Below are 57,671 nucleotides of genomic sequence, written 5' to 3'. Positions count from 1 at the left end.
TGCATATACCTTTATAAAAAGGTTAGTGAAAACGTTTGGAGAACCAACGGTTCTAACAACAGATAAAGCACCAGCATTACTTTGTGCATTCAAAAAATTAAAGGAACAAGGCTTTTATAAACGTACAACTCATTGTACAGTCAAACATTTGAACAATCTCATCGAACAAGACCATAGACATGTAAAAAGGCGTTTTGCCAAATCTGCAGGATTTCAAAGTATTCGTCATGCTTCACGTACCTTGAAAGGCATTGAAACCGTTCATGCTCTATATAAACGAAAACGAAGTTTGCAACAACCAAACTTCGTTTTTTCGACGTACAATGAATTACAACAATTACTAACGATTGCATAAAATCCATCTGCAATCATACCAACTTTTTATCTGTTAAGAAACTTTGCAACAGAACCATTTATATTCCTAAGGAGTGTCTCATAAGTCAAATTTTTGACTATGGAACACTCCTTTTTGTTTTTTTGTAGATGAATAGGTTGGATTATTCTAGTTTGATGAATCAGAACCATCACCGCCAGTGTCTGAATCATGATCAACACTTTCGTTTTCACTAGCACTTTTCATAGCTGCAGTAACAAAAGTTGCTGTCATCACGGCGTCCATCCACTCTGCTTCGGCATCTTTCGTAGTTATATTAGAGTCTTTATGTCCTAATGTATCTGTTGTGGAAGAATGCTGTTTTAGTTCTTTTTCAACAGAACGATGCTTATTCATCGGTTTTCCGAAAATCTTCATGAGTACTAATAAGATGAAACAAGCTATGGATACGATTAGGATAAACAAAATGCAGTATAAAACTAAATCCAATATTTCTGTCGTATGTACATCGTCCTTTCTTAAGGGAGCGTTCATGTTCTAAACAAGTGGTATATAAAGTTAAACAATAACAAAAAATTCGGTGCAATGAAATAACAAATTGAATAAAATATAGATTTGAGGGATAGCTAAGGTAGCTTTTTTTCGTTTCAGAGTTCATCTAATAGTCTGTATTTTACGATATGCGTAAAAAATGTAATGACGTATAATGAAATAGAATCTTTCAAATGAGGTGAAGTAGATGGCTTTCCGTATTGTTCGAAGTAACTAGTTTTCGGGTTGGAAAAAACGCGTACCAACCATCAAGGGAGAGGTCTGCCCTTTTTTGAAAATAAAAACTTTGAATCCATTGTGATAGTCGCTTTTTTTATCGAACTAAGAAACTGGCCGACTTTATTAAAAGGTCCCAGAAACTTAGTTTTTACACTCTTTTGGAAGGTGGATATACAATATGAATGAGTTAGATTATAAAAAATTTTATGATAAAGTCGGAAGATTAATCGGCTGGGATTTTAGTAAACTGAAATACGAAACTGAAGGTGCGTTATGGGAGTTTTATGAAGAAGTGATAGAGAGATGCAAACCCTCAGATGTTTTGCTAGATATTGGTACAGGTGGGGGAGAGAATGTATTAAAAATTGCATCGGCAGCTTCAAGTATAATGGGGATTGATAATTCAAGTGGAATGATAGAAATGGCACAGTCTAACTTGGAAAAAGCGTGTGTGTCAAACGTTCAATTTTTCAAAATGGATTCTGAAGATTTAAGATTTCCGAATGATTTCTTTGATATTGTGTCTTGTTGTCATGCACCTTTTATGGCGACAGAAGTAGCAAGAGTAATAAAAAATGGCGGTGTCTTTTTAACGCAGCAAGTCAACGAACGTGATAAATGGAACTTAAAAGAAGCGTTTGGAAGAGGGCAATGCTTAGGAGAAAAAGACGGTACATTAAAAGAAAAGTATGTTCGAGAGTTAAAGTATGCGGACTTTCATGATGTGCAAATTTTAGAGTATGATGCCATTGATTATTACCAAACACCTGAAGATCTCATTTTTCTATTAAAGTACACGCCTATCATACCAAGATTCGGTGAAGAAAAAGATGATTTTGACATTTTGGAAAAATTCATCATAACAAATAAAACAGAAAAAGGAATCCGTACAAATTCAAAACGTTTTATGATAGTAGCTTATAAATCTTAACATTTGTTACCGAACAAGGAGATTCATTATAAAAGCCGATCTCGCATTTCAAGGAGAACGGCTTTTTTGTGGTACTTGTGGTTAAAATATCATTAAACGAGCTTATACATTAGAATATCATCTACATATTCATTATCATTCATTTTAAATTCTTTTATTTTACGACCTTCTTCAATGAAGCCCATTTTTTTATACAAAGAGATTGCGCTATAATTTGTTGAGAAAACTCCTAAACTTATTTTCTCAATAAGAGGATTTTTCTCAGCCCAGTCTAGTAAAGCTTGTAGTAGCATTTTCCCAATTCCGAGTCCTCTATAATTTTTACTGATCATGATTCCAAAGGAACCTGTATGAGACAATCGTTTTTTGTTTTCGGTAAGAAATACAATCCAACCAACAACTTCACCATCTTTTTCAGCTACAAGTAATGTTTCTTTTTCATTTTCCAATACGCCCTGTACCCATTCTCTTTGTTCGGATGAAGTTTTTTTAAACTCTTCAGGTAACGAAATGAGAAAGTGACCTTCAGAAACAACGGATTTCTGTATGTCTAAAGTTGCTTCGGAATCTTCTACCTTTCCTATACGAATCGTGTAATTAGCAGTATCTTTTGGAATTGGCAATGATATTCCCCCCTTATAAAATCTTTTGTTATTATTCTATCTCTCTTTTAGAAACTCCTACTTAAATGAAACTGCTCCGTTTTTTTAGAAGGAAGTTTTTAGTTATTGGCGTATCTATTAAGTTGTCATTGGATTTCAGAAACTTTGGCGATGGGAAGGGTTAGATATTTACTCATATAAGGGAGTGGGAAGGTCTATGATTAGTAAAGTCGGTCAAGTTATGTTGTATGTAAATGACCAAGATGAAGCGGTGGACTTTTGGACAGAAAAAGTAGGATTTACTGTAGTTTCTGAAGAAAATAATGGTCAAGGAATGAGATGGATTGAAATTGCTCCAACAAAGGGAGCAGAAACAAGCATCATTCTGCACAATAAGGAATTCGTTGCTCAAATGTCACCTGGATTAAATCTTGGTACACCTTCTTTAATGTTTTTTACGGAAAATCTCGATGAATTACGTAGCAACTTATTAAATAAAAATATCACAGTCGGAGAAATTGTAAATATGCCTTCAGGTAGAGTATTTAACTTTGCGGACTATGAAGAGAATTACTTTGCTGTGATGGAGAAGAAATAAACTAAATCAATATTCATTTTAGGCGGCTGACAGGAATTGTCGGCCGCCTTTTTGGCTACCAGCTAGCCACCTCAACATTAGCTTTTAACCATTTTTCCCAAAGTGGATCTTCTATTTTAAGTAAGCTTAATGAAGTGCCTTGCATATCTAAAGAGGTTAGATGGGTTCCGACTTTTACAAATCGAATATCTAATCCTTCAAGTTCACATAAACGGCGAATGTCATTTGCGAATATATACTGTTCCATTAATGGGGTAGCACCTAAGCCATTAATGAGGATTGCAAACTTGTCACCTTTTTTCCAGCGGTAAATACTTTTCAGTTTATTCATTAGCTCAATAGCCAATTTTTCAGAAGAAGATAATACTTCTTTTCGGTATCCTTTTTCTCCGTGGATGCCGACTCCATAGAAAACTTCATTGTCTTGTAAAGTAAAAGAAGCTTTGCCTTGGACAGGGTTAGTCGCTGGGGAGAGCGCGACTCCTAATGTATGCAGATTACGGCTGACGGAATGGCCGATGTCCGTTAATTGCTGTAATGAGTAGCCTTCAAGAGCTGCTGCTCCGAGTATTTTATGAACGAAAATCGTCCCAGCTACTCCTCGTCTTCTTTTGTTAAAGGAAGCATCGTCTTCAATAGAAACATCGTCATTCACAATGACATGATCAATAAGTCTTCCTTCCTCTTTTGCCAAAGATTCAGCAGTTAAAAAGTTTTCTACGTCAGCTTTAAAGTTTTTTATGATTAATAGGATACTCTTGCCCTTAGGCACAGAGCGAATTGCTGCTAATATTTGTTCTGATGTAGGGGGGGTAAAGATTTCGCCATTGACTGCTACTGACAGCATTCCTTCTCCTACATAACCAACATCAGCTGGTTCATGCCCGCTACCGCCGCCGCTTATGATGACAACATCTTGCTCAATTTCAGCAAGGTCTTTCCGGTAAATGATGTTGTGTTCTCGGTTATAAGATATTCTATCGTTATGTTCAAAATAAAAGCCATGTAACATATCCTGAACAATATTTTGAACATCATTCATAATTTTTTTCATTGTTTTTCCACCTTATGATTTGTTTGCTGATTGCTTTAGTAAAAGGACTAATTGATTGTTTATCATATTTTTCATCATCGAAGACATGATAGATGGGTCTACAGCGCAATGATTTTCAATCCAATTTTTTATTGTTCCAACAAAGCCATGACTATAAAAAGAGGCTAGTGTATCTTTTTTCACCTCAGAAATCGCTAATTTACAGCCAATTAATAGCTCATCGATAATCTTGATGTATAAGTTTTTCGTATGTTCGAATAGATAATAATTAAATGAATTTTGCTCGATTACTTTAAATGCATTTAGGTAGAACCTCTGATTTTGGTAAAAGTAATGGAATAATAGGTCGAAAATATTTTCCCATTTTTCATAATCAAGAAAGTCTATAATATTTTCCTTCGTTTCTTCTTTATAAATCCAACCTAACAATTCAAATTTATCTTTAAAATGATAGTAAAAGGTTTGCCTGCGCATTTGACAATTCAACATAATATCACTCACAGATATTTTATGAAAAGGTTCTGTTTCCATTAATTGTTTTAGCGAGTTCGCTATGATTTTTTTTGAAATGATAGAAGAGGTCATTATAATCATCCCTACAACTTTATTCGTTTTTAATAATTAACATCCTAGTCTATAAATGAAGTGGGTGTCTTTAGACAAATCGTTCATTTTGTCCGTTTACCATAAAACGCTTTCATTTTACTATAGTTAATAAGAATGCGCTTTCAAATATATCATAATTCAGAAGGGAATGTATCGTGGCAGGAATCCCCTATGAATCAATCCAATTATGAAAGTGTGGATACGAATAGGTTTGCGAAGAGTGTAACAAAACTTACAGAGGAGGAATAATAAATGAAAAAAATTATAAATCAACCTGAAACCCTTGTTATGGAGATGTGCAATGGAATGGTTATGGCTCATCCGGAACTTGAGTTGTTAAAGAAGTATAAGGTAATTAAGAAAAAAGAAATGAATGAAAATAAGGTTACTTTAATTAGTGGCGGCGGTAGTGGACATGAACCGGCACACGCGGGGTTAGTAGGGAAAGGAATGCTGGATGCGGCGGTATGTGGAGATGTGTTTGCTTCTCCTTCACAAATCCAGGTATACCAGGCAATTAAAGCAACAGCTAGCAAAAAAGGTACGCTGCTTATTATTAAAAATTACAGTGGAGATATCATGAATTTTAAAAATGGAGCTCACTTAGCTACTGAAGACGGAATTCAAGTAGAATATGTCCGCGTAGATGATGATATTGCAGTAGAAGATAGTCTTTATACAGTAGGACGCCGCGGTGTTGCAGGAGTTATTTTAGTGCATAAAATTGCTGGTGCGGCAGCAGAAGAAGGTATGGATTTAATGCAGGTCAAAGCTGTAGCGGAAAAAGCAGCGGCAAACGTTCGAACAATTGGTCTAGCGCTAACTTCCTGTACAGTTCCCGCTAGTGGATCACCTACTTTCAAATTGGGTGAAGATGAGATGGAATATGGCGTCGGTATTCATGGAGAGCCAGGCAGAAAACGGGAAAAAATTGCGACTGCAGACGAATTAGCCTTACGCATGACAAATGACCTTGTGAAAGATTTAGGACTAGATGAGGATGCTGAAATTGCTGTTCTAGTAAACGGCTTCGGCGGTACACCGCTTCAAGAACTGTATCTGTTTAACAATGCAGTTACTAGAGAGTTAAGTAAAAGAAATATACGAATCAATAGAACGTTTGTCGGTAATTACATGACGAGTATTGATATGGCTGGAATTTCTCTAACTGTAATGAAACTGGACGATGAGCTGAAAACCTTATTATCTAAAGAGTGTAATACACCTGCGTTTAAGGTAGGTGGACCAATTGAGAGCGTAGAATACGTTGATATTGAAGAACAAGGGGAAGACAAGCCTGTTTTCTTTGAGACGGAAACAGCGGAGGAACATGCAATCATCAAGAATGAGGTAATCACATTAAATAATATGATTTATCTTGTAGATAAAATGAGCGAAGTTATTATTAAGAACGAAGTACCATTCTGCGAATTGGATACGCATGCAGGTGATGGTGATTTTGGCATGAGCGTTGCTAAGGGATTCAAGCAATTAAAGAGAGAATGGCGCTCGATTTTGGATCAAGAGCGTTTAAATATAGGAACATTCCTAGATGCGTGTTCTATGGTGATTATGGAGCATTGCGGTGGAGCTTCTGGTCCAATTTGGGGCGGAGCTTTCCGAGCTGCAGGTAAGGCTGTAGAAGGGAAAATGGAATTAACAGTCGGAGAATTTGCTGAAATGCTGGAGGCTTCACTTAAAGGAATACAGTCCATCGGTGAGCGATCTTTCGGAAGAGGAGCAGAAGTAGGCGATAAAACGCTTGTAGATGCACTTGTACCTTGTGTAAATTCTTGGTCAGAAAGTGCTGCAACTGGTACAGACTTTAAGACTGCTTTTGAAAAAGGGGCAGCGGCAGCCGTTAAAGGAGCAGAATATACAAAAGAAATCGTAGCTCGAATGGGTCGCGCTGGTACGGTTGGCGAAAGAAGCTTAGGGTATCCGGATGCTGGTGCCTGTGCTTTAGGAGTTATCTTTACAGAACTCTCTCTCAGCCTAAAATAATAGTCGTACGGTATTTCTAAATGCTAGATAGCTTGAAGGAATGTACCCTATAGAATAGACAATGAAAAAAGTCTATTCTATAGGGTTTTTCTTGTATGATTTGAGGAATTTTGTTAACAGAAAATTCATAATTATAACATATATTGGTGATTTAAGAAAACTAATTATTTACATTTAAAGGGGGTTAGCCTAATATTTTTAATATAAGGAAGAAGAAATTTAAGATGTTTGACAACAAATATATGAAACATTCATCCATGTACGTACTGAATTAACGAATGGTTAAAGAGGAGGGGGAAACATGGAGAAAACAATCATACATTTGGAAGGATTTATTGTTTTAATAGCGGCTATTTATATTTACGCATTAAATGAGTTTAGCTGGTTGCTATTTCTCTTGCTGCTTTTTGTACCGGATATTTCAATGCTAGCGTACCTTATTAATAATCATATTGGTGCGCAGATTTATAATCTGTTCCATACTTACATAGTATCGATATTACTTATTTTGATCGGTATCTTTTTTAAGTACGATGTGATCTTGATGGTCGGTCTGATTTGGACAGCACATATTGGAATGGATCGTTTGTTAGGGTATGGCCTGAAATATAAGACAGGGTTCAAAGATACTCATATTCATAAGTTATAAGATATAGTAGGAATAAATAACATTCATCAAAAAATGAGGTGTATTTTTACATACACCTCATTTTTTGATGAATAGCTTATATATTTGTTTTCGAATTTCAAAATAAATGTGTGGCTGTGTATGTAGAATGAAGGAAAGCTTCATTATCTTTCCTTCATTCTACATGGAATAAAGCGTTTCAAAAAAAACTTTTTTTCTTATTTAGGTTTCTTAGCTTAGTGACATAGATATCAATAGAGTCTAAATCTAGCTGTAGATGTTGTTGAAAACCTTGATTAATCCGATGTTGAACAGTTTCGGAAATGGATTTAATGCTGTGTTTATTAGGATAAGATAGCTCGACAGTGATTTTTACAGTGGGGAGCGTTAACATATTAATGATAATTTTTTTACATCTAATGACTTCCGTTACAGATTCACATTGTCTTTTGATGATCTGTTCTAATGTTTTGCTTGAGATGTGAATAGAGTCTGGATGGAAGTGTGGTGTAACTACTGTTGTTTCTCCCATGACTTCGTTGTTTGGTGATAAAATTTTGATTCCTTGTTTAATTATTTTTCGGAAGAAGTTTTGATCAATCTGATTATGCGGTATAGGAATAACATGCTTTCCTTCTGTTTTACGTACATATTGTGCCATTTTGATTTGTGTTAAGGTTCTGATTTCATCGATATGGATGTAGTGATTAATTGAGGGAATCCCGAGTCTCAACGCAATGAAATCTACCATTTTATCGGAAGTTCCGATAATTAAAAGTTTATGAACATTCAGTTTTCTTAAGGCGGTTCTCACTTCCTGTGCATGATCATTAAAATGAAAAATCGCTCTTTTTACGGCGGTAAAAGAATTTTTTTCGTATTTGGCAGAGAATCCAGCTACTTTTTTTCCGTTCACAATTAATAGGCCGTCATCGATAATAGCGGGTATATGATGTTTATATGAAAAGGTGAGTGCAACTGTACTTTTTCCAGTACCACTTGGTCCACTCAAAGCATAGACTTCTATAACAATCCCTCCTTAATATTTGTTTTAAGATGTCCTCTTGTTGAAGTATTTTTCATATGAAAAAAATGCTTCTCTGTGTTGAAAGAGAAGCATTCTGGTTTTAAGTATCTAAGTTGTAATGGGCTTCCTGTATTGTTAAATAGTTCTTTCTATTTTTATAGATTGATCCAAGGTTGTAATATATTGAAGTAATAAAAGTGAACAGCGCTGATAGAGTGTATTACAGATTAATAAAACTCTATTTTTTGATAGCTTTCTAAGGCTAATTTAGGGTCATTCATATAGAAGTAAGTATCGCCTATCTTTTTTAAGACTGTATTTACTTTCTTTGTTTTATTTTTCTTTTCATAACTTGCTAATGCCTCACTATAACTATTAATTGCCTTTGAATACTCTTGTTTATGACAACACATGTCCCCTAATAATTCATAGATTTGATCCATGAACATAAAGCGGTCTTCAGAATATAAAACATCATTACAGTATTTTTCTGTTTCTTCTAATTGCTTCTCTTCGAAAAATGCTGTGGCTAGTTCTAATTTAATATTATTAATGCTTTTGGATGGCTGGTTTAAGTGAATAGAGGAATCCAGAGCCTTTAATAAATATTCAATTCCCTTTTTTGTCTCGTTATTTCTTACGTATAGTATCCCTAAATTTGTGTGAACACTAGCTTCTTCAGCTTTCTCGTTTGATAATTTACAGAAGTTCAAGGATTTTAAAAATTCGCTTTCAGATTTTGTGTGATCCTTTAATTCCATATAGCACACACCAAGTGCCATATGTATTTTTCCCTGTATATAGAAAGTGTTCATGAGCTGATTTAATTCAATTGCTTCATCTAAAAAATGGATAGCGGAATGATATTCCTCCATTTGTCCATGGACTATGGAAAGGCTTAGAAGCAAGGAAATTTTGTTTATGTCTTGAATTTGTTCATATATAGAAATCTTATATGCTCTTCTTAATGTTTGCAGAGCCAGTTGTAAACTTCCTAACCGTATAAAGGTGTATCCGAGCCTATCTAAACTTTTCAGCAGCCACAAATTTTGGTTCTCGCCTTCAAAATGTTGAATACTTACCTCATAGAAGGATCTTGCCTTTTCGTAATCCTTATCGTATTCGCAATACTTACCTCTAATCCAATTGAAAATACCATATTCCAAATTAGAAACATCCATATTTTGAATAGTTCTTTCTAATTTATCAATGATTTTTTTTACTTGTTCAAATTGGGAAGTTGTTACATAGTTTTCAGCAAGTTTCAATTGTCTACCTAATTCTAGCGTGCCGATTTTTTTATCTACAGGCTTTAAAAGTATATCATCTAGGGTACAGTTGAGTTTTTTTGCGAATTTTTCTAGAACTTCATATGTGGGCTGTACAGATCCTTGTTCAATTTGACTTAAATAACTTCTTGTAATAATTCCTTCTGCTAAATCTTGTTGTGTTAATTTAGCCTTCTTTCTTAAAGATTTAATTTGTTCACCTATCATAGCTACACGACCTCGCTTCTTCTAACTATAAGATATGATTTTAAAATTAAGGATCAAAGAGTATATTTATGAGTTTTCTGGATACTTCGGTAAGTAGAAAAACAAGGTTTAATATCTATCTAAAACATAGAGATAATTATAAGTTATGCTTTTCTTAATGTAATAGTAACATTTGTTTAACAAAAAAACAAAAAGTTTTTTTTGTTTAAAGATGTTAACTGGAAGATAATGCTTGAGCGGAGCGGGTTATATTCGTTTACATCACTTAACATTCACTTAACAAAAATAAAATAATTAAAATTTGTTAAAAAAATGTTGACTGAAAATTCAAAAGAGGATATGATGAACTCACACAAGTTAACATTCACTTAACAAATTAATGAAAAATAAAAAAGTTAAAAAGATGTTGACTGAAAATTCAAAAGAAGTTATGATGAACTCACACGAGTTAACATTAACTTAACAAAAAACAAAAAAAGTGATTTTGTTTAAAAATGTCTACTGAAGGATTTTCTTACCATATGATGAAAGTGTATAAAGCATTAAAAAATATAATGAAAAATTAAAGGGAGAGATTAAAATGACATTTAAAACAATTGGAAAGTTACAATCAATTTTAGCTGTGGTAGTGATGGTAGTTATGGTTACAGATCCTGTTTGGCCATTAGTGTAAAAACGACTGTGTTAGCAAAAATAAAAAAAGAATATCAGTAGAGGATCAAAAATCTTTAAGACTTCGAAGAGCTTATAAACTCTCTCTAATCTAAATGTTAAAAATGTTGTGCTACTCGAACTTAAAGATAAAACATTAACTTATAGAAAGAAGGCGAAAGCAAGTACAAACATTAGGAAAAAATCCTTTTCATATATTGATTCATAGAATTGAAGCTACTAAAAATGGAAGAAACTAAGAATTGCATAAGTGATAAATGATATAGTTCAGCACTTTGCATACAGCAAGATACATGTAGAAAGACTTATGCAAAATGAAATTGAAGGAAGGAAATGTATGAAATTATTTTGCATCCATTACGCTGGTGGATCAGCTAAGGTGTTTCAGTCATTGGCAAAATTGTTAAATAATCAATTGGAAGTTATTCCATTAGAACTTCCAGGTCGCGGAAAACGCTTGTTAAAAGAATTGATATACGATTTTGAGAAAGGCTGCCAAGATTTAATTTCTATAATTAAGCAGCACTTGAGTGATAAACACGAAGAGTTTTCCTTGTTTGGCCATAGTATGGGGAGTTTATTAAGTTTTGAACTTGCACACCTACTAGAAAGACAAGGGTTTTCGTTAAAACATGTGTTTTTAACAGGAACTCGACTTCCTTATCAATATGAAAATGATTCACTAGTAGATGTAAGTAAGAGTAATGCTGAAGTAATAAAAAGGATTAAAGCATTAGGAGGAACTCCCATTGATGTAATAGAGAATCCGTACTTTGCTAAAATCTATCTTCCTATTATTAAAGCAGACTTACATATGATAGGTTCCTATAGGTACCAGAAAGCAGGTGAAAGGTTAGATACTCCAATCACAATAATTAATGGAACAGAGGACCCTCTTACTAACAATGAATGGGATAAGTGGTCAGAGTTAACAAGTAAGGAAGTGCAGGTTATAACGGTGGATGGTGGTCACTTCTTTATCAATGAGCAACAGGAGTTTTTGGCTAAACAAATTTGCTCACAACTTGAAAAATATCAATTGGTACACACTTAGATGAAAAGTAGGAGGTCACATGAGCAAACAATATCTCGAAGAATTAAAACAATTTGTAGAGTTGCATATTAAATCCCAAAATTTACAGTATACGTTTCCGCTTGAAGTACTGAGTCGTATTTCTTCTTATAATACTGAAACAAAAGGATCATGGGAGTATGAATGGTTACAAGAAGGAAATAGAGTTTTAAGCCAAGATAAGTTAGAAGCGATACAGTGTTTTAACTTCGCTCGGTTCCCGTATGTTAGTAATGAAACTCAAAAGAAAGTATATGATAGTTTACTAGAAAACTTTAACACCTATGTATCTCAAACGGATATTAAACAGGAATGGTTACAGCTGGAAAGTAGAAAATGTAAAGTATATACCTCAAACCTTGATAAAGCAAAGCCTTTGTTAATCGTAATGGGCGGTATCGTTTCCATTAAAGAACAATGGTATAAGTTTTTGGAGGTAGGGCCTAAGTTAGGGTTTTCAGTTATTGTTACGGAATTTCCTAAAGTAGGAGAAAATACAATACCTTTTAGAGCAGATTCGTATAGGATGCTCCAAGAAATATTAGATCATTTTCAAAATGAGGTGGATGTTAATCATACATATTATGTCGGTATGAGCTTTGGGGGACAATTAGGAATACAATGTGCTTTGCAAGATAGTAGAATAAAAGGAATTGTAACAGTAGGTGCTCCTTTATATGAATTCTACCATTTGGCTGATCAAAACTGGCATGATATTCCTTCTGTTACTAGAAAGACATTAAGTCATGTATGTGAATTGACAGAAGATGAGTTAAGAAAGGAACTTGTGAATTTTAGTATAGATGTAAACGCTCTTAATAGATTGAAAATTCCTATAACTTATGTGTTCAGTTTAAAGGATGAAATTATTCCAATTACAGAATTGGCGTTTATTAAGCAGCATATCAGTAATTTAGATCTTATTACATTTGATGATGTTCATGGTTCACCAAATTACATGGGACAAATTCAACAATTAATCCCAGCGAGAATTATGCAGCAATACCAAAATAATCAATATGCCATTCAATTGGAGAATCATATTTAGGGAGGGATAAGGTTTGGCGCGGAATAGAGTTGTAGTAACAGGTATCGGAATACTTTCATCCTTAGGACATAATAAACAAGAAGTAATTGACCAAATGAAAAAAGGACAAACAGGGGTTGATACACTCAGAAAGTTTGATACAGAGAAGTTTATTAGTCAAATAGGTGCTGAAGTGAAAAATTATAATGCAGCGGATTATTTTAATCCAGAAGAGATCGAAAAGTATGATCCTTGTGTGCAGTATGCGGTCATTTCCATAAAAGAAGCTTTACATGAAAGTATGGTGATGAATCAAACTTCTTCTAATAGGGTTGGTCTAGCTTTAGGAACTTGTAACGGAGGTGTGAACTCATTAGAAGAGCAAGGAACAATCGAGTCGTTAGATCCAGGACAAACGAAAAAATACCCATTTTTTAATCAAGCAGACCATGTTGCCCAATATTTCGATTTAGGCGGGCCTGTAGTAACAATCAATACGGCTTGTGCTGCTAGTGGAAATGCGATTGGTTTTGGTTTTGAAATGGTTCAGAAGGGTTATGCAGATGTAATGATTGCAGGGGGATCAGATTCTATGTCCTCATCGGTTTATGCTGGTTTTAATGCGCTACGTGCATTAAATTCAGTTCCGTGTTCTCCATACAATACTTCATATGGACTTAGTTTAGGAGAAGGAGCAGCTTTTGTAGTATTAGAAACACTAGATCATGCATTAGCGAGAAATGCAAAAATCTATGCAGAAGTGTGTGGATATGGACTTAGTAGTGATGCATATCATGAAACAGCCCCGCATCCAGAAGGAGAAGGGATTAAAAATGCTGTTATCCGTGCATTAAAACAAGCTTCTTTGCAACCTAGTCAAATCGAATATATTAATACGCATGGAACAGGCACAAAAGCCAATGATACCGCAGAATTATCTGGATTGGAAAGAGTTTTTGGAGTTGAGAAATTTAAAGAAATTCCGATTAGTTCAAGTAAGGCTTATTTCGGACATAATTTAGGAGCTGCAGCATCTATAGAATATACTACGTCCATATTGTTAATGCAGGAAGATTTATTGCCAGCTACAATTAACTTTCAAGAAAAGCGAGAAGGGTGCGAAAATGCGAATCTGATCACCAATGAGATGAAAAAGCAAAAGACGACTTATTTCTTGTGTAACAACTCCGCTTTTGGTGGACATAATGCATCTATTGTATCAAGAAATTGGAAAGACTATACCGAGAATGGACAAGCGGTATCATCAGTTGATACAGATAATAGAGTCTATGTTACTGGCTTAGGGAATTGCAATACAATATCTGCCGAAAAACAAACTAGTCTTATAGAAAAATTGATTTCAGAAGAAGATATTCCGGCTAAATTAGATTTTAGTCTTAAAGAATATAATAAAGATTTATATGAAAGAAGGATGAATTCATTGGCGCAATATAGTATTGCTGCTGCTGATCAAGCCTTTAAAGATGCAGAGATACAAACACCTTTAGAAAATGAAGATACTGCTTTTATTTATGGAACAGCTAGAGGTAGTTTGCAAAGTTCTGAAAAGTATTTTCAATCTATTCTGAAAAAAGGTCTAGAATATGCTAGTAGCATTTATTTTCCTGACATGGTTTTAAATTCAGTAGCAGGAAAAGTTGCTAAGAAATTTAATATTCGCGGATTCAGTAGTTCCATTAGTACAGGTGGGAATGATGGTCTCTTTGGGGCTGTATATGGCTATGAATTCATAAAGGATAATGGTCATTCAAAATGTCTCATTGGATCAGGTGATGAGTTGTCTGATTTATCGGCTGAAATAGATAAGTCACTTGGATTGAATGAAAGTGTATATCCAATAGCTGAAGGAAGTAGTTGTCTTGTACTATCTAATGATTTAGATGGAAAAGCAGCCTATGCAGAAATTATAGGGACTGGCTTAACCTTTGGAAGTGATGCAGTTAGTTTGAAAAAGGCAATTGATAGTGCCTTAGAAAACTCAGCTGTTCCTATCGGAGAAATTGATTTTATTTTCTACAATTCAAATGGTTTATCTAGGGACATAGATATCTATGAAAATTTATTTAATGAATTAAACGTTGCGGATCATGTATTAAAGCACTGCTTTAATTCAAAAGGATATTTAGAGTCTACTAGTTCATTGAATCATTTATATGTGGCAGCTGAACTATTTGGTGAAACAATCAAGGATGTAGAAGCTGTGAATCAATATTTTAATCAAGATGTTACAAAGTTTTCAAAGGGTCTAATTGTGAGTACCTCTTTAAATGGTAATAATGCCGCTGTTGTAGTAAGCAAAGTTAAATAAGCATGTATTACCTTTGATAGAGTGATATAAATTTAGTAAAAAAAATTAAAAAATAAATTTAAAAAAATTTAGGAGGCAATTCAAATGAAAAATATTCAAGAAATCAAAAACATTATTAAGGAAAAAATCTTAGTAGAGAGATTAGAGCTTGAAGATATTACGGCAGAAGAAATCGGTGATAATGAAGCTTTATTTGGAGATGGATTAGGATTAGATTCTGTAGAAGCATTAGATGTGATTTCAGGAGTTGAGGAAGAGTTTCAAATTAAAATGCAGGGTCTTCCTGAAGATAAAATACGTGAGACATTTAGTTCGGTAGAAACATTAGCAGCTTATATTAGTGAGCGTTTATTGCAGACGGTATAAACTTTCGACCTGTGAAGTCTGCAACAGTAAACTTCACAGGTTATTCTTTAACATGGGAGAGGAAGAAGAATGACTCTAAAAGATAAGGTTGTTATTGTAACAGGAGCGACCAGAGGGATAGGTAAAGAAATTGCAGTCCAATTAGCAAAAAGCGGTGCAAAAGTAGTTGGGATTTATGCACGAAGTGAAAAGGCTGCCAATCAGATACAAGATGAGTTAAATAAATATGGGCAGGAAATTTATTTCTATAAAGGAGAAGTAAATGATAGAAATTTTGTACACCAAACGATCCAAGACATTATGAATAACCATGGGAAAATTGATGTGTTAGTCAATAATGCAGGGATCAATCGAGATAATTTTATATTTCAAACCGAGGAAGTTAATTGGAATGATGTTTTCCAAACAAATTTCGGTGGTACATATCATTTCTGTAATGAAGTTATTCCGTATATGGTGAAACAAAAAAGTGGGAACATCATTAACATGGTTTCAGTAAGTGCTGTAAATGGAAGAGAAGCGCAAACAAATTATGGATGCTCAAAAGGAGCTATTATAGGATTTACACGCATGTTATCAAGACTGTACAGTACGCATGGCATAAGGGTTAATGCTGTAGCTCCTGGGATGATTGAAACAGAAATGATTCAGCATGTGCCAGATAATAAGCTAAGTAACTTTTTATATCATACGAATACAAAGGCATTAGGCCAAACTGAACAAATCGCAAATGCTGTTATGTTTTTGGCAGATGATGAGAATTCATATTTTACTAGTACAGTATTTAAAATAGACGGTGGATTTTTGAGATAGGAGGGTAGTCAGTTGGAGAAAAATTTACTCATTACAAACTGTGAACAATCTTTTAATCAATTCATTGGGGAGTTTTATTTACAACGTGGTTATAATGTAATCTTTTACTTTCAAAATGAAGAAGCGAAAAATAAGTATAAAAAGCACTTGGAAGAAACAGGAATGAACTTTGAAAAGTACATGCTTATCTGTAATACTCATATCTGTTTTGAATCTTTAGAGAAAGAGGTAGAAGAAATTGCTGGCCGCTTTGGTAGAATCGATACCTTAATTCACGGAAATGAAATGCTTGATGAAACAAGTTACTTTAAGAAAGATCCGATTGGTTTAGAAAAAATGATTGAGGAAATGTTTGAAAAAATCTACTTGTTTAGCCGAGTTGTCACGTCTCAAATGATTAAAGCGAAGGAAGGAAAGGTAATCTTCCCACTTATTTTCGATGTATTATATCCGGAATATTACCCAAGTTCTCCGATGCTAAATCACGGAAAGATTTCTCTTATGAAATGTATGTCACATGAGTTAGCAGCATTCAAATTGAATGTAAATGCCATGACATTTGGATATTATGATAACGACTTTGATTCTGCAACGAAAAAAGAATTAAAGAAGAAGTTAGAGATATTTGCACTACGCCCAAGGTTATTAAAATTACAAGAATTAGTTCCTGCTTTGAATATGCTCGTTGAGCCATCCGTTCCAACAATGGGTGGAGAAAACATTCATATTGGTGCAGGTATTGAGACAGTCATTTAAGGAGGAAATCTAAGGTGGATGAAATTAAAATTGTTAGTTTAGGAACATTTTTACCTGGTACGCCAATTACAAATAAAGACATGGAAGATACATTGAGTGTAAGAGCTGAGTGGATTGAAAATGTTATTGGAAATGAATCTAGATATTATGCAATTAACTTTGAAGAGAAAAAAATAGATTATGATTTAATTGATCTATGTGAAAAAGCTGCTTTGGATGCTTTTCAGAAATCCCCATTACACTCCTTAGAAGAAATTGACCTTATTATACTATCCACAGCTACTCCAGATCATTTAATGCCTGCGACAGTAAATCTTTTAGCTGACAGACTTGGTTTGCAAGGAATCCCTACCTATCAAATTCAAGCAGGGTGTTCAGGAGCGTTACAGGGACTAGATGTCGCACAACAGTTTTTAAAAGCAAATGATTATAAACATGCATTAGTAGTTGGTGGAGATGTATGTAACAAATATATGGATTTAAATAGAGATTTCAAAAAGCTGCGTTCTTCAGAATTGATTAATTATGTATTATTTGGAGATGGTGCAGGTGCAGCTATTCTGAGTAAAAATACAAAAGCACCTGGTTTTAAGTTCTTACAAATTTCAAATAAATTCGAAGGGTTGAATCGTAAGCCTGCACAGGTAATGAATTGGATTGGGAATATTCCTTCTGATGTGCAAGGAATGACGGCAAGGCAAATTGCTAAGAAATATCCATCAGCTCAAGAAGATTATAAAGCCATTGAAGAACACGTTCCTACCTTAACAAAGGAAATGTTCAGTACATTACTGGAAGAAAACAAATGGGAAAAAGATGAAGTAGATCACTTCCTCCCTCCGCAATTAGGTTGGAATATGACTAAGAGAATTATAGAGTATGCGGAATTGGATTTTGATAAAACTACGAATTGTGTAAAAGAAACTGGAAATAACGGAAATGCCTTACCTTATGTTCAGCTAGCAAAGTTAAGTGGAAAAATAAAATTGAGTGAAAAAGTAGTTGGAGTAGCAATAGAATCATCGAAATGGATAAAAACAGGATTTGTTTTACAATACGTATAAAAGGTGGTCCCTATGAATGATAAAGAGTTAATTAAATTAGTAAAAGAGTCTATCAAAAGTCCCGCAAGTCAAGAAACATTTTCAAATATATTGCATGACCTTCAAGATGTAGAAGCTGTATTAACAAAGGAAAAAATCGGATTCTTACTAAGGAAATTGGATAAGGAACAGGTCCCAGACTTTCATAAGTTAAAGGTAGGGCTGGTAAGTAACTTCACTGCTGATGACCTGATTAGTTATTTAAGATTTGCTTCCTTTAAAGATTCTATCTTCTTAGACAATTATGTAAGTCCTTATAATCAGTATGTATATGAACTGATGAATAAAGATAGTGAACTTTATAAATCAGAACCTAATGTGACGGTGTGTTTACTTGACGAAGGATGTATTTTTAATGAAATCAGTTTAAGTTCCACGATTGAACAGATTGAAGCGACTGTCATGCTTAAATTAAATGAATTAGAGAACTTAATTAAAAACTTTACACAGTTAAATGGTGGATTATTCATATTAAATACAATTCCATTATTAGGCCTTTCCCATCATAGTGTCATTGACTATAAAACAAAAGCGAAGCTAAGTAAATTATGGAGGAACTTAAATAGCCATTTATTATCCTTAATGGATCACTATGAACAATTGATTGTCTTAGATATTGATCTTTTCTATCAAGATTTAGGAGTAGCTGTAACGGATAATAAAATGCGTTATTATGGATCAATGAGCTTTTCGCAAGAATTGTTACATGCGATTGCTGAAGAAATCCATAAAATACATCGCTCAATTTTGGGGCTGCAGAAAAAGTGCTTAGTTCTAGATTTGGATAATACTCTTTGGGGCGGAATTATTGGGGATGCTGGCGTACATGGAATCGACTTAGGTCCAGATGAAAAGCCAGGTAATATCTATCACGAATTCCAAAAGGCGATACAAATTTTAGGAAACCAAGGCGTTCTATTAACTATTAATAGTAAAAATGAGTGGTCTAATGCAAAAGAAGTGTTCCATACTCATCCGCATTCCGTTTTAAAAGAGGAAGACTTTGTAAAGGTGTGTTCTAACTGGGAACCTAAACATGAGAATATTAAAGAAATCGTTAATGATTTAAATATTGGTATGAATAGTTTAGTTTTCATTGATGACAATCCATTTGAGCGAGAAATGGTAAAAACATATCTTCCTGATGTAGAAGTACCGAATATGCCTAAAGAACCATCTTATTACATTTCAGAGCTATTAAATAAGGGGTGGTTTAATACAATCTCTCTTACAAAGGAAGATTATTCTCGAAAAGAAAAGTATCAGCAAATTGTGCAAAGAGAAACCTTAAAGAAAACGTCTCATTCGATAGAAGAATATCTAGAGGCTCTAGATATTAAAGTTGAAATTATTGAGCCAAACAACTTTACCATTCCACGTTTAGCTCAGCTCACACAAAGAACGAATCAATTTAATATGACTACTGAGCGACTACAGGAAAATGAAGTCAAGTCTATGGGCGACACTCCGGGGCATCACGTTTTTGGGTTTAGATCATCTGATAAGTTTGGTGATAATGGTATTGTTGGTGTGGTGTTCGTAGAAGAAATCATTAAAAACGATGAAAAAGTTTGGAATATTTCGAATTTTATTATGAGTTGTCGTGTCTTCTCAAGAGGAATCGAAACGGTAGTATTAAATCATGTGTTAAAACAAGCAAAAAACGAAGGAGTACATGTAGTAATTGGAAATTACATTCCTTCTAAAAAGAATCACATTGTAAAAGATCTTTATACCAATCACGGGTTTAACGTATTAAGTGAACAAAATGAAAAGGTAGTGTTTGATTATAACTTGGATGAAATGCAGTTAAAAGAAGTGCCATGGATTCAATTATCTACAAAAGGGGAGGTAGTACAATGACTTTAACAAGTACGCTAACGGAATTACTTGCAGATATTTTAGAAGTGGAAGAAGAAGAAATTGTTTTTAATAAAGAGTTATCTGATTATGAAGGATGGGACTCTGTAAACAGCTTACGTATACTAACTCATGTTGAGGACGAATTTAACCTTCGTTTAAGCATGGAGCGATATGCTAAAGTACAAACAATTGGAGAATTGCAGGAATTAATTGAGGAGACAAAAAATGAGCAGTGAGATTCTGAATTATCCTAGCCAAAGGAAACACACATATCATTTTTTAGATCATGCGAAAGAATTTAGTCCTGTTTATCTTAGTGTAGATGTCGATGTGTCTAATCTTCAAAAGTCCAGAGACTATATCTACGCGAGCACGCAAACCAAAATTAGTTACATTGCTTTTATTATCAAAGGTATTTCAAAGGTATTAAAGAAATACCCGCAAGCAAATGTATCAGTCAAAGAAGCACTTTCGCCTAAAATGGCCGTTTACAATGAAATTATTGCAAAGTTTACTCTCGATAAAACAATTAATAAGGAAAGAGTTGTTTTAACGGGGAAAGTGTTTAACAGTGATTCAAAGCCTCTAGAAGAGATTCAACATGATATAGAGTACTATAAAAACACTGAATTTCAAGAAATAGAAGATTTTAAACCTATTAAAATGCTTCATTCTTTACCTACTTGGTTAGGAAATATTCTATACAAAATGAACGTTGGTAATTTAAAGAAAAGGCATAATATTCAAGGAACATTTACCGTTACTTCTCTTGGGCATAGACCTATCAAACACTTTTATCCAATCACTTCGGCTACCCTGTGCTTTGGGATCGGGGCGATTGAAGAAAAAGCAAAAGTAATAGATAGTAGCATTGAAATCCGTCCTATTCTACCAGTATGTTTGACATTTGATCATAGGGCTATAGACGGAGCGTTAGCAGCCGACATCTTGGCAGAAATAAAAGAACAATTGGAGAAATGGGGGGATTAATATGGCTAGGCGTCCTAAAAAGGATAAATACGATGTTATTGTAGTAGGCGCTGGAATGGGTGGATTAGGTGCAGCGGTCTATTTGGCTCAAGAAGGATATTCCGTATTAGTTGTGGAGCGTCATTATAGAGCGGGCGGATATGCTCACTCATTCCGTAGAAAGAAATATACATTTGATTCAGCTGTACGAATTGTAGCTGGAGCGAAAGATGATGGCCTGCTGTATGAATTGTTAAAAAAGGCAGGACTGAACGATCAATTAGAATTTGAACGACTGGACGAAGTGTATTCTGTTTTCTATCCTGATCAGAATTTTACAGTTCCTCGTCAAACGATGGGATTAATAGAAACATATAGCAATATTTTTCCTCACGAAAAGAAGAATATTGAAAACTTAGTTAAGGAAATGGAAAAGTTGTATGTGGCAACGATGGAACTTCTAAAATCAAGAGATCCAATGAAAATGTTAGCTAATGAAACAATTATGAAGTATAGAACGATGACTTTTCATGATATGGTAGCTTCATTTTTAAAAGATCCAAAAGCTATTTATGCTTTTTCAGCCTTATGGGTTTACTATGGAACTCCTCCTACAAAAGGAAGTGCAATGTTTTTTGCTTACGCGATTATGAGTTATTTCCAAGAAGATATTTATTATCTAAAGGGAAGTTTTCAAAAGCTAGCAGATGCTTTTGTGGGGCGTGTTCAAGAATTAGGTGGAGAAGTTTGTTTGAACAATGAAGTGAAAAAGATTGAGGTAGAAAATAAGAAAGTAAAAGGGATTCACTTATCTACTGGAGAGTATGTAGAAGCACCAATTGTAGTATGTAATGGTGATCTTACCAAAATGATGCACGAGTTAGTTGGAGAAGAATTTTTCACAGCTCGATATAAAAAACGTATCTCCCGTCTTACACACTCCATTTCAGCTTTTGAAGTCTTTATGGGAGTAGATTATCCACTAGAAGATTTAAATCTGGCACATGAAACATTTTTATTTACTGGTTATAACTATGATGAATTCTTTAATAAACATAAAAACTTGAAAGAACTAGGAGTGGATGGATTAAGCGGTCTTGCCATCACTACCCCAACTTTAGTCGATAGCTCACTAGCTCCTGAAGGAAAACATGCTTCTGTTATTACTACACTGGTTCCTTATGATATAGGAAGGGATTGGAAAGAAGTGAAGGAGCAATATCAGGAAAAATTGATTCGTATGGCTGAAACCGTTATCCCTAATTTATCGGGGCATATAGATTTCGTGGAATCTGGGACTCCAAAAACAATGGAGAGGTATACGAATAACACAGGTGGAGCTATATATGGCTGGGAACAGAACATGAATCAACTAACTTCTAGGCCTCAACATGAAACACCAATTGAAGGGTTGTATTTATCTGGTCAGTGGACAGATGCAGGTGGTGGAGTGGTTTCGGTATTACTATCAAGTTATAAACTACTTGAAAAGCTAACAAAAACAAAAGTCGGTGTTTAGGAGAAAGAAGATGAAATGTGTAAAAACGATATGTAATGATCATGCAGCAACAGCTTATATCTATTTGGATTCTAAAGAAACAAAAAATAGTTTAGACTTTACATTTGCTACAGAGTTGCTAGAAGAAATCAAGTATGCAAATCAAAATCCAGATATTAAGACCATTGTATTTTTGAGCCAGCATCGTAGTTTCTTTTCTAGCGGTCCATCACTACCTGGGTTACTCGAAATAGGCGAAACAAAAAATCACGCTGAATTGCAAAACATGCTAGATATTTTGAATGAAGTCATAAAAGAAATCTATTACTCTCCAAAGGTGACTATTGTAGGATTCAATGGATATGCCTACGGAGGAGGGCTAAATATATTTCTAGGATGTGATTATCGTCTTGCGGTAGAACGAGCTAAGTTTATTGAAAATTTTCACAATATGGGAGTGACAGCAGATTTAAGTAGCAGTTATTTTCTCCCTCGCTTAATTGGGATGACGAGAACATATTCTATTATCCTATCTGGTGATTTATTTACAGCAGCAGAGGTAAAAGATTGGGGATTATTTAACGAAGTATTTCCTTCTACAAAAGAAATGAAGAGTCATATAGAAGAATTTTGTAAAAAAATACACTCACAAGACTTTTCGGCAATACAGCGTACAAAGATGTTATTGAAACATTCACTACAAAATACTTTAGAAGATCAACTTTGTATGGAAAATGAAGCCCTGCAAAATAGCTTTAAAAGTGATGAAGTCGTAAACCGTTTAAAAACTATATTAAATCATTCTATGATCTAAGGAGGGTGACTGCATATGTCATCTGTAAAAGTAAGAGTAAAAGTAGATGTAGAAGAGTGGATGGTTAATCCAAATGAAGTATTACTTCAAGAAGCTCCGTTCATTTTCGTAGACAAAATTGTAACAGTGAGTGATGAGGAAATTATTTGTTTAAAACATTTGGCCCATAATGAACCGTATTTTAAAGGCCATTTTCCAAAGAACCCTATACTCCCAGGGGTATTAATGGTGGAAATGGCAGCGCAAGCAAGTCTAATTCTTACTACGTATAAACAAAATAAATTTAAGTTTGATGAAGACTCTGATGCTAAGCAAGAGGGTTACTTAGTAAAGACGAATAACTTTACTTTCTATAACAAAGCGAAACCAGGTGATTCTCTTAAAATTCGAGTGAGACTTACACAAAATACAGGAAACTATTATACAGCAAGTGCACTTATCAGTTTTGCTGACAGCAATGGAAGAGTTGCAAAGGGTGAATTAGTATTTTATCTACCAAGTAAGGGGGAGACAAAAAATGTTAACTAAAGATGTTGTGATTGTGGGAAGTGGCCCTGGAGGAGCATTGTTAGGATACTTATTGGCGAAGTCTGGAATTGACGTACTTGTTATAGAAAAAAGTGCTACTCTAAAAAGGAATTTTAGAGGAGAAACAATTGCACCTGGATCGGTATCACTTTTAAAACAACTTGGCCTGTTTGATAAAATTCCAAAAGACCAATATTTGAAGGTACAAAAACTCCTTATGTATGACAAAGATGAAAAACTTTTAGGTATCGATTTTAAAAATTTTAATCATGAACAAAAGTATGGAATTGATATGCCCCAGCCAACTATTTTAAATGTGATTTTAAAAGAAGCAGATCAATTTGAAAATTTCTCATATTGGAATGATACAAGTTGCCTGGAACTAATGGAAAATGAAGCTGGAGAAGTGGATGGAATTATTTGCAAAAGAGGATCTGAAAGTCTAAAAATCAAAAGTCGATTAGTTGTTGGAGCGGATGGACGATTCAGCACAGTTCGAAAATTATCTAAACTTCAATTTGAAAAAAATGAATATGATCGTGACCTTGTTTTCTGGTTTAAAGTTCCGAAACCAGAGGGATGGCCAGAGGAATGGAAAGAAACAAGTATTATTAAAGTAGATCGAAATAATCACTTAATTCTCTTACCTACTTTCCCAAATCTTTTAAGAGTTGGTATGTATATAGAAAATAATGGGATTTCTGAGACGTACGCACAAGGAATCGAAGCGTTTAGAGAGAAAGTCATCGCGCTAGAACCAAGATTAGAAGAGGTGATGCAGGAACATATTAAAGATTGGAATGATACTACATTACTTAAAATTTTTACTACATTTGCACCGAAGTGGTCTAGAAATGGACTCATTTTAATTGGAGATGCTGCACATACGTTGTCTCCAGTTCTAGGACAAGGTGTGAATGTCGCGATGCAAGATGCAGTAGAGTTAGCACCGTACATTATACAAGGGTTACAAAATGAAGATGTACAGGCAGAACCGTTAAAGCATGAATTATTTATAGAATTTGAAGAGAAAAGAAAGAAAATTATATCTTTTATATCAAATTTTCAAGAAGAACAAGAAAATGGTTTAGCAGCAAAAACCGATCAGGAGTGTAAAGAGAGAGTAATAAAAATGAAAATGCTTGATAACCATCCGTTGAAATATCAAATGATGAGTCCTATACAGTATGGAATTGCTTTAGAGAACTAACGGAGGAGGGGCGTGTATGTTCTATGGCATTGGGATAGATTCGGTTGAGATAAATAGAATTGAGTCAATGTATGATAAACGGCCTGAATCACTAGTTAATCAAATCCTGACTGAAGCTGAAAAGGAACAATTTTATTCCATAAAACAAAAAAAGCGAAAAATGGAATGGCTATCTGGGAGATTTAGTGCAAAGGAAGCCATGTCTAAAGCGATTGGCACAGGGATTTGTGGAACGTTCGGTTTTCATGATGGAGAGATATTAAGTGATAAAAGTGCGAAACCAGTTTTCTATTTATCTGAGAAGACGAAAAGTTTTTTGCCTAACGGTATAAATATATATGTAAGTATTACGCATACGCAAACTACAGCTTCGTCTGTTGTAGTATTAACGGAAAAATAATATAAGTAGGGTAGTTCCATCTTTTTGAGAAGTGGATGGCCTATTGAATCAAGAAGTGGAAATACCTTATTTATAGCTGTATATGCAGTTTATGTTATATGAATATTTTCTGTTAGCTAGAGAGCAAAGATTCAGATTTTCTCATTTGAATACATATTACCAACTGATTAAGAGGGAGAAAAAAGAATGGAGATTACAGAAATTCAAAAGTTAATAGATGCGCTTCATCAATCTTCTATTGATGAATTGGAGTATCAGACAGAAGACGTAAAGTTACGCTTAAAAAGAAATAGGAAAAAAAATACGCAGTATGTTGAAACGGAAAAGAAGAAAGTTGAATCTTTTCCAGTAGAAAATCTGGTAACAGAAGTTGCTTGCACGAATCAAGTGGAAGAATTGAAACCAGTAGAAGAAACATATGTGAAAGAAGATTTATATGAAATTACCTCTCCCATGGTAGGAACCTTCTATAGCTCTCCTTCACCAGGAGCAGATCCGTATGTCAAAGTAGGACAAAAAATAGATAAAGAAACGATTGTTTGTGTTGTAGAAGCTATGAAATTATTTAATGAAATTGAATCAGAAGTACAAGGGGAAATTGTAGAGATATTGGTTGGCAACGGAGAGCTTGTAGAATATGATCAACCAATGTTTCTGGTAAGGAAAAAGTAGGGGTGATTGTAATTGATTAAGAAGCTATTAATTGCGAATCGTGGTGAAATAGCAGTTCGAATTATTCGTTCCGCAAGAGAATTGGGAATTAAAACAGTGGCAGTGTACTCTAAGGCTGATAGAGATGCCCTTCATGTCCACCTAGCAGATGAAGCTCATTGTATTGGTCCAGCGCTTGCAAAAGAAAGTTACTTGAATACAGTCAATATTATTTCTGTAGCAAAGTTAACACAATGCGATGCGATTCATCCAGGATACGGATTTCTAGCGGAAAACGCTGATTTCGCTGAAATTTGTAAGGAATGCAACCTTATATTTGTTGGGCCAACTCCTGAGACGATTAGGAAAATGGGAACAAAGGATATCGCAAGAAAAACAATGATAGAAGCTGGTGTACCCGTTACTCAAGGATCAGATGGAATTATTAAAAGTGTTGAAGAAGGAATTAGGATAGCGGAAGAAATCGGATACCCAGTTATTATTAAAGCGACTGCTGGTGGTGGAGGGAAAGGTATCCGAGTTGCTCAAAACAGTAAAGAATTAGTTGATGGGATTCGTCTTACTCAGCAAGAAGCGAAAGCGGCGTTTGGGGATCCTAATGTATATTTAGAGAAATATATTACAGATTTTCGTCATATTGAAATTCAGATTTTAGCAGATAGTTATGGCAATGTCATTCACTTGGGAGAAAGAGACTGTACAATTCAAAGAAGGCTTCAAAAGTTAGTAGAGGAAACACCGTCGCCTGGTATCACGATGGAAGCCAGAGAAAAGATGGCGAAGTTAGCTGTAAAGGCAGCTCAAGTTGTTAATTATTCAGGGGCGGGTACAATCGAATTTATCTATGATTTAAAAGAGAATAAATTTTATTTTATGGAAATGAATACAAGAATTCAAGTTGAACATCCAGTTACAGAAATGGTTACAGGTATTGACATAATTAAGGAGCAAATTCGGGTAGCCTCTGGAGGAAAACTAAGATATCAACAAGACGATGTGAAGTTTAATGGCTGGGCGATAGAGTGTCGCATCAATGCAGAAAACCCAGAAAAGAATTTCATACCATCACCTGGAACTGTTCATGAATACCTCCCTCCTGGAGGATTTGGAGTACGTATTGATTCAGCTGTGTATGCAGGTTATAGTATACCTCCTTATTATGACTCTATGGTAGCTAAAGTGATTGTTCATGGAGAAACGAGAGAAGAAGCAATTCAGCGAATGGAAAGAGCGCTTCGTGAATTTCATGTTGCTGGTATTAAAACGACCATTCCTTTTCATTTAAATCTGTTAAATAATAAAACATTTATTTCTGGTGAATTTAATACCAAATTTTTAGAATTACATGATCTGAAAACGAAAGAGCTACAAAGTGTTTAAAAAATAGAATGACAAAGAATGGTTTATCAATCATTTTCATTATGGAGGAGATAAAACATGAATAATAAAGTAGTGCTACAAACAGAAGGATTAATTACCCTGGTTACAACTATCTATTTATATAGTTATTATGAGTTTAGTTGGTGGTTATTTTTAGCATTAATACTTGTACCTGATATTGGTATGCTTGGATATGCGATAAATGAAAAAATAGGTGCAAGTGTTTATAACTTTTTTCATACGTACGTAATATCTATTTCTGTATTTGCAATTGGATTGTATACAAACCAAGATTGGATTTTAGCATTAGGAATTGTTTGGACAGCTCATATAGCAATGGATCGAACTATCGGATATGGATTGAAGTACACACAAGCTGGATTTAAAACTACTCATCTTACAAGAGTATAATGGATGCAAATTTTTCGTTTGAATCGAATGAATTCTTAAGTGTTTGTTAGCTAATAAATGGGAGGAAGAGTTGTGATTAAAGAATTAATTCCAAGAAAAAAGAAAGATTCGACAGTATCAGCTGTGCAATTAATGTCTGATGTTCCAGATGGAATAGTAGTTAAATGTCCAAAGTGTAAAAAAATCATATATAGCAAAGATTTGCGTAAAAATCTAAAGGTCTGTGTAGAGTGTAATCATTATTTTCCGATGAGTGCTTTAGAAAGAATTGAATCTTTATTGGATCAAGATAGTTTTGTGGAATACGATGGGCGCATGACTTCAAATAATCCCCTTGGTTTTCCTGGGTATGAAAAAAAGTTAGAATCTGATCAAAAGAAAACAGATCTTAAAGAAGCGATAGTAACAGGGGAGGGAACGATTCAGGGACATAGAGTAACTCTAGCAGTTATGGACACTAGGTTCCGAATGGGCAGTATGGGATCTGTAGTAGGAGAAAAAATTACAAGAGCGATAGAATTTGCTTTAGAAAAGGGACATCCTTTTATTATCTTTACGGCTAGTGGAGGAGCTAGGATGCAAGAAGGAATTCTAAGTTTAATGCAAATGGCAAAAACAAGTTCTGCCGCTAAAATGTTAGATTTATCTGGGAATCTGTTCATTTCAGTTATGACATCCCCAACTACTGGAGGCGTATCTGCTAGTTTTGCTTCTCTAGGTGATTATAATTTCGCAGAGCCGGGCGCTTTAATTGGTTTTGCTGGAAGAAGAATTATTGAACAAACAATCCGTGAAAAATTACCAGATGAATTCCAAACGGCTGAATTTTTATTAAAACATGGTCAATTAGATAAAATTTTACCAAGGGATCAAATACGTAGTACATTAGCGACTGTTTTAAGTCTTCATTCAGGGGGAAGAATACAATGAAAAATTATTTGGATTTTGAGCTTCCAATTGTAGAGTTAAAAGAAAAGATCGTAAGTTTGAGAACGTATATGGAAACGACAGGGTTTGATTTATCTGAAGAGTTAGAGAAATTAGATAACAAGTTACGTGTACTACAGAAAGAGGCCTATCAACAAATGAAGCCTTGGGACCGAGTGCAAATTTCACGACATCCTAATCGGCCAACTACTCTTGATTATATTCAAGAAATATGCACAGATTTCTTAGAATTACATGGGGATCGTTCATATGGAGATGATCCAGCTATGGTTGGTGGTATTGCAAGATTTGAAGGTATGCCAGTAACTGTTATTGGACATCAACGTGGAAAAGGTACAAAAGAAAATATATATCGAAACTTTGGTATGCCTCATCCAGAAGGCTATAGAAAAGCGCTTAGACTTATGAAGCAAGCTGAAAAATTCCAACGCCCTATTATCACCTTCATTGATACAAAGGGAGCTTATCCAGGTAAAGCTGCTGAAGAGAGAGGGCAAAGCCAAGCTATTGCAAATAACCTTTTTGAAATGGCAGCTTTAACAGTACCAGTGATTAGTGTGGTAATTGGAGAAGGTGGTAGTGGAGGAGCATTAGGAATTGGGGTATGTAACCATCTTCACATGCTTGAAAACTCAACATATTCGGTAATTTCTCCGGAAGGTGCGGCAGCACTTCTTTGGAAAGATGCTTCAAAAGCACAGCAAGCAGCTGAAACAATGAAAGTTACGGCACATGATTTAAAGGAATTAGGCGTTATTGATACACTGATTCCAGAAGTAAATGGAGGCGCCCATCATAATGTCAAAGCACAGGCAGGGGAAATTAAAAAAGTTGTAAAGGAATCCTTAAATGAACTAATGTGGTTAGGGAAAGAAGAGTTACTAAAACAACGCTATCAAAAATATAAACAAATCGGAGAGTTTTCTACTCCAGAAGCTATTCATGATGAAATACGTATAGTAAATGCCTTGTAAAGGATTGAGTCTAGGGGAGAGCACCTCAACATTATCAGTTCAATGTCGTATTCATGTAGATAGAGATGAGACTTCCCCTTATATTTATAAAATAATTTGTTGGAAGGAAAAGAGCTAAGGCTCTCTTTTTTTTCTTTAATTGACTTTAGGAAAGAAATTTCATGACTTGGAGTTTTAATGATATTTGAAAAAAGTTTAACAATTCTCTTAGAGTGTAGCATTATTTGAAGGAATAATTTTATGCCAATAGTAGATATTTGAGATTTGTTATATTAAGTTATCTGGCATTTTGTAGTATATATAAAAGAAATAAGATGAAATATCAAAAATGAATGTAGTTTAACATATTTTAATGATATGTTCGGGAGGAGAGAAGCTATATCAATAAGGTATGGCTTCTTTTTTATTTGAAACTCCGTTTGCACTTATGAGGAGTATCGCCTGGCTATTCATTCCAGCGGCGATTATCTTATTTCTTTTCTTTGGATTTAAGGCGAATAAACTTTATAAAATACATGTTAGTTAAAATCTTAAAAGATGGCTTCGATATTGCATCGAAGCCATTTTTTCTAGGGAATTTAATCTATTTTTGATACATTAATAGTTGAGACATACAAATAAGGGGTAGAGATGCAGAAATGGAATTATTTGATTATTATAAACGGAAAGGAAGATTTAAACTTCTAATCGGAACAGTTATTTTTCTATATGTACTATGGTGTGTATATGGAACGTGGGGAATGGTGGATTGGGGACAGGTTATCTTTATTTTGATTGTTTCTTCTGTTTTCCTCGGAATTGGATTTTGGCAACTGCGAAAAGGAAATACGATCGAGAAGAATTCGGTGAAAAGTAATGTAACGTTTTGGGATGTTGATACGTTCGTCGTATTAAAATTACCGAAACGGAATGCACAATTTGGTTTATACCATCCTGATGGGGGATATGTTGCTGGAACAAAGATCATTTCATCTAACATTCTATTTTCAGTGATCCCTTTTTTAGGGAATAGAGATGTGTATGGATTAGAAACGAGTAGCGGGGAAATTCTTGCTTATTTTCATACGGAAGCGGACAGGTATGATTGGGTAATCTATGATTCAAATTATAACCAAATTGGTATGTTTAAAGAAAAGATGATACAAGGGTTTGGTGCGATACGTGGTTCTTTAATGACGAATAAAGAAACGAAGTTGTCCGATGTTGAAGTGGAGTTTGATTTTATCCAAAGTACGCTCCGTACAATAGACGGACGTACACTAGCAATCGGTAAGCAAGGGTACATGCCGATAGAATGGAGCGAAAGGTTTATGGGCCTTAATGTGCCTACTATTGCATTCGGTTCCAATGCATCTAAGAATGAAAAAATGTTAGGAATAGCGTTGTTCCTTTATAGTTTACGTACAATTGAGATTCGAAAAGATAGAGCGAGTGTTTAATAGGAAAATGATATATATTAATCCTTACAAAATTGTCACATTTCTGTAAGGTTATAAGATAGTTTATTTTCTTTTTTAATGTAATAATAAAGCCATAAGAAATGTTCATACATAAGAGGAGAGTGTCAGTAATGATTGTAACAACAACATCTGGAATTCAAGGAAAAGAAATTATTGAGTACGTTGATATTGTAAATGGTGAAGCGATTATGGGTGCAAATATTGTTCGTGATTTATTTGCTTCTGTTCGTGACGTTGTAGGTGGCCGTGCTGGTGCATATGAAAGTAAATTAAAAGAAGCACGTGATATTGCAATGGAAGAAATGAAACAACTTGCACAGCAAAAAGGAGCAAACGCTATTGTTGGCGTTGATGTAGACTACGAGGTTGTTCGCGATGGTATGTTAATGGTTGCGGTAAGTGGTACTGCTGTACGTATATAAAGTGAAACTTTAATCAGTGGGGGGTTTCTTCATCCCCCACTGATTATTAGTTGAACCAATCGGGCTTTTACGGGCAGTTGATCCCCCACCTATCTTCCTCGTTTCTCTTTGAATCTTGAGGTGGGGGTCTTACTGCCCGTTAATGCGGGATAAAATAAAAATCCCTTTAGAGTAGATATACTTTAAGGGGATTTTTCGGCTTCTTTTAACTTTCTCAACATTGCAAGGAGATAAATATGGTAAAATAGTAAGTGGATGGGAGTCCATACATATTATTAAAATTAAAGTGGTTATCAAGTCGGAGAGAAGGCACTCATGAGAGTGTCTTTTCTTTTTGATTTAAAGCAAATAAACTTTATCCCACATTAACAGGCAGTAGGACACTCTTTATTTTGGTCTACTTTTAACATAAAAGCATCTATTTAAGATGTTTTTTTCTTTTTAAAGAAAACGTCTCTTTTTTTATAGAACATATGTTTGTTTTAGTGTATAATAATCTTATCAAATAAAATGAGGTAAAGACAGGTGAAGAAAGCGTATTTTTCGAAACGGATCTATAAGACAGATTTCCCCCATGAGATGGTAGATGCAGTCACATAGACAATCGAAACATGTAATCGGGCGAAGCGATTTGCATTTCAAACGATTGTTCAGGAAAAACGTTGGAACCGTAAGATGCATGACAAAGTGTTCTGCCCTCGATATAAGAAAAAGTAGCTGTACCTGTTTTGTTTTCCTGTCGTTGGAAGATAGAATGGATTGTCTCACATAAAGACACTACCGAACTCTATATCGTTGTATCCTCTTTGTTGAACGAGAGGAACTGTTTTTGCCTTGGCAGAAACAGGAGAATCCCCCACCTCAAGCTCGTTTGGAGGTAGGTGTGGGTAGTTCAATCAGTAAAAGCAGGTTAATTTTGTGACGGCTATTTTGGCTTCCTTTTAATTGCATAAGGATGGGTTTATTCCCCTTTACTCTGAATCACAGGCAGATTACCTGTGATTTTCTAATTTGAAGGGAAGCGGTATGGTGGTAAAAAAATAAAAAGTGCAGAGAACGTGATGGATTGATAATTAAGGTTATGTCTTGCCCAAATTATTTGAAGAACTAAGAGAAGGAGTTGGGATAAATTAAATAAGGAATGATGTAAAATATTTTTGCGTTTTATAAGGAATTAGAAAGATATATTATCTGCAAAATAAACAAGCCGTGGCAAATGAGACTATTTCAGAAGGCACTTTAAATAATGGATTACCTCTCATTATATTTGTTTATGGTGGAAATATCGGAGGGACTTTATGGAAAAGAAGATTAATTCTAGAGTAATATTAATAACTTTCATCATTGGTGCATTTTTCGTAATATTAAACGAAACCTTATTGAATATTGCTTTAACTAAGTTAATGACTATATTCAACGTTGATGCTCCAACTGTTCAGTGGCTGGCAACTGGGTTTATGCTTGTTATGGGTGTTTTAATGCCAATTTCCGCATCATTAATTCAATGGTTCACTACAAGACAATTGTTTATAGGTGTTATGACTATTTTTTTAATTGGAACAATGATTGCTGCTTGTGCAGTGAATTTTCCAATGTTGTTAATCGGTCGTATGGTACAAGCTATTGGTACAGGGGTGTTAATCCCTGTTATTATGAATGCTTTGCTCTTACTTTATCCTCCTGAAGTGCGTGGGAAAATTATGGGGACCTTTGGTTTGGTTATCATGTTTGCACCTGCACTGGGGCCTACTATATCGGGGGTAATTGTTGATTTATTCGGTTGGCGATGGTTATTCTTATTTGTTATACCTTTCGTGTTATTTTCAATTGTATTTGCGTTAAAATATTTACAAAATGTCGGAGAGGTTACACGTCCTAAGATAGATATTATATCGATTATTCTCTCAACTATTGGTATTGGTGGAATGATTTATGGTTTTAGTAGTGCTGGAGAACATGCAAGAGGTTTCTTATCAATAACAAGCATTTCTATTATCATGATTAGCATCATTAGCTTAGTCCTATTTGTTCTACGCCAGTTGAAATTAGAGCAACCACTATTGGATGTTCGTGTATTCAAATATAAAAGTTATACAAGAGGCGTCAGTCTTTTTGTTATTGTTATTATGGCGATGTTTGCATCTGAAATTGTAATGCCAATGTATTTACAAGGACCTCTCGGATACACCGCAAAGGTAGCTGGATTATTGTTATTGCCGGGTGCGTTATTAAACGGCTTGATGTCACCAGTAATGGGTACTTTATTTGATAAATATGGTCCTAGAAAATTAATAATTCCTGGTACAATTATGTTGGTTGGGGTCATGATATTCTTTAGTAATATCACTCCTTCAATACCGATATGGTCTTTCATAATGGTATATATCATATTGATGCTATCTATTTCAGCAATTATGATGCCAGCTCAAACAAATGGATTAAATGAATTACCGAAGCATCTATATCCACACGGCACAGCTATTGCAAATACTTTGCAACCAATTGCAGGAGCACTTGGAGTCTCTATCTTTGTAAGTATTATGACCCAAAGTACTCAAAGTCATATTGAAAAACAATCAACTCCAGTAACAGAACAGTTAATGAATGAAGCCATGACAGTCGGTGTACACCATGCCTACTGGTTTGCCTTATTCCTATGTTGTATTGCTTTCGTTATTGCGCTATTTATCAAAAAGGCAATTGCTCCAGAAGCTGATACGGAGTCTTGAAAGTAAGGTTTTCATTCGATAAGTTAATAGATTTATCATATATTGTTGAATAATTAGATCCTCATTTTTTAGTGATGCCACTGAAAAATGAGGTTTTTTATCCCGCATTAACGGGCAGTAAGACCCCCACCTCAAGATTCAGAAAGAAACGAGAAAGATAGGCGGGGGATAACTGTCCGTAAAAGCCCGATTGGTTCAACTAACCATCAGTAGGGGATGAAGAAAACCCCCATTGATGGAATTTTCACTTTATAAAGAATGTTAATCAGAATGTCTAAAGTACTACGAAAAATAAAGTAATTTGAAAATGAAAGTCGATATTCTCAACTACGAGGGTATCGACTTTTTCCATTTTTGGACTTGAAATAGAGTCACGATGTTTTATCCCTTTAATCAAAGAATGCTAAGTGAGTTTTGATCAAACTTTATAGAAACACCATTAGCCAATAGTTCCAAATTCAGGCGTGATTTTTAAATAAGAAGGCATCTTTGTTATGAAAATTGTAATTAATATAAAAGGCAAAAAAGTTTTAAAGGAGTACTTGAACCTAACACGATGTCAGGTTGTATAGTAGTGTTGCCGGCAAAAATAATTCGTACGAAATGAGGGGTTGATTCTGAATAAAAAAACTTGGAAAGTTGGAGAATTAGCTAAGCAAACCGGACTTACGGTACGGATGCTCCACCATTATGACAAAATTGGATTGTTTTCTCCTTCGCAGTCTTCTGATAAGGGACATAGGATTTACAATGAAACAGATATCGCCAAGCTACAACAAATTATGTCACTTAAACAGTTAGGTTTTGCTTTGGGTGAAATGAAAGAGATGATGGAAAATCCAAATTTGAATCCGGTCGAAGTTATAAAAGTACAGTTAGAAAGTATAAAAGAGCACATTCGAATACAAGAACAATTATGTAGTCGGTTGGAAAGAATATATGAGTTGCTGAATAGTCAACAAGAAGTAAGCGCAGAACAATTTATAAATTTGATTGAGGTGATTAATATGAGTAAAGATAAATATTTTACCCAAGAGCAACAGGAGAAGATGTTCAAACAAATGGGGCTAGAGGAAAGAAAACAATATGTAAGTGAATGGGCCGAAATAACTGCAAAGATACAAGTGGAATATGAGAAAGGAACACCACCTGAAAAACGAGACGTAACGCAATTGGCAAAGCGATGGAATGAACTCCTCAATAAGCTGACTTTTAGAGATCCTGAGATATCCAAAGCAGCTGAACGTTATTATAAAGAGAATCCTAAAATAGGAGAGAAATTGGGGATAGATAAGATTGATAAACAGCTTTCTAACTACATTAAGAAAGCTATGTCACACAGTTAAATTCATCTTTATTATAGAAAAAGTCGTAAGCATTTGTATAGCTACGGCTTTTTCTTTTTAAGCAATCGAGCGAGAGTATTGAATAATTTCTTAGACTTAAACAACTTTATTATCCCTTATTTCTAGAACATTTTTAGCCCCTGAAATGGATACAAGCATCGTTAGAAGTTTTCCAGAGGAGGGAGATACTGAAATAGAAGGCATTCCGTTTTCTTGGATGGACGAAATGACTTCCTCTAAAAAAGCATCTTGATTCTGAAACACTGAATCGATATAGCTGTTAATTTGTTTCACCTTTAAGAATGCTGCCGTGTAGGATGTTATAAGATTGATTTATAGTATAATCTAATGGTGGAGGTGGAAAATGAAGAAATTAAATACAAATATAGATTTAAATACAAATTTATTAGAAGCGGTGTTTATTCCGAGAAGATTTATCGTTTTATGGATAACACTCGTGTATATAGCTTCGATGCTTTTAGAATTGCGTGACAACTTTTTTTCTATTGATAGCTTGTTCTTTACAATCGTAATTGTTATACATACTATTTTTCATTGGTATGCTAGTTTATTAAAGAAGAGTCAATTGCTTTACTTCTTTTTTATTCAACTCTTTATTGTGTTTTTCGCTGCATTTATTGTACCACATGCTTCGATAGCGGTTTTTGTTGGTTTAGCTCCTATTTTAATTGCGCAAAGTTTATATGTGTATAATAAGATATTCAAAGTAATTGCAGTCTTTACTTTTATGTATGCAATATTTTGTGTTGCCATTAGTGTCAATTATGGTGTAAATAAATTATCTATTCTTATCTCTATGTTCTTGTTAGTACTAGCAATTATTGTTCCTTTTGCCTATATTAATAAGCAGCAATTTGATGCGCGTAATCGCATACAGAGATATATTCAAGAGTTAGAATCTGCATATATAAGGGTGGAAGAATTAACATTAGCTAATGAGAGGCAGCGAATGGCAAGGGATTTACATGATACATTAGCGCAAGGTCTAGCGAGTTTAATTATGCAATTGGAAGCAATAGATGCCCATATGCAAAAGGGGAATACTAAGCGATCTCAAGAAATTATTCAACAAACGATGGTAAGAGCGAGAAAAACTTTACATGATGCAAGATTGGTTATTGATGATTTGCGTTATATGACTAATTCATTTAATAAAGCGGTAGAGGATGAAATTCAACGCTTTTCTGAGGCTACATCTATACATGTCAGATTTCATATTCAAAGTCCCCCTCATATTTCAAGCTTAGTAAAGGAACATTGTTTATATTTAATAAGTGAATGTTTAACGAATATTGCGAAGCACTCACAGGCAACGGATGTAAATATAAAAGTTGATTATATGGATGATTTTGAGATGTTAACAATCAAAATTGAAGATAATGGAATTGGTTTTGATACTGGGTATATCGGGAAGAATCCTGGACACTATGGTTTAATTGGCTTAAATGAACGTGTTCGCCTAATTGAGGGGAGAATACAGATAGTAAGTGAAAAGATGAAGGGAACGAAAATTTACATTCAAGTACCGATAAATAAAGAAGGAGATAGACATGAAGTATAATGTATTAATTGTTGATGATCATTTCGTTGTAAGAGAAGGTCTAAAATTAATAATGGAAACGAGTGATTCATTTCAAATAATAGGTGAGGCTGAAAATGGAGAAGAAGCTCTTTGTTTAATCGAGGAAAAGAAACCAGATATTATTTTAATGGACTTAAATATGCCCAAAATGAATGGTTTAGATACAATTGAACATTTAAAGAAACAACAGATTAATATTCCAATTATTATATTGACTACATATAATGAAGACGAATTAATGATAAAGGGAATTGAATTAGGAGCAAAAGGATACTTATTAAAAGATACTGGCCGTGACAATTTGTTTCGAACATTGGAAGCGGCTATTAGGGGCGAGACTTTATTACAATCAGATGTTATGGCAAAGATAGTTAATTATAAAAGAAAACAGGTAAATAAGAATACTTTTGAAAAGCCTAATTTGACAGAAAAAGAACTTTTTGTTCTAAAAGCGATTGCACGGGGATATAAGAACAAAGAAATTGCATTTGATATGGGGGTAGCAGAACGAACAGTAAAAGCGTATTTAACTAATATATATAATAAACTAGGCGTTAATTCACGATCAGAAGCGGTAGCTGTATCTATTGAAAAGAAGTTAATCTATCTTTAGAACAATATATTATATATGCCCAATCGTACATTGTAGGCTTGCCCTTTTGTACGGTTTTTTTATTTCTTCTTTATGCTATGCTCAGAAAGTATCGGAAAGTTACATGTTTTATCATTTTTATTTTAAAAGTAAGAGTCAAGAAAGATTGAAACAATTCAATCTTATTAGATATACAGAATCATCTAATAGAGAAAGGAAATAGAATCATTATAATGATAACTTTGTTTTTCATTTCTACAGTGATTTTCTTTGTTTGGAGTCAAATTAAGCCTCGAAAAATGAAATGGATGGATATTTTCATTTTCCTAATTGTTGCAGGGATAATCATATACACAATGCCGCATCCTATGACCTGGGATTTACAAGCTGAGCTGCTGGCGATGACACTCTTTGCTTTTGGTATTGGCGTTTGGCAAGGAAGTATAATGGCAGTCTATTATGAGGATGAAATGGTATATATCAAAAGTAGGAGACAGTATGTAATCTCTTGGATCATTTTAATAATCGGTCAAATACTTATTATGGATGTATTTGAAGGAGAGATTCCATCTTTAGTGAATGTAACATGGCTACTTTTGGTTAGCGTTGTTATTGCATCTGGAGTAAAAAGTTGTATTGTATACATTTTTAGTAAGGTATCTAGCAAGCAATAATATATGAAAGTAATCAATGGGTATTTTCTTTTTATTTACTCATAGAGTGTATAGCTATAAATTCATTTCATTATATCAGGGATATGTTACTGGTTTGAATGAATCAAAAATGTTTGGAGAAGTGGAGGAAAGAATAACACGAATGCTTCCATCTAATAGTGTTATTGCCGCATTGTACAGGTTTAGTTGGCGAAAAAATTTGAGTTTTAGTCCTGAAAAAGCTGATAGGAATCAAGCATTTCAGGGAATGGAAGAGGGAACAGAAAAGAAGCGTATTCAATCTGTTGATTATATTGATACAAAAATAATGGTAGATTCCGTGACACGTAGTGATACGTGTGTAACAGGTCATGCAAAACCTCATTCAACAATTGTACTAACAGGTGACAATCTGCTGATTGGGAGCGAAAGGGTTGATAAGAATGGGGAATTTTGTATACATACACGTAATCATTTGAAAGATCATTCTATCATAAAAGCCCAAGTGATATTGGATGGTTTTTATCAAGAGAGCATAATGATTCATGTTCATTAACTACGAAAGTCATATTTGGTATGTAGTAGATGAAATGTAAAATAAAAAGAAGCAACGTAAACAAACGTTGCTTCTTTCCTGTATTAAGCCGACTCTCTCTGAACTCTCTCAAGTAAACTAGCCAACACATGCGTACGATATGATTCTAGTTTTCTACCTTCATAAGAACGGATACCTAATTTTTTTAATTCTTTTACGTACCAACCTTTGCTACCGAAATACATGTAATCGCTCCCCTTCATTTTTGGTGTAGTTTATTTGTTCTGATTGTTACTTGGAGGTACGGGAAATGGTTGAAGGAAATGAATTTCGTGTGAAAATGGTTAACTTCGGCGCAAAAGACATATATACTATAAATAGTATATAACGAGGTGGGCGAACGTGATTATAGAGAAGCACGAAATTCAAATTGACCAAATTACGAGCGGAAAGGTGAATATATTTACTTTTTACCGAAATAGAAAGCAAATTGACGATCCGTTTTTACAATTGCAAGAGCCATCGCTTACGGCGAACTACTATTTCCATTTTCATTTGGATGCAGAGAGCCTTAGTCTTCTGCAGGAAGAGTTTCCTAGCGTGTATCCGTACGACGGGAATGGAACCATTCACGATTGGACGGAAAAGATGAAACAAGAGCTAACGCGCCAAATTCAAACTGGAGAGTGGAACAGGCGCGTGCGTATTGGTAATCGGATTCTAGATGTGGTATTTACGTGGTGTGATGAAGATATAGAATGAAAAAGAAGCGGATGACGCTTCTTTTTTTAGCGCTGGAATAAAATGAGCTTCCCTGCTGAAGATGTGCAGCGATGTGTTTTCTCATACAATCCTTTTTCTCGTAAAATGGATTCTCCTTTTGATTTCGCTTCTGCTTCTGTTGTCGCCTCGAATGATTCGTCTAATGCTTTTGAACCATCTTTTTCAAAGACTGTTAGAACGTATACTCCCATGAAAATTCCCCTCCAAAGATTAAAATCAGAATCTTATAACTATTTTGTCATAAAACGATAGAATATGCAAAGAAATATATGACATAGCATGTTAAAATAAAGTGAAACTTTGGTCAGTGTTTTTTTACTGACCATTAGTTGAACCAATCAGGCTTTTACGGGCTGTTTCTCCCACCTAGCTTCTAAGCCTTTGCTTAATTTTTGGTGGGGGTTATTGCCCGTTAATGCGGGGTAGAGTGAAACTTTTATAGGATAAAGAAAGGATCGTTTATTTGTGAAACAAGTGAAGTTTATACATGCGGCAGATTTACATTTGGATAGTCCGTTTAAGGGAATGGAAATGAATGTGCCGTCATCTGTTTGGGAAAGAATGAAGCAAAGTACGTTTCAGTCGTTTGAGCGTATTATCGATAAAGCAATTCAAGAGCGCGTTGATTTTGTATTATTAGCAGGAGATTTATATGATGCGGAAACGAGAAGTCTCAGGGCCCAAGTGTTTGTGAGAGAGCAGATGAAGCGCCTTTCGCAGTATGAGATTCCTGTTTATATTATTCATGGGAACCATGATCATTTAGGCGGAAGCTGGGCGGCAATTGAGTTTCCTGAGAATGTCCATGTGTTTATAGAGCCATATGTAGAAGAAAAGTCGTTTTATAAAGATGGTGAACTGCTTGCCTCTATTTATGGATTTAGTTACTTGCAGCAAGCAGTAACGGATAATATGACGGCGCAGTATGAAAAAATGAGCGATGCGCCTTTTCATATTGGGATGCTGCACGGGAGTGTGGAAGGCGATGCGGAACATAATCGTTATGCGCCGTTTCAAATTCGTGAGTTAAAAGAAAAAAGATTTGATTACTGGGCTCTTGGTCATATACATAAGCGAGAGATTTTAGCAGAGGAGCCGTATATCATTTATCCAGGTAATATACAAGGGCGTCACCGGAAGGAAACAGGTGAAAAGGGAGCGTATCTTGTTGAGATAACAGAGCGAGGAACGAATTGTTCCTTTTTCAGTACGGCAGATGTTGTTTGGGGAGAGATGGAGATTAGTATTGATGAACTGCAAACAGTTGATGATCTTATGACAGCTTGTACGGAAGTGCTGAATGAATGGCGTAAGGAAGAGGAAGGCACTCTTTTGACAGTTGTGTTTACCGGACAAGGGCCATTGTCTCCTTATTTACGTGATGAAAAACGAGTGGAAGAGATTTTTCATATTTTAGCAGTGGGAGAAGAACGAAGAGATTTTGTGTATGTGATGAAGTGGAAGAATGAGACGGTTTCGTTTGCGGAAATTGAAAGGTTAAAAGAGGAGAATCATTTTGTTGGTAGTGTACTGCAAGAGCTAGAGTCATTTACGAATATGGATGCGGTGCTGCGAACGATTTGGACATCTCCGGTTGCGCGTAATGTAATTGAGTCTTTTTCAGAAGAGGAAAAAGCAGATATTCAAAAGGAAGCGGAAAATATTATATTAGAGCAATTATTCCAGCAAGAGAGGGATAAAAAATGAGAATTGAGAAACTCCATATTTACGGTTATGGGAAATTAGAAAATGTGGAAATGGACCTTTCGATGCTGATGGTGCTGTACGGTGAAAATGAAGCCGGAAAATCAACGATTCGTTCATTTATGAAGAGTATTTTATTCGGTTTTCCAACAAGGGGACAGCGGCGTTATGAACCGAAAGAAGGCGGGAAATATGGCGGGACGATGACTGTTATGACGGAGAAATATGGTCGTCTCAAAATTGAGCGCCTGCCGAAAACAGCTGCCGGGGAAGTAACGGTTTATTTTGAAGATGGAAAAACGGGCAGTGAAGAGGTATTGCACGACTTACTGAGCGGGATGAATGAAAACCTGTTTGACTCCGTATTTTCTTTTGATATGCATGGTTTGCAAAATATTCATCATATTGGTGAAGCGGAAATCGGGAATTATTTGTTTTCAGCAAGTGCAGTTGGAAGTGATGCATTGCTTCAGCTAGATAAAAAGTTAGAAAAAGAAATGGATCAACGTTTTAAACCGAACGGTCGTAAGCCAGAAATCAATGCGTCACTTCAAGAAATAAAGAAGCTCCAGGAAAAGCTTGGGGCGTGGCAAGGGAAGATTGGTACGTATGAAAAGCTAATGGGGCAGTTAAAAGAAAGTGAAGGGCGCCTTGCTCATATTCGGAATGAAAAAGAGATGGCAGAGAAACGTAAGCAAGACTATGAAGTATTGGCCGCATTACAACCTCTTGTGATTGAAAAGCGTGCATATGAAAAAGTATTGGCAGAGCATGGGGCTCAGTTTCCTGTTCGAGGAGTAGAACGTTATGAAACGATAAAAGCAAGACTAGAGCCGCTCGGGGTGCAATTGGATTCCATTCAGAAAAGGATGGAAATGGTACAATCAGAAGTGGATGGGGTGGAAGTACAAGAAGAGCTCTTGCAGAAAGAGAGCTATGTAGAAGAACTTCGTATGCAGCATATGTCATATGAAAATGCACGCCAAGAATTGCGTGATATTACAGTAAGCATTGGAAATATGAAAGAAGAGATAGAAGAACTCGAGCAACAAATTGGTACCACCTTTGAAAAGGAAAGTGTACTTTCATTTGATACAAGCCTTGCCGCAAAAGAAATGATAACGCAAACTGTGCAAAAGACGAGAGAATTAGATAAGCGGAAAGAGCAGCTGGATGAGCGGTTTAAAGTAGCTCAAGAGCAACTAGAAGAACAGGAAGAAAATATAAGGCACATTCGAAAGCAAATGTTATCGGATGAAGAGCGGCAGGCGTTAGTAGAAAAGGAAAAATCGTTTCAAGATACAGTTTTTATAGGTACTGGTGCAGAACGAATTAAGCGTAAATATGAAGAAAGAACAAAAGCCGCGCAAGAAAAGAAAAAGCGCTGGCAGACAATTTGTTTTCTTTTGTTAGCTATTAATACAGTGATTTTGCTGACAAGTGTATTTTTAGATAACCGTGCGTTGCTATTTACAAGTGTTATCGTCTTTGTCCTAATTGTACTTGCGCTTGTTTTGTATAAAGATACTTCTTCAGATAGCTTACAAGAAGAACTGCTCTCGCTGCAGCAAAGTGCGGGCGGAAGGCAAAATGAAGAGGCACTGTCCATTCGGTATCAATTAGAGAAAGATGAAGAAATCCGTAAATTATTTGAGCGAGAATCTTATAAGTTACAACAAATTGAAAGAACATATGATAAAAGTGTTTCTGCATATGAAGAATGGGAACGAGATACGTTTCATGCGGGAGAGCAAGTAGATACATATAAAGAGCGTTATTCTTTCCCAAGTTTTTATACATATGCACATGTATTGCCGGCATTTGAACGCATTGAAAAGATGCAGCAGTTATATCGCGAAATAGGAAAACAAATGGAGCGAAAAGGAATATTATATGAAATGATTTCGCAGTTTGAACATAAACTAGAGAACGTTATGGAAAATACAGATTTTGATCATCTTCATATGATTAGTGATCGTATTCAAAAGGAAAAAGAAAAAAGACAAAAGGAGGAGCAGCTTTTAGGAAAACTTGCTGATTGGAAAGAAGAACGAGAACTATTACAGCATCAAGTGGAGCAACTCACATTAGAAAGAGATGCGCTCTGGAACATGGCAGCAGCTACTGATGAAGAAACGTTTTTAGAAGCGGGCAAGAGGGCGGAAAAACGTGAAGAGGCAGAGAAGCAAGTAGAACGGCTATCACCACAGATTGATATGTTAGAAAAGCGTTTAACAAGCTTATCATTAGTGGAACACTATCAAGTGGAAGGATATGAAGAAAACCTAAATCAAGAAGTGCTCCATATACAAGACTTCCTTTCAGAAGAGAAGAAATTGACCGAGCGCATTGCGGAGCACCGCGTGGAGATTGCGAACTTAGAAGCAGGCAGTACGTACGGTGATTTATTACATGAATGGGAAATGAAAAAATCACAAGTACGTGAGCAAGTGAAGAAATGGGCTGCATATGCAGCAGCAAAAACGGTGTTAACAAAAACGAAGCAATACTATCATGAAGTACAGCTGCCGCGCATTTTACAAAAGGCCGAGGAGTATTTTGTATACTTAACAGGCGGAAAGTATAGTAAAATATTTTCACCATCAGAAACGGAGCCGTTTATCGTAGAACGAAGTGATGGTATTCGTTTTTACAGTCATGAGCTCAGTCAGGCGACAGCGGAGCAGTTGTATTTATCACTAAGGTTTGCGCTAGCACGGACGTTTGAACATGATTATCCATTTATTATTGATGACAGCTTTGTGCATTTTGATGCACTAAGAACAGAACGAACAATCCAGTTAATAAAAGAAATTGCGAAGGATAGACAAGTGATTTTCTTTACATGTCATGCTCATCTATTATCATTCTTTGCGGAAAAACAGATTATAAAATTAACACGTGAGCATAAAGAAAATAAGGTGTAGTGTGCTATACTAAAAGTACTTAAGTTGGTGGAGGAATCAGGATGAAAAAGAAAATTGCAGAGTATGAAGTTGGAGAACAAGTCGATATCTTCTTGTTAATTAAGACAGCGACAAAAGGTATCGCAAGTAATGGGAAGCCATTTTTAACAGTGATCTTGCAGGACCAAAGCGGAGATATTGAAGCGAAGCTATGGGATGTATCACCTGAGGTAGAGAAGCAATATGTAGCGGAAACGATTGTGAAAGTAGCTGGAGATATTCAAAACTATAAAGGGCGCATTCAACTTCGTGTGAAGCAAATTCGCGTTGCAAATGCGAATGAAGTGACAGATATCTCAGACTTTGTAGAAAAAGCACCAGTGAAAAAAGAAGATATGGTAGAAAAGATTACACAGTACATATTTGAAATGAGAAATCCAAACATTCAACGTCTCACAAGACATTTATTGAATAAGCATCAAAATGAATTTTTAGACTATCCAGCAGCAACGAAAAATCACCATGAGTTCGTATCAGGACTTGCTTATCACGTTGTATCGATGCTTGATTTAGCGAAAGCAATTTCTACGCTATATCCATCTCTAGATAAAGATTTACTTTATGCGGGCGTTATTTTACATGACCTTGGTAAAGTAATTGAATTATCTGGTCCAATTTCAACAACGTATACATTAGAAGGAAATCTACTTGGCCACATTTCCATCATGGTAAACGAAATTGGAAAAGCAGCAGATGAACTGAAAATTGAAGGAGAAGAAGTATTAATTCTTCAGCACATCGTCTTATCCCATCACGGGAAAGCGGAATGGGGTAGTCCAAAACCACCATTAGTAAAAGAAGCTGAAATTCTGCATTACATTGATAATTTAGATGCGAAGATGAACATGATGGATCGTGCCCTTGGACGTACGAAACCAGGTGAATATACGGAGCGTGTCTTCGCGCTTGATAATCGTTCGTTCTATAAACCTTCTTTTCATAATTAAATAAATCTTATGAGGCAAGTGGTTTAAAATCACTTGCCTTTGTTATTTTCAAAACTGAGGGTTGATGCAGTTTTTGTGAAGGCGGTATGAAAGCCATCTCTTGTGAGGTGGTTTTTAATTGTGTCTAAACATAATAATATTCTGATAATTATTTTTCAATTAACGTAAAAGAGGGGTTTGATATACAATTTGTGTAATTGTATTACTATTCAGAATATTAAAGGTAGAAATAAGGAGGAATCGTTATGAGTATACATGTAGTAACGAAAGAACAAATTAAACATTCATTAGACGCTTGGTATCAGTCAATGTTGCAACAACATGTAGAAAAAGCGACAAGCTTAAAAGAAGAAATTGATGGGAAGATTGCTAAGGTCGAAGAAGATCAAAATTTATTGTTATATTACGCCTTACTAGATTTTAGATATACAGTGTTAACTGATAGTTTAAGTATTACAAAAAATAGTTTTGATGTTATTGAATCATATAACAAACCTTCTGAGAAAATTCTTTCTTATTACTACCACTTTTTTAAGGCAATACATGCTACATTAACAACGAATTATAATGAAGCAAGAGAATACTATGAAAAGGCTCAAAGGCTATTGCAGTATGTCCCTGATGAGATAGAACAAGCGGAATTTAATTATAGATTAGCATCATTTTATTATCACGTAGGAGAAGCTGTGCAATGTATACAATATACTGAAAAAGCAAAAGAGGTATATTCTAAACATTTAGGTTATGAGATTGGTATTGCGTTATGTGATAATGCTTTGGCTTCATCTTATTTATATCTAAAGCAATATGAACAAGCAGAAGTTTATTATACATCTGCAATCAATATTTTAAACAAACAAAATGAAGAGATATTCTCCTTAAGAATTAGATATAACTTGGGTCTGATGTATGCAAAACAAAATATGCCAAGTTTAGCAATTCGTTATGTTTCGGAAGTATCTCAAAAAATTCCTAAGCATTTTAAAGCAATCTTTGTAGAAGCGAGAGAGCGAAGTGAATTAGGAGAAAACAAGATTGCAGCAGAGCTTATTGCAAGAGGTGAAAAAATCTGTGAGGAAGTAAATAACATTGAATATCAACATCGTTTTAAGATGCTAAAACTTTTAAATCAAAAAGTTTCTGCTTCAGAATTAGAAAAAGACTTTCAAGAAGGGATAGCGTACTTTGAGGAAGAAGGTTTATGGGAATGCATTCAAGAATATGCTGCAAAGCTAGCAATTCAATTTCATCATGATGAAGTATATCAGAAGGCAAGTGAGTATTTTTATATGAGTCATGAGATCAATAAGAAAATATTAGAAAAAGGGGCGTTAAAATAATGGGGAAATTCAAATTAGCGGTAGTAGGACTAGCTTTTACAGGGATTGTTTCTTTAGGGTTAAATTCTTTTATAGAATCACAACAGGCAGGAGAGGCGGATTTACCAGCACCTGCAAGACCTGACTATGTTAATATTGGAGATGGCGGAGCGCCTGCTTATAATGGAGGAGATACACCTGCACCAGCTTACAATAAAGGAGATGGCGGCGGAGCACCTTCTAATCTTTATGGAGACTATCCAGCACCGCAAGAAATTTAAGTGAATTTACAGCAAAAAAAGAAGAACGTTTACCCTCACTGATAGGCGTTCTTCTTTTATTTTTCTTCTTTATTTTTCGTCTTCGCCTTCAAAATCACGTAAGCTAGAAAGTAGTTCTTTAAAAGGTGAACAAACTGGATAAAAAGAAATTTGATATCTATTAAATATAATAGTCAGGCTGTTCAACCATTTTAATTAAAAATTCTTCTAAAGAATCTGCTATCTTTGTTTCACCATAATATATAGGGCATTGGTCTAATTCATTTTCTTGTTTAAATTTAATTGTTAAAAAACTCAATTCCGTTACTTCAAAGAATGCTAATGATTCTTCATCGTCTACACCATCTATGTTTGGGTCATATTCATAAATATCTTGTCTTAAACGAAAATCCGCGACTGAAAGCGGATCCATAAATCGATTAAAAAAGAACCTATCTGATGCTTCTAAAAATCCATAACCAATTTTCTCATAAAAATGTTTTAATTCTTTCGGGAAAGGCATTTTCAATAATTCCTCTGCTTCCGCTATCTCTTCTTTTGGTAAAGGATAAAAAATAGACATTTGATTCGATTTAACACTTTCATTAGCTACAATGTACTTTTTCAAAAAAATAAACATAACTTTTGCTACCTCCGTTATGAGAGAGACTGTTTTATCTTTAGAATTAAATTACGCTTTACTTTCAAATAAGGCATATTTTTAATGCTTCCTCAAGCATCGTATTAAAATCACTATATGTTTTCATCAATGTGCCTGATGGTTTATCAAGTTCCAAGTAAGTACCGTCAGATAAATTTTTGCAAAACCAAGCAATATTTGAATCTCCAAGGAAAAGATATTCTTTTTGAAATTCATTTTCATACCAGATTTCATTCGTGTCTATAAGTCCACAAATTGGTTCGTCCCTTTCTGTTTCTAGTAAAGAAGGATCGACTCCATAAAGTACCAGTCCACCAAAATCTAAACCATTTACAGTTTGAAGAAACTCTTCGTATTCACTCGGTAGATCAACATTAAATTTCTCTTTCACATCTTCTCTTAATCTCTGAATTTCAGTATCTGTTGCTGGTGTATTCAGCTCATAACCAACGCTTTTCAGTATATTTTCAATTTCTAAAATCAGATTTTTCCACATATAAAAAACCTCTTTCTCTAATCCTCTTTAGGATAGATTGTATCTTTCAGTATGAGGCAATTTATCTCCAACGCCATGCGATTGTTGTATCTTCTATGTAAATAGCCGGTATATCGATCCCTAAATATTTGCCTTCATTTTCATCTAAAATAGACCAATTACTTTCCGCTAAAAATTCTGGATCTGCGACTTCAAAATCAAATTCATTGTCTTCATCAACCATCCCAAGAAAATATTCATGAAATGGCTTACTATTTTCATTTAAGTGAATTGTCCCATACATCCACGGTGTATCTGCGGATACTTCTGTAATTTTACCTAATTCAATATCCTTAAAGTATAGTTTCACATGAACACCTACTTATCCGTGAATTTTATGTACTCCTTTATGCTAAAAAAATTGTATTCTAATGGGAAAGCAGAGATGATTGTCCGCTTACCATATTAAGATTAATGCTCTTAACTCAGAAGTTTCAATTATGCATTTATAATACATCCTTTATTGCTTGTTCAATCATTTTATTAAAACTATAATATTCCGCCATTATATCGCCACTTGGTTTATCTAATTCTAAAAAAAGATGACTATCAACATCAAAACAAAACCAAGCTATACTTGAATCCCCAAAAAACAAATAGTTACTGTTCCACTCAGTTTCTCTCCATACTTCATTTGCTGAGATAAATCCATTATTATCATTAGAATCAGCGTTATAGATAAATAACCCATTAAAGTTTAACCCATTAGCAATCTTTAAAAAGTTTTCATATTCATTTACCCATAGATTCTTTTGTACATTGCTGGATATCCAATTTTTAATGCTTTGAATTGATTCATCACTGGCAGACTGTAGTATGGACTTTCCTCTTTTATTTTTTATTTTTTCTATACTTGAAAGTGAATCTAAAATCATGTTAACACCTCTATCTTTATTTTTTAATGGATAAACAAAACTATCCAGTATAAGGCCATTGAGTTGAGGGAGTAGCGTATGTTAGATGAGAGGATAGGGGAGCTATATGTATAATATAGTTTAGAAAGCTGGCCTTCTATTAGTTGTTATCTCTATAAGATTTTTGTGCTTTTCCCCAAGCTTCAATTAATTTTCTTAATTCGATTGTTTCAATTTTACATATATTAGGATCATGGATAGAAAATAGATCAGCTATTATGGTGTCATCTTTTTTTACTTGAACTGCGTATAATGTACCTTTAAATTCATTATGTTCTTTTAAGTTATCTAATACTTCCTCAATTTGTTGTAACCACCAATTAATTGGAATGCATTGTATATCATTTTCTAAAAATGTTGCGACAATTTCTAGTTCTTTTGGCAATTCTATTTTTAAAGAATCTAGGTCTTTGTTTTTTATTATGGTATATTTATATTTCATATTTTGGTACCTCACATTCTTTAATACATTGGATAAGCAGTTATGATTTTATCATAGTCCTCATAAGCATCCTCGACATCATGTTTAAATTTCCCAAGTAAAGATTCATCTTTTTTACTTTCTTTTTGCTTCCCTATTTATTATAAGACGACTGAATGATGTTCGATAAAATTATTTTAAGCTTCCAATTTTAATAGATTAAAAGGAAGATAAATTTCTCTAAAAAGAATTGACTTACTTTTTGTTTGTAACTATAATGATTACAAGTGAGTTAAATAGTATGAAAGTAATCAAATATAAGAAGTATTCCAATGCATTCTTATTTAGAGAGAAAGCGTGTTTTTTTATTATAGTTGTAACTAATTAAGTTACAACTATATAGCTATAAAATACTTACAAAAAGTGAAAGCTTATTTTAAGTGTATTTTTGCATGATTTAAAGTAGCGGAAAGGAGACAATCAACTTGAAACGATTAAAGTTCTATATTATTAGTGGCATTGCGCTTCTATTATTAGTAATTTTTAATATTGTCGAAAAACCAACAGCAAAGGTAGAAGAAGTAAAGGATACAGTGGTAACAAAACTAAATACAGAAGAAAAAATGGTAGAAATAGATGGACAAACGATATATTTTAAACAAATTGGTGAAGGGAAGCCGCCGTTACTTATGCTGCATGGCTTTGGTGGTTCTTCTAATGGATTTCGTGATATTTATCCAGAATTAGCGAAAGATCATACGATCATTGCGGTTGATATTTTAGGGTTTGGCCGTTCTTCTAAGCCGGTGGATTTTGAGTATTCCTTTCCGAACCAAGTAAATTTATATTATAAGTTAATGAAAAAGTTAGGTTATGATAAGTTTGCGGTACTCGGTCATTCAATGGGGGGAGAGATGTCTCTTAATTTAACATATTTATATCCTGGGGTGGTTACACATCTTGTTTTGACAGATGCGACAGGGATCGAATCCTTCCAACAAAAAGAAAGCTTCACAACTCCTAATGTATCAACAGATTTAAGTACGGTATCTGCAGTTAAGGAATATCGTGAAAATGAAGTGAAAAATAGACGAGATGATAAAGAACATTATAGTGAACTGACGAAAATGAGAGAGCGCCGCATTGCGATGGATGCGAATGAAATCAAGGTGCCAACCTTAATCATTTGGGGCAGAAATGATAAAAGCGTTTCATGGAAAAATGGTGAAACATATCATCAACTATTTAAAAACAGTACATTCCATATTATTGAAAAAGGGTATCATGCTCCGTTTCGTCAAGAACCGGAAGAGTTTATGGGGTATGTTAAAGAGTTTTTTGAACAACACCCGTTTTCTAAATAAGAAAAAATAAGTTTAAGTCGCATAAAACAAGGTGAATATACAGAATGTTTTTTGCGCTCATAATTAACAATAAATGTGTTCGAGAGTAGTGATTTAGCTAACTTTCGAACACATTTTTTATTATAAATCAATTGCACTAGATAACTTCTTTGTTTGTTAATACTAAGTGTTGATTTTTTTTGTAGTCAAATTGGTTCTCCGATTTCGTTATTACTACCGCAGCCAGCGCATTGCCTACTACATTAACAGTGGCACGGCCCATGTTTAATAGAAAATCCACCCCTGCGATAAATGCCAAACCTTCAAGTGGAAGACCGGCAGATCCTAAAGTAGCTAAAAGTACAACAAAAGATGCACCAGCTACTCCAGCAATTCCTTTAGAAGTTAACATAAGAATTAAAACCAATGTAATTTGTTCAGTCAAGGACATATCAATTCCATAGAGTTGAGAAATAAATATTGCAGCAATTGCTTGATATAAAGTAGAGCCGTCTAGATTAAATGAGTATCCGATTGGGATAACGAAAGAAACAATGGATTTTGGGCATCCGAATCTTTCCAGTTTCTCCATTAATTTTGGAAGAACAGTTTCAGAGGTAGCAGTAGAGAATACTAGAATTAATTCGTCCTTAAGAAGTTTTAACATTTTAATAAAATCAACTTTAAATAGTTTTGCTATTGAACCTAAGCATACTACAACGAAGAAGAACATGGCACCGTAAGTAACAAGAATTAATTTTCCTAAGGGGATAAGAGAATTGAGACCGAATTTAGAAACAGTTACACCTATTAGTCCAAATACTCCAAATGGAGCTACTTTCATGATAAGACCTACTACGTAAAACATTGCATGTGAAACGCTTGTAAAGAATTGTAAGATTGGTTGTCCCTTTTCACCGATAGCTGCGACTCCCAATCCGAAAAGAACGGAAAAGAAGATAATAGACAATAATTGTCCATTTGCCATGGATTCAAAAATATTAGTTGGAACGATATTCACGATAAAGTCTAAATGTCCACCTTTTTCAATTTCCTGTTCAGTTTGTACATAACTTGAAATATCACCTTTTGTAAGCTCACTTAAATTAACTCCTGTTCCAGGTTGAAAGACGTTTGCAATCAGTATTCCGAGAACAATAGCTAAAGTTGTAACGATTTCAAAATAGAGTATAGTCTTAAAACCAAGTGTTCCAAGTTTCTTAGCATTACCTAATCCAGCTACCCCTACAACAATACTAGAAATAACAATAGGAACAACAACCATTTTAATTAAGTGTAAAAAGATATCACCTAGTGGTTTTAAATACGTTTCAACTTCAGGATTTTTATAGAAAATAGCACCAACGATAATACCTAAAAAAAGACCAGTTAAAATTTGGAGAGGTAATCCGAACTTTTTCATTTTGTTCCTCCTTTGTGAATGTACGATTGAGCTACAATTTGTAACACAACTATTTTCGTTCTTGTAATACAAATATGCCGTATTTTCTTGATTTTCTAGATGTTAAAGTATAAAATTTTAGATAATTCGAAAAACTAATTGGATTTAGCATACAAAAACGCTTTCATTTTGTCTACACTTTTTTGTTTTTTATTTGATTTGTATTACAAGTTCGAGGGGAGATAAAAACAATGTATGATTATATAATTATTGGCGGGGGAATTGTAGGTTTGTCTACTGGTTACGCACTTACTGAGTGTTATCCACATGCAAAAATCGCTATTATTGAGAAAGAACATACACTTGCCCATCATCAAACAGGACATAATAGCGGAGTGATTCATTCTGGTATTTATTATAAACCTGGTAGTTTTAAAGCTAAGTTTGCACGTGAAGGAAATGAAGCTATGATTTCTTTTTGTAAGAAACATGGGATTTCTTATGAGATGTGCGGTAAGGTGATCGTTGCAACAGATTCGAAAGAACTTCCATTTATGGATAATTTGTATAAGCGTGGTTTACAAAATGAATTAAATGTGGAGAAAATTGGGGTTGAAGAACTGAAAGAAATTGAACCACATGTAAGTGGACTTGGTGCAATACGTGTTTCAAGTTGTGGAATTGTTAATTACAAAGAGGTTTCTCAAACGTTTGCCCGTCTTATTCAAGAAAGAGGAGGAGATGTGCACCTTGCGACGAAAGTAGAAAAAATAGACGAGAGAAGTGACGGTATTACAGTTGAGACCAATCAAGGTACATTTCAATCTCATTTTCTTATTAATTGTGCTGGATTACATAGTGACCGAGTTGCTGAAATGAGTGGATTACGCACGAAAGCAAAAATTGTACCATTTCGAGGGGAGTATTATGAATTGGTACCAGAGAAACGACAGCTTGTTAAACACCTTATTTATCCGGTGCCGAACCCGGATTTTCCGTTCCTTGGCGTTCATTTTACGCGTATGATTAATGGTGAGGTTCACGCAGGGCCTAATGCAGTGCTTAGCTTTAAACGAGAAGGTTATAAGAAAACCGATTTTAATCTAAAAGACTTTTTTGAAGTGATGACGTACTCAGGTTTTTGGAAAATGGCGATGCCAAATATGAAGGAAGGTATGAATGAGATCATTCGTTCTTTTAGTAAACAAGCGTTTTTACGTAGTTTGCAGCGACTTATCCCGGAATTAACTGAGCGTGATATTGTACCAACGCATGCAGGTGTGAGAGCGCAAGCGCTTATGCAAGATGGAAGCATGGTTGATGATTTTTTAATTGATTCTAATCAACGTTCCATTCATGTATTAAATGCACCTTCGCCTGCGGCAACTGCTTCGATTTCTATTGGCCGAGCTGTCAGTGAACAAGTTCCGCAGCCGCCATATTTAAATAATTATCCTAAATATATTGAAAAAGGAAGATAAAAAATTGACACAAAAAGAGAAAATCTCACAAAAAATATCTCGTGAGTTGCTAGTGATGATTGAGAACGGAAAGTTTTCACCAGGTTCAAAACTACCTACAGAGATGGAATTAGCTGAATTATTCGGTGTTAGCCGAATGCCGATTCGGGAGGCTTTAAGTGTTTTACGAGCTATGGGCCTTATTTCATCTCAGCAAGGTGGAGGGAGCTATGTAGAAGAAGTAATTCCAACCTCTTTAAGTCAACATTTTCATATTCAAAAAGCAGATGAAGAGAGTATTCGACATTTATTTGAAATGCGAAAAATCTTAGAACCAGAGGCAGCTTACCTTGCTGCATGTAGGCGAACTCCTGATGAATTAGAGCGGATTCGAGAAGTGTTAAAGTGGATGGAACACGATTTTACTTTTAAGGACAAGACAGGTAGAGAAGCTGATTTTGAATTTCATCGAACTATTATACAGGCTACACATAATTCAGTGATGGTTCTTATGCTGGAAAATTTATCTTCTCTTTACAATAAGGCATTAGAGATTACCCTCAAGCAAAACGTAGGGTTGGAAAGAAAAAGAGAGATTGTTTATAAAGAACATGAAAATATTTTTCTAGCTATTGAAGCAGAAGAACCAGAGCTTGCAAAAGTACAATCTCTAATTCATCTAAAAAATGTAGAAAAGAAATTCAATTTATTTTTAAACGAATCAATTTCATAATCATTTGTTTTATAACTCAACTTTTCATAACTAAGAAGCGTGTTAAAAAAAGATTCTGCCATCATGGCAGGATCTTTTTCTATGAGAAAAAGAGAAAGGTTGTGATGAAAAACAAAAATCCTTTGTGGATTTTCCTATATTGTGCATTTCACCCTGCCCAAAAAATATTTCTCAACATTTCATTTGTTGAAAAATATTGAATATTCATCATAATGCGAATAATATTTTGTTATCGACAAAAAAACTGATAATTCGCAAACATAGGGAGGAAATTCTTTGGAAAAGAATGGAAAATTAAAATCTTTATCAGTATTAGCAACAGCGGCAGTATTAAGTAGTACTTTTGCATTTGGAAATCATGCAGCATATGCGGGGGCGCCATCATCATCTCTACCGATCGATGAGCATTTAATACCGGAGGAGCGTTTGGCAGAAGCGCTAAAACAACGGGGAGTCATTGATAAATCTGCATCACAAGCTGAGACATCAAAGGCTGTTGAAAAGTATGTTGAGAAAAAGAAAGGGGAAAACCCTGGGAAAGAAATTATTACAGAAGATAGTCTTACGCAAGACGCTTCTGATTTTATGAAAAAAGTAAAAGATGCGAAAATGAAGGAAAATGAACAAGCACAGCAACCGGCAGTAGGACAAGTAGCTGGACAAGATTCAGGATTGAATACTAGGAAATTAAATGGGAAAGTACCTACTACACCAGCGAAGCAAGAAGAGTACAATGGAGCTGTTCGAAAAGATAAAGTGCTTGTTTTACTCGTAGAATTTAGTGATTTTAAACATAATAATGTTGATCAAGCGCCAGGATATATGTATTCTAATGACTTTAATCGTGAGCATTATCAAAAAATGTTATTTGGTGATGAACCATTTACACTATTTGATGGATCAAAAATTAATACATTTAAGCAATATTATGAAGAGCAATCAGGTGGTAGCTATACAGTTGATGGAACTGTAACGGAATGGTTGACTGTTCCAGGGAAAGCTTCTGATTACGGTGCGGATGCGGGAACTGGTCATGATAATAAAGGACCTTTAGGACCGCGTGATTTTGTGAAGGAAGCATTAAAAGCAGCAGTAGCAAAAGGGATAAACTTAGCTGATTTTGACCAATTTGATCAGTACGATCAAGATGGGGATGGAAATAAAAATGAGCCAGATGGCATTATTGATCATTTAATGGTTGTACATGCTGGCGTGGGTCAAGAAGCTGGCGGCGGTAAATTGAAAGATGATGCGATTTGGTCCCATCGTTCAAAACTTGGATCAAAACCATATGCGATTGATGGAACAGAATCCTCTGTTTCGAATTGGGGCGGAAAGATGGCTGCATACGATTATACAATCGAGCCTGAAGACGGAGCGGTTGGTGTGTTTGCCCATGAATATGGTCATGATTTAGGTTTACCAGATGAGTATGATACAAAGTATACAGGGCAAGGTGAACCAGTTGAATCATGGTCTCTTATGAGCGGTGGTAGCTGGGCAGGAAAAATTGCAGGAACAGAGCCAACGAGTTTCTCACCACAAAATAAAGAGTTTTTCCAAAAGAATATGGGTGGAAACTGGGCGAATATTTTAGAGGTAGATTATGATAAGCTTCGCAAAGGTATTGGGGCAGCAACATATATCGACCAAAGTGTGACAAAGTCAAAACGACCAGGAATTGTTCGCGTTAACTTGCCGGACAAAGATATTAAAAATATTGAAGTGGCATTTGGTAAGAAGTTTTATTACAGTACAAAAGGGAATGACATGCATACAACACTTGAGACACCAGTGTTTGATTTAACGAAAGCTGAGAGTGCTAAGTTTGATTATAAAGCATTTTATGAACTTGAAGCGAAGTATGATTTCCTTGAAGTAAATGCGGTTACAGAAGATGGAACGAAAGTGCGCATTGATAGAATTGGCGAAAAAGATGTAAAAGGCGGTATGGATACAACAGATGGTAAGTGGGTTGATAAGTCGTATGATTTAAGTCAATTCAAAGGGAAGAAAGTAAAACTACAGTTTGAATATGTAACAGATATTGCAGTAGCTTACAAAGGGTTTGCTTTAGACAATGCAGTTTTAACTGTAGATGGTAAAGTTGCTTTTTCTGATGATGCAGAAGGACAATCAGCAATGACGTTAAAAGGATTTACTGTATCTAACGGATTTGAACAGAAAAAACATAACTACTATTTAGAGTGGAGAAATTATGCTGGTTCTGACATGGCGTTAAAAAATGCACGTGGCCCAGTATTTAATACAGGAATGGTTGTATGGTATGCGGATCAAAGCTTTACAGATAATTGGGTAGGAGTTCATCCGGGTGAAGGATTCTTGGGCGTAGTAGATTCTCATCCAGAGGCAATCGTAGGGACATTAAACGGACAACCAACTGTGAAGAGCAGTACGCGTTACCAAATTGCAGATGCTGCGTTCTCATTTGATCAAACGCCAGCATGGAAAGTAGATTCACCAACGCGCGGTATCTTTGATTATAAAGGGTTACCAGGGGTTGCGAAATTTGATGATTCTAAGCAGTATATCAACAGCATCATTCCAGATGCAGGACGTAAGTTGCCGAAACTAGGATTAAAGTTCGAAGTAGTAGGACAAGCTGAAGACAATTCGGCAGGTGCAGTTTGGATTCATCGATAGAATAAGATAAAACTAAGAGCAGTACTCTGAATGGGTACTGCTTTTATGATGAGAAAAAGAATGTATGGAAAAGAGTCATAATCTTGTCCTTCCTCTCATACAGTGAAACTAACAAGGCTTGTCTTAGGAAAGGAAGGAAATCAATTGGAAACTTTACCATGGTGGGTGTATCTCGTTATTATTGGTATTGTCGTGAGCGGTTATATGGTGTTATACACTTCTAAACAAGAGCAAGAGATAGATAATGAGTTTATTGAAAAAGAAGGCGAAGTATATATGAAGCGTTTAGAAGAAGAGCGTGAGAGACGTAATCAAGAAAGTGATAAGGATTCTGTGTTGCTTTAATAGAAACCCTTTGAGAAG

Annotated in this window: 58 protein-coding genes and 3 pseudogenes (1 of these 61 running past the window's edge); 46 read left to right on the top strand and 15 right to left on the bottom strand. The window is 34.9% G+C overall.

Annotated elements, in window-relative coordinates; translation table 11 throughout:
- Window positions 1–355, top strand: the 3' portion of a protein-coding gene (locus Y7E_RS0119885; protein ID WP_017150282.1) for an IS6 family transposase. Its footprint begins 335 nt before the window's first position; 355 of the gene's 690 nt are visible here — the last part of the coding sequence; its start codon lies off the left edge, out of view; the stop codon is at window positions 353–355.
- A gap of 147 nt (window positions 356–502) precedes the next feature.
- Here the strand turns inward: Y7E_RS0119885 and Y7E_RS30105 are convergent, their stop codons facing one another.
- Window positions 503–751 carry a hypothetical protein gene (locus Y7E_RS30105; protein ID WP_026049276.1) on the bottom strand — a complete coding sequence of 83 codons (249 nt, stop codon included), beginning with the start codon at window positions 749–751 and terminating at the stop codon, window positions 503–505.
- Window positions 752–1,283: 532 nt separating this feature from the next.
- On the opposite strand from Y7E_RS30105, the gene Y7E_RS0119875 reads away from it, so the two are divergent.
- On the top strand, window positions 1,284–2,036 hold the full coding sequence (locus tag Y7E_RS0119875) for a class I SAM-dependent methyltransferase (RefSeq protein ID WP_017153019.1): 753 nt from the start codon (window positions 1,284–1,286) through the stop codon (window positions 2,034–2,036).
- 92 nt (window positions 2,037–2,128) lie between these two features.
- Here the strand turns inward: Y7E_RS0119875 and Y7E_RS0119870 are convergent, their stop codons facing one another.
- The gene (locus Y7E_RS0119870; RefSeq protein WP_017153018.1) at window positions 2,129–2,659 is read right to left on the bottom strand and encodes a GNAT family N-acetyltransferase; all 531 of its coding nucleotides are present in this window, start codon (window positions 2,657–2,659) and stop codon (window positions 2,129–2,131) included.
- Window positions 2,660–2,855: 196 nt separating this feature from the next.
- Between Y7E_RS0119870 and Y7E_RS0119865 the strand changes: the two genes are divergently transcribed.
- Window positions 2,856–3,236 (top strand): VOC family protein, encoded by a 381-nt coding sequence (locus Y7E_RS0119865; protein ID WP_017153017.1) that lies wholly within the window; start codon window positions 2,856–2,858, stop codon window positions 3,234–3,236.
- A 55-nt stretch (window positions 3,237–3,291) separates the two neighbouring features.
- Here Y7E_RS0119865 and dhaQ read toward each other — a convergent pair whose 3' ends face one another.
- The gene (dhaQ, locus tag Y7E_RS0119860) at window positions 3,292–4,290 is read right to left on the bottom strand and encodes a DhaKLM operon coactivator DhaQ (protein WP_017153016.1); all 999 of its coding nucleotides are present in this window, start codon (window positions 4,288–4,290) and stop codon (window positions 3,292–3,294) included.
- Between the two features lie 12 nt (window positions 4,291–4,302).
- Window positions 4,303–4,875 (bottom strand): dihydroxyacetone kinase transcriptional activator DhaS, encoded by a 573-nt coding sequence (gene dhaS / locus Y7E_RS0119855; RefSeq protein ID WP_017153015.1) that lies wholly within the window; start codon window positions 4,873–4,875, stop codon window positions 4,303–4,305.
- Window positions 4,876–5,148: 273 nt separating this feature from the next.
- Here dhaS and dhaK point away from each other — a divergent pair, with 273 nt between their 5' ends.
- Entirely contained in the window at window positions 5,149–6,900 is a 1,752-nt protein-coding gene (gene dhaK / locus Y7E_RS31040) for a dihydroxyacetone kinase subunit DhaK (RefSeq protein WP_017153014.1), read from the top strand.
- A gap of 301 nt (window positions 6,901–7,201) precedes the next feature.
- Window positions 7,202–7,549, top strand: coding sequence for a DUF4260 domain-containing protein (locus Y7E_RS0119845; protein WP_017153013.1), 348 nt, complete (start codon window positions 7,202–7,204; stop codon window positions 7,547–7,549).
- A gap of 178 nt (window positions 7,550–7,727) precedes the next feature.
- Here Y7E_RS0119845 and Y7E_RS0119840 read toward each other — a convergent pair whose 3' ends face one another.
- Together Y7E_RS0119840 and Y7E_RS0119835 are read right to left on the bottom strand one after the other, a co-directional pair.
- Complete coding sequence (locus tag Y7E_RS0119840) at window positions 7,728–8,540, bottom strand: hypothetical protein (RefSeq protein WP_017153012.1); 813 nt, start codon at window positions 8,538–8,540, stop codon at window positions 7,728–7,730.
- A 242-nt stretch (window positions 8,541–8,782) separates the two neighbouring features.
- Window positions 8,783–10,051 (bottom strand): helix-turn-helix transcriptional regulator, encoded by a 1,269-nt coding sequence (locus Y7E_RS0119835; protein ID WP_017153011.1) that lies wholly within the window; start codon window positions 10,049–10,051, stop codon window positions 8,783–8,785.
- A gap of 1,009 nt (window positions 10,052–11,060) precedes the next feature.
- Here Y7E_RS0119835 and Y7E_RS0119825 point away from each other — a divergent pair.
- From Y7E_RS0119825 to Y7E_RS31035, 26 genes and pseudogenes are all read left to right on the top strand, one after another.
- Complete coding sequence (locus Y7E_RS0119825; protein ID WP_017153009.1) at window positions 11,061–11,777, top strand: thioesterase II family protein; 717 nt, start codon at window positions 11,061–11,063, stop codon at window positions 11,775–11,777.
- Between the two features lie 19 nt (window positions 11,778–11,796).
- Window positions 11,797–12,843 (top strand): alpha/beta fold hydrolase, encoded by a 1,047-nt coding sequence (locus Y7E_RS30100; RefSeq protein ID WP_017153008.1) that lies wholly within the window; start codon window positions 11,797–11,799, stop codon window positions 12,841–12,843.
- A 13-nt stretch (window positions 12,844–12,856) separates the two neighbouring features.
- Window positions 12,857–15,151: a beta-ketoacyl-[acyl-carrier-protein] synthase family protein gene (locus Y7E_RS0119815; RefSeq protein ID WP_017153007.1), complete on the top strand. Its 2,295-nt coding sequence runs from the start codon at window positions 12,857–12,859 to the stop codon at window positions 15,149–15,151.
- 84 nt (window positions 15,152–15,235) lie between these two features.
- On the top strand, window positions 15,236–15,517 hold the full coding sequence (locus tag Y7E_RS0119810) for a phosphopantetheine-binding protein (RefSeq protein WP_017153006.1): 282 nt from the start codon (window positions 15,236–15,238) through the stop codon (window positions 15,515–15,517).
- Window positions 15,518–15,586: 69 nt separating this feature from the next.
- Complete coding sequence (locus Y7E_RS0119805) at window positions 15,587–16,330, top strand: SDR family NAD(P)-dependent oxidoreductase (protein WP_017153005.1); 744 nt, start codon at window positions 15,587–15,589, stop codon at window positions 16,328–16,330.
- A 12-nt stretch (window positions 16,331–16,342) separates the two neighbouring features.
- Complete coding sequence (locus Y7E_RS0119800; RefSeq protein WP_017153004.1) at window positions 16,343–17,086, top strand: SDR family NAD(P)-dependent oxidoreductase; 744 nt, start codon at window positions 16,343–16,345, stop codon at window positions 17,084–17,086.
- A gap of 14 nt (window positions 17,087–17,100) precedes the next feature.
- Entirely contained in the window at window positions 17,101–18,150 is a 1,050-nt protein-coding gene (locus Y7E_RS0119795) for a beta-ketoacyl-[acyl-carrier-protein] synthase family protein (RefSeq protein WP_017153003.1), read from the top strand.
- Window positions 18,151–18,162: 12 nt separating this feature from the next.
- Window positions 18,163–20,052 carry an HAD-IIIC family phosphatase gene (locus Y7E_RS0119790; protein ID WP_017153002.1) on the top strand — a complete coding sequence of 630 codons (1,890 nt, stop codon included), beginning with the start codon at window positions 18,163–18,165 and terminating at the stop codon, window positions 20,050–20,052.
- Window positions 20,049–20,288 (top strand): acyl carrier protein, encoded by a 240-nt coding sequence (locus Y7E_RS0119785; protein ID WP_017153001.1) that lies wholly within the window; start codon window positions 20,049–20,051, stop codon window positions 20,286–20,288. Before Y7E_RS0119790 ends, Y7E_RS0119785 begins: the two co-directional genes overlap by 4 nt.
- Window positions 20,278–21,042: a 2-oxo acid dehydrogenase subunit E2 gene (locus tag Y7E_RS0119780; protein WP_017153000.1), complete on the top strand. Its 765-nt coding sequence runs from the start codon at window positions 20,278–20,280 to the stop codon at window positions 21,040–21,042. The genes Y7E_RS0119785 and Y7E_RS0119780 overlap by 11 nt, the downstream gene beginning before the upstream one ends.
- 1 nt (window position 21,043) lies before the next feature.
- Window positions 21,044–22,540, top strand: a complete 1,497-nt coding sequence (locus Y7E_RS0119775; RefSeq protein ID WP_017152999.1) for a phytoene desaturase family protein — start codon at window positions 21,044–21,046, stop codon at window positions 22,538–22,540.
- A gap of 10 nt (window positions 22,541–22,550) precedes the next feature.
- Entirely contained in the window at window positions 22,551–23,333 is a 783-nt protein-coding gene (locus Y7E_RS0119770; protein WP_017152998.1) for an enoyl-CoA hydratase/isomerase family protein, read from the top strand.
- A gap of 15 nt (window positions 23,334–23,348) precedes the next feature.
- Window positions 23,349–23,861, top strand: a complete 513-nt coding sequence (locus Y7E_RS0119765) for a 3-hydroxyacyl-ACP dehydratase FabZ family protein (protein ID WP_017152997.1) — start codon at window positions 23,349–23,351, stop codon at window positions 23,859–23,861.
- Complete coding sequence (locus Y7E_RS0119760) at window positions 23,851–25,071, top strand: FAD-dependent monooxygenase (protein ID WP_017152996.1); 1,221 nt, start codon at window positions 23,851–23,853, stop codon at window positions 25,069–25,071. Before Y7E_RS0119765 ends, Y7E_RS0119760 begins: the two co-directional genes overlap by 11 nt.
- A 16-nt stretch (window positions 25,072–25,087) precedes the next feature.
- Window positions 25,088–25,471 carry a holo-ACP synthase gene (acpS, locus tag Y7E_RS0119755; protein ID WP_017152995.1) on the top strand — a complete coding sequence of 128 codons (384 nt, stop codon included), beginning with the start codon at window positions 25,088–25,090 and terminating at the stop codon, window positions 25,469–25,471.
- 186 nt (window positions 25,472–25,657) lie between these two features.
- Window positions 25,658–26,143: an acetyl-CoA carboxylase biotin carboxyl carrier protein gene (accB, locus tag Y7E_RS0119750; protein WP_017152994.1), complete on the top strand. Its 486-nt coding sequence runs from the start codon at window positions 25,658–25,660 to the stop codon at window positions 26,141–26,143.
- Between the two features lie 12 nt (window positions 26,144–26,155).
- A complete protein-coding gene (gene accC / locus Y7E_RS0119745) occupies window positions 26,156–27,523 on the top strand; it encodes an acetyl-CoA carboxylase biotin carboxylase subunit (protein ID WP_017152993.1) in 1,368 nt (455 codons plus the stop codon).
- Window positions 27,524–27,580: 57 nt separating this feature from the next.
- The gene (locus tag Y7E_RS0119740; RefSeq protein WP_017152992.1) at window positions 27,581–27,934 is read left to right on the top strand and encodes a DUF4260 domain-containing protein; all 354 of its coding nucleotides are present in this window, start codon (window positions 27,581–27,583) and stop codon (window positions 27,932–27,934) included.
- 72 nt (window positions 27,935–28,006) lie between these two features.
- Window positions 28,007–28,864 (top strand): acetyl-CoA carboxylase, carboxyltransferase subunit beta, encoded by an 858-nt coding sequence (gene accD / locus Y7E_RS0119735; RefSeq protein ID WP_017152991.1) that lies wholly within the window; start codon window positions 28,007–28,009, stop codon window positions 28,862–28,864.
- Window positions 28,861–29,856: an acetyl-CoA carboxylase carboxyl transferase subunit alpha gene (accA, locus tag Y7E_RS0119730; protein WP_017152990.1), complete on the top strand. Its 996-nt coding sequence runs from the start codon at window positions 28,861–28,863 to the stop codon at window positions 29,854–29,856. The genes accD and accA overlap by 4 nt, the downstream gene beginning before the upstream one ends.
- Window positions 29,857–30,247: 391 nt before the next feature.
- Window positions 30,248–30,382 (top strand): annotated as a pseudogene (locus tag Y7E_RS35150) (DUF2812 domain-containing protein); the annotation flags it as partial.
- A gap of 112 nt (window positions 30,383–30,494) precedes the next feature.
- Window positions 30,495–31,295 carry a hypothetical protein gene (locus tag Y7E_RS33280; RefSeq protein ID WP_017152988.1) on the top strand — a complete coding sequence of 267 codons (801 nt, stop codon included), beginning with the start codon at window positions 30,495–30,497 and terminating at the stop codon, window positions 31,293–31,295.
- A gap of 131 nt (window positions 31,296–31,426) precedes the next feature.
- A complete protein-coding gene (locus Y7E_RS0119715; protein ID WP_017152987.1) occupies window positions 31,427–31,738 on the top strand; it encodes a heavy metal-binding domain-containing protein in 312 nt (103 codons plus the stop codon).
- A gap of 525 nt (window positions 31,739–32,263) precedes the next feature.
- Window positions 32,264–32,419 (top strand): annotated as a pseudogene (locus Y7E_RS35075) (IS200/IS605 family accessory protein TnpB-related protein); the annotation flags it as partial.
- Window positions 32,420–33,036: 617 nt separating this feature from the next.
- Window positions 33,037–34,467: an MDR family MFS transporter gene (locus tag Y7E_RS0119710; RefSeq protein WP_017152986.1), complete on the top strand. Its 1,431-nt coding sequence runs from the start codon at window positions 33,037–33,039 to the stop codon at window positions 34,465–34,467.
- A gap of 611 nt (window positions 34,468–35,078) precedes the next feature.
- Window positions 35,079–35,813, top strand: coding sequence for a MerR family transcriptional regulator (locus Y7E_RS31035; RefSeq protein WP_017152985.1), 735 nt, complete (start codon window positions 35,079–35,081; stop codon window positions 35,811–35,813).
- Between the two features lie 117 nt (window positions 35,814–35,930).
- On the opposite strand, the pseudogene Y7E_RS31970 reads toward Y7E_RS31035, so the two are convergent.
- Window positions 35,931–36,107 (bottom strand): annotated as a pseudogene (locus Y7E_RS31970) (O-methyltransferase); the annotation flags it as partial.
- A 70-nt stretch (window positions 36,108–36,177) separates the two neighbouring features.
- On the opposite strand from Y7E_RS31970, the gene Y7E_RS0119695 reads away from it, so the two are divergent.
- The 4 genes from Y7E_RS0119695 (at window position 36,178) to Y7E_RS0119680 (ending at window position 39,217) form a co-directional block, all read left to right on the top strand.
- Window positions 36,178–37,395, top strand: coding sequence for a sensor histidine kinase (locus Y7E_RS0119695; protein ID WP_017152983.1), 1,218 nt, complete (start codon window positions 36,178–36,180; stop codon window positions 37,393–37,395).
- A complete protein-coding gene (locus Y7E_RS0119690) occupies window positions 37,385–38,029 on the top strand; it encodes a response regulator (protein ID WP_017152982.1) in 645 nt (214 codons plus the stop codon). Before Y7E_RS0119695 ends, Y7E_RS0119690 begins: the two co-directional genes overlap by 11 nt.
- Before the next feature lie 212 nt (window positions 38,030–38,241).
- Window positions 38,242–38,682: a hypothetical protein gene (locus Y7E_RS0119685; RefSeq protein WP_017152981.1), complete on the top strand. Its 441-nt coding sequence runs from the start codon at window positions 38,242–38,244 to the stop codon at window positions 38,680–38,682.
- A gap of 94 nt (window positions 38,683–38,776) precedes the next feature.
- The gene (locus Y7E_RS0119680) at window positions 38,777–39,217 is read left to right on the top strand and encodes an Ig-like domain-containing protein (protein ID WP_237741396.1); all 441 of its coding nucleotides are present in this window, start codon (window positions 38,777–38,779) and stop codon (window positions 39,215–39,217) included.
- 83 nt (window positions 39,218–39,300) lie between these two features.
- Here Y7E_RS0119680 and Y7E_RS31030 read toward each other — a convergent pair whose 3' ends face one another.
- Window positions 39,301–39,441, bottom strand: coding sequence for a YflJ family protein (locus Y7E_RS31030; RefSeq protein ID WP_017152979.1), 141 nt, complete (start codon window positions 39,439–39,441; stop codon window positions 39,301–39,303).
- A 157-nt stretch (window positions 39,442–39,598) separates the two neighbouring features.
- Here Y7E_RS31030 and Y7E_RS0119670 point away from each other — a divergent pair, with 157 nt between their 5' ends.
- Window positions 39,599–39,958 carry a hypothetical protein gene (locus Y7E_RS0119670; protein ID WP_017152978.1) on the top strand — a complete coding sequence of 120 codons (360 nt, stop codon included), beginning with the start codon at window positions 39,599–39,601 and terminating at the stop codon, window positions 39,956–39,958.
- Window positions 39,959–39,984: 26 nt separating this feature from the next.
- On the opposite strand, the gene Y7E_RS0119665 is transcribed toward Y7E_RS0119670, so the two are convergent.
- The gene (locus Y7E_RS0119665; protein ID WP_017152977.1) at window positions 39,985–40,170 is read right to left on the bottom strand and encodes a YhzD family protein; all 186 of its coding nucleotides are present in this window, start codon (window positions 40,168–40,170) and stop codon (window positions 39,985–39,987) included.
- A gap of 274 nt (window positions 40,171–40,444) precedes the next feature.
- Between Y7E_RS0119665 and Y7E_RS0119660 the strand changes: the two genes are divergently transcribed.
- The 5 genes from Y7E_RS0119660 (at window position 40,445) to Y7E_RS34515 (ending at window position 47,196) form a co-directional block, all read left to right on the top strand.
- The gene (locus tag Y7E_RS0119660) at window positions 40,445–41,686 is read left to right on the top strand and encodes a metallophosphoesterase family protein (RefSeq protein ID WP_017152976.1); all 1,242 of its coding nucleotides are present in this window, start codon (window positions 40,445–40,447) and stop codon (window positions 41,684–41,686) included.
- The gene (locus Y7E_RS0119655) at window positions 41,683–44,610 is read left to right on the top strand and encodes an ATP-binding protein (protein WP_017152975.1); all 2,928 of its coding nucleotides are present in this window, start codon (window positions 41,683–41,685) and stop codon (window positions 44,608–44,610) included. Before Y7E_RS0119660 ends, Y7E_RS0119655 begins: the two co-directional genes overlap by 4 nt.
- Window positions 44,611–44,651: 41 nt before the next feature.
- The gene (gene yhaM / locus Y7E_RS0119650) at window positions 44,652–45,596 is read left to right on the top strand and encodes a 3'-5' exoribonuclease YhaM (protein WP_017152974.1); all 945 of its coding nucleotides are present in this window, start codon (window positions 44,652–44,654) and stop codon (window positions 45,594–45,596) included.
- 245 nt (window positions 45,597–45,841) lie between these two features.
- Window positions 45,842–46,936: a response regulator aspartate phosphatase gene (locus Y7E_RS0119645; RefSeq protein WP_017152973.1), complete on the top strand. Its 1,095-nt coding sequence runs from the start codon at window positions 45,842–45,844 to the stop codon at window positions 46,934–46,936.
- The gene (locus Y7E_RS34515) at window positions 46,936–47,196 is read left to right on the top strand and encodes a Phr family secreted Rap phosphatase inhibitor (protein WP_017152972.1); all 261 of its coding nucleotides are present in this window, start codon (window positions 46,936–46,938) and stop codon (window positions 47,194–47,196) included. Before Y7E_RS0119645 ends, Y7E_RS34515 begins: the two co-directional genes overlap by 1 nt.
- Window positions 47,197–47,356: 160 nt before the next feature.
- Here Y7E_RS34515 and Y7E_RS0119635 read toward each other — a convergent pair whose 3' ends face one another.
- The 5 genes from Y7E_RS0119635 to Y7E_RS0119615 all read right to left on the bottom strand — a co-directional run bounded on the left by Y7E_RS0119635 (window position 47,357) and on the right by Y7E_RS0119615 (window position 49,727).
- Complete coding sequence (locus tag Y7E_RS0119635) at window positions 47,357–47,815, bottom strand: SMI1/KNR4 family protein (protein ID WP_017152971.1); 459 nt, start codon at window positions 47,813–47,815, stop codon at window positions 47,357–47,359.
- A 64-nt stretch (window positions 47,816–47,879) separates the two neighbouring features.
- Window positions 47,880–48,332 carry a YrhA family protein gene (locus tag Y7E_RS0119630; protein WP_017152970.1) on the bottom strand — a complete coding sequence of 151 codons (453 nt, stop codon included), beginning with the start codon at window positions 48,330–48,332 and terminating at the stop codon, window positions 47,880–47,882.
- Window positions 48,333–48,393: 61 nt separating this feature from the next.
- Window positions 48,394–48,681 carry a hypothetical protein gene (locus tag Y7E_RS0119625; protein WP_017152969.1) on the bottom strand — a complete coding sequence of 96 codons (288 nt, stop codon included), beginning with the start codon at window positions 48,679–48,681 and terminating at the stop codon, window positions 48,394–48,396.
- 136 nt (window positions 48,682–48,817) lie between these two features.
- Complete coding sequence (locus Y7E_RS0119620; protein ID WP_017152968.1) at window positions 48,818–49,246, bottom strand: YrhA family protein; 429 nt, start codon at window positions 49,244–49,246, stop codon at window positions 48,818–48,820.
- Window positions 49,247–49,385: 139 nt separating this feature from the next.
- Window positions 49,386–49,727, bottom strand: a complete 342-nt coding sequence (locus tag Y7E_RS0119615; RefSeq protein ID WP_017152967.1) for a hypothetical protein — start codon at window positions 49,725–49,727, stop codon at window positions 49,386–49,388.
- A 464-nt stretch (window positions 49,728–50,191) separates the two neighbouring features.
- On the opposite strand from Y7E_RS0119615, the gene Y7E_RS0119610 reads away from it, so the two are divergent.
- Entirely contained in the window at window positions 50,192–51,070 is an 879-nt protein-coding gene (locus Y7E_RS0119610; protein WP_017152966.1) for an alpha/beta fold hydrolase, read from the top strand.
- Between the two features lie 136 nt (window positions 51,071–51,206).
- Here Y7E_RS0119610 and Y7E_RS0119605 read toward each other — a convergent pair whose 3' ends face one another.
- Window positions 51,207–52,472, bottom strand: coding sequence for a cation:dicarboxylate symporter family transporter (locus Y7E_RS0119605; RefSeq protein WP_017152965.1), 1,266 nt, complete (start codon window positions 52,470–52,472; stop codon window positions 51,207–51,209).
- A gap of 230 nt (window positions 52,473–52,702) precedes the next feature.
- Between Y7E_RS0119605 and lhgO the strand changes: the two genes are divergently transcribed.
- From lhgO to Y7E_RS0119585, 4 genes are all read left to right on the top strand, one after another.
- A complete protein-coding gene (lhgO, locus tag Y7E_RS0119600; protein ID WP_017152964.1) occupies window positions 52,703–53,932 on the top strand; it encodes an L-2-hydroxyglutarate oxidase in 1,230 nt (409 codons plus the stop codon).
- A gap of 4 nt (window positions 53,933–53,936) precedes the next feature.
- The gene (locus Y7E_RS0119595; protein ID WP_017152963.1) at window positions 53,937–54,644 is read left to right on the top strand and encodes a FadR/GntR family transcriptional regulator; all 708 of its coding nucleotides are present in this window, start codon (window positions 53,937–53,939) and stop codon (window positions 54,642–54,644) included.
- A 276-nt stretch (window positions 54,645–54,920) separates the two neighbouring features.
- The gene (locus tag Y7E_RS0119590; RefSeq protein WP_017152962.1) at window positions 54,921–57,308 is read left to right on the top strand and encodes an immune inhibitor A domain-containing protein; all 2,388 of its coding nucleotides are present in this window, start codon (window positions 54,921–54,923) and stop codon (window positions 57,306–57,308) included.
- Between the two features lie 144 nt (window positions 57,309–57,452).
- Complete coding sequence (locus tag Y7E_RS0119585) at window positions 57,453–57,653, top strand: sporulation YhaL family protein (RefSeq protein ID WP_017152961.1); 201 nt, start codon at window positions 57,453–57,455, stop codon at window positions 57,651–57,653.
- The last annotated feature ends 18 nt before the right edge of the window (window positions 57,654–57,671 follow it).

This window comes from Bacillus bingmayongensis (genome assembly GCF_000299035.1).
GTDB lineage: Bacteria > Bacillota > Bacilli > Bacillales > Bacillaceae_G > Bacillus_A > Bacillus_A bingmayongensis.
This window is presented reverse-complemented; position numbering and strand designations above follow the sequence as displayed.

What these genes read in the sequence shown, in the direction of transcription:
- Y7E_RS30105 (WP_026049276.1), bottom strand. Translation starts at nt 751, where the DNA reads ATGAAGATTTTCGGAAAACCGATGAATAAGCATCGTTCTGTTGAAAAA.
- Y7E_RS0119875 (WP_017153019.1), top strand. Translation starts at nt 1,284, where the DNA reads ATGAATGAGTTAGATTATAAAAAATTTTATGATAAAGTCGGAAGATTA.
- Y7E_RS0119865 (WP_017153017.1), top strand. Translation starts at nt 2,856, where the DNA reads ATGATTAGTAAAGTCGGTCAAGTTATGTTGTATGTAAATGACCAAGAT.
- dhaQ (WP_017153016.1), bottom strand. Translation starts at nt 4,290, where the DNA reads ATGAAAAAAATTATGAATGATGTTCAAAATATTGTTCAGGATATGTTA.
- dhaS (WP_017153015.1), bottom strand. Translation starts at nt 4,875, where the DNA reads ATGACCTCTTCTATCATTTCAAAAAAAATCATAGCGAACTCGCTAAAA.
- dhaK (WP_017153014.1), top strand. Translation starts at nt 5,149, where the DNA reads ATGAAAAAAATTATAAATCAACCTGAAACCCTTGTTATGGAGATGTGC.
- Y7E_RS0119845 (WP_017153013.1), top strand. Translation starts at nt 7,202, where the DNA reads ATGGAGAAAACAATCATACATTTGGAAGGATTTATTGTTTTAATAGCG.
- Y7E_RS0119835 (WP_017153011.1), bottom strand. Translation starts at nt 10,051, where the DNA reads ATGATAGGTGAACAAATTAAATCTTTAAGAAAGAAGGCTAAATTAACA.
- Y7E_RS0119825 (WP_017153009.1), top strand. Translation starts at nt 11,061, where the DNA reads ATGAAATTATTTTGCATCCATTACGCTGGTGGATCAGCTAAGGTGTTT.
- Y7E_RS30100 (WP_017153008.1), top strand. Translation starts at nt 11,797, where the DNA reads ATGAGCAAACAATATCTCGAAGAATTAAAACAATTTGTAGAGTTGCAT.
- Y7E_RS0119810 (WP_017153006.1), top strand. Translation starts at nt 15,236, where the DNA reads ATGAAAAATATTCAAGAAATCAAAAACATTATTAAGGAAAAAATCTTA.
- Y7E_RS0119805 (WP_017153005.1), top strand. Translation starts at nt 15,587, where the DNA reads ATGACTCTAAAAGATAAGGTTGTTATTGTAACAGGAGCGACCAGAGGG.
- Y7E_RS0119790 (WP_017153002.1), top strand. Translation starts at nt 18,163, where the DNA reads ATGAATGATAAAGAGTTAATTAAATTAGTAAAAGAGTCTATCAAAAGT.
- Y7E_RS0119785 (WP_017153001.1), top strand. Translation starts at nt 20,049, where the DNA reads ATGACTTTAACAAGTACGCTAACGGAATTACTTGCAGATATTTTAGAA.
- Y7E_RS0119780 (WP_017153000.1), top strand. Translation starts at nt 20,278, where the DNA reads ATGAGCAGTGAGATTCTGAATTATCCTAGCCAAAGGAAACACACATAT.
- Y7E_RS0119775 (WP_017152999.1), top strand. Translation starts at nt 21,044, where the DNA reads ATGGCTAGGCGTCCTAAAAAGGATAAATACGATGTTATTGTAGTAGGC.
- Y7E_RS0119770 (WP_017152998.1), top strand. Translation starts at nt 22,551, where the DNA reads ATGAAATGTGTAAAAACGATATGTAATGATCATGCAGCAACAGCTTAT.
- Y7E_RS0119765 (WP_017152997.1), top strand. Translation starts at nt 23,349, where the DNA reads ATGTCATCTGTAAAAGTAAGAGTAAAAGTAGATGTAGAAGAGTGGATG.
- Y7E_RS0119760 (WP_017152996.1), top strand. Translation starts at nt 23,851, where the DNA reads ATGTTAACTAAAGATGTTGTGATTGTGGGAAGTGGCCCTGGAGGAGCA.
- acpS (WP_017152995.1), top strand. Translation starts at nt 25,088, where the DNA reads ATGTTCTATGGCATTGGGATAGATTCGGTTGAGATAAATAGAATTGAG.
- accB (WP_017152994.1), top strand. Translation starts at nt 25,658, where the DNA reads ATGGAGATTACAGAAATTCAAAAGTTAATAGATGCGCTTCATCAATCT.
- Y7E_RS0119740 (WP_017152992.1), top strand. Translation starts at nt 27,581, where the DNA reads ATGAATAATAAAGTAGTGCTACAAACAGAAGGATTAATTACCCTGGTT.
- accA (WP_017152990.1), top strand. Translation starts at nt 28,861, where the DNA reads ATGAAAAATTATTTGGATTTTGAGCTTCCAATTGTAGAGTTAAAAGAA.
- Y7E_RS33280 (WP_017152988.1), top strand. Translation starts at nt 30,495, where the DNA reads ATGGAATTATTTGATTATTATAAACGGAAAGGAAGATTTAAACTTCTA.
- Y7E_RS0119715 (WP_017152987.1), top strand. Translation starts at nt 31,427, where the DNA reads ATGATTGTAACAACAACATCTGGAATTCAAGGAAAAGAAATTATTGAG.
- Y7E_RS0119710 (WP_017152986.1), top strand. Translation starts at nt 33,037, where the DNA reads ATGGAAAAGAAGATTAATTCTAGAGTAATATTAATAACTTTCATCATT.
- Y7E_RS0119695 (WP_017152983.1), top strand. Translation starts at nt 36,178, where the DNA reads ATGAAGAAATTAAATACAAATATAGATTTAAATACAAATTTATTAGAA.
- Y7E_RS0119690 (WP_017152982.1), top strand. Translation starts at nt 37,385, where the DNA reads ATGAAGTATAATGTATTAATTGTTGATGATCATTTCGTTGTAAGAGAA.
- Y7E_RS0119685 (WP_017152981.1), top strand. Translation starts at nt 38,242, where the DNA reads ATGATAACTTTGTTTTTCATTTCTACAGTGATTTTCTTTGTTTGGAGT.
- Y7E_RS31030 (WP_017152979.1), bottom strand. Translation starts at nt 39,441, where the DNA reads ATGTATTTCGGTAGCAAAGGTTGGTACGTAAAAGAATTAAAAAAATTA.
- Y7E_RS0119665 (WP_017152977.1), bottom strand. Translation starts at nt 40,170, where the DNA reads ATGGGAGTATACGTTCTAACAGTCTTTGAAAAAGATGGTTCAAAAGCA.
- Y7E_RS0119655 (WP_017152975.1), top strand. Translation starts at nt 41,683, where the DNA reads ATGAGAATTGAGAAACTCCATATTTACGGTTATGGGAAATTAGAAAAT.
- yhaM (WP_017152974.1), top strand. Translation starts at nt 44,652, where the DNA reads ATGAAAAAGAAAATTGCAGAGTATGAAGTTGGAGAACAAGTCGATATC.
- Y7E_RS0119645 (WP_017152973.1), top strand. Translation starts at nt 45,842, where the DNA reads ATGAGTATACATGTAGTAACGAAAGAACAAATTAAACATTCATTAGAC.
- Y7E_RS34515 (WP_017152972.1), top strand. Translation starts at nt 46,936, where the DNA reads ATGGGGAAATTCAAATTAGCGGTAGTAGGACTAGCTTTTACAGGGATT.
- Y7E_RS0119635 (WP_017152971.1), bottom strand. Translation starts at nt 47,815, where the DNA reads ATGTTTATTTTTTTGAAAAAGTACATTGTAGCTAATGAAAGTGTTAAA.
- Y7E_RS0119630 (WP_017152970.1), bottom strand. Translation starts at nt 48,332, where the DNA reads ATGTGGAAAAATCTGATTTTAGAAATTGAAAATATACTGAAAAGCGTT.
- Y7E_RS0119620 (WP_017152968.1), bottom strand. Translation starts at nt 49,246, where the DNA reads ATGATTTTAGATTCACTTTCAAGTATAGAAAAAATAAAAAATAAAAGA.
- Y7E_RS0119615 (WP_017152967.1), bottom strand. Translation starts at nt 49,727, where the DNA reads ATGAAATATAAATATACCATAATAAAAAACAAAGACCTAGATTCTTTA.
- Y7E_RS0119605 (WP_017152965.1), bottom strand. Translation starts at nt 52,472, where the DNA reads ATGAAAAAGTTCGGATTACCTCTCCAAATTTTAACTGGTCTTTTTTTA.
- lhgO (WP_017152964.1), top strand. Translation starts at nt 52,703, where the DNA reads ATGTATGATTATATAATTATTGGCGGGGGAATTGTAGGTTTGTCTACT.